The 57,671-nt window shown below is 41.4% G+C and carries 57 protein-coding genes, 1 tRNA gene and 1 pseudogene (1 of these 59 running past the window's edge); 24 read left to right on the forward strand and 35 right to left on the reverse strand.

The annotated features are described in order from the left end of the window. Window positions 1–72: 72 nt before the first annotated feature. Entirely contained in the window at window positions 73–231 is a 159-nt protein-coding gene (locus EHS15_RS19100; RefSeq protein WP_167884196.1) for a hypothetical protein, read from the reverse strand. Between the two features lie 347 nt (window positions 232–578). Next, window positions 579–1,439, reverse strand: a complete 861-nt coding sequence (locus tag EHS15_RS09275; RefSeq protein ID WP_135760289.1) for a flagellar hook-basal body protein — start codon at window positions 1,437–1,439, stop codon at window positions 579–581. Window positions 1,440–1,601: 162 nt separating this feature from the next. On the opposite strand from EHS15_RS09275, the gene EHS15_RS09280 reads away from it, so the two are divergent. The 6 genes and pseudogenes from EHS15_RS09280 to EHS15_RS09305 all read left to right on the forward strand — a co-directional run bounded on the left by EHS15_RS09280 (window position 1,602) and on the right by EHS15_RS09305 (window position 7,438). Continuing rightward, entirely contained in the window at window positions 1,602–1,877 is a 276-nt protein-coding gene (locus EHS15_RS09280) for a hypothetical protein (RefSeq protein WP_135760290.1), read from the forward strand. A 131-nt stretch (window positions 1,878–2,008) separates the two neighbouring features. After that, complete coding sequence (locus tag EHS15_RS09285) at window positions 2,009–2,377, forward strand: RNA recognition motif domain-containing protein (protein WP_135760291.1); 369 nt, start codon at window positions 2,009–2,011, stop codon at window positions 2,375–2,377. 3 nt (window positions 2,378–2,380) lie between these two features. Then, on the forward strand, window positions 2,381–3,583 hold the full coding sequence (locus EHS15_RS09290) for an ATP-grasp domain-containing protein (RefSeq protein ID WP_135760292.1): 1,203 nt from the start codon (window positions 2,381–2,383) through the stop codon (window positions 3,581–3,583). After that, window positions 3,580–4,194: a class I SAM-dependent methyltransferase gene (locus tag EHS15_RS09295; RefSeq protein WP_135760293.1), complete on the forward strand. Its 615-nt coding sequence runs from the start codon at window positions 3,580–3,582 to the stop codon at window positions 4,192–4,194. The genes EHS15_RS09290 and EHS15_RS09295 overlap by 4 nt, the downstream gene beginning before the upstream one ends. A gap of 7 nt (window positions 4,195–4,201) precedes the next feature. Continuing rightward, a pseudogene (locus EHS15_RS09300) lies at window positions 4,202–5,080 on the forward strand (class I SAM-dependent methyltransferase); the annotation flags it as partial. Between the two features lie 6 nt (window positions 5,081–5,086). Further along, window positions 5,087–7,438: a YhjD/YihY/BrkB family envelope integrity protein gene (locus EHS15_RS09305; RefSeq protein WP_135760295.1), complete on the forward strand. Its 2,352-nt coding sequence runs from the start codon at window positions 5,087–5,089 to the stop codon at window positions 7,436–7,438. Between the two features lie 4 nt (window positions 7,439–7,442). Here the strand turns inward: EHS15_RS09305 and EHS15_RS09310 are convergent, their stop codons facing one another. The 10 genes from EHS15_RS09310 to EHS15_RS09355 form a co-directional block, all read right to left on the reverse strand. Beyond that, entirely contained in the window at window positions 7,443–7,928 is a 486-nt protein-coding gene (locus EHS15_RS09310) for a rod-binding protein (protein ID WP_135760296.1), read from the reverse strand. A gap of 6 nt (window positions 7,929–7,934) precedes the next feature. Further along, entirely contained in the window at window positions 7,935–9,044 is a 1,110-nt protein-coding gene (locus tag EHS15_RS09315; protein WP_135760297.1) for a flagellar basal body P-ring protein FlgI, read from the reverse strand. After that, on the reverse strand, window positions 9,041–9,778 hold the full coding sequence (locus EHS15_RS09320; protein ID WP_135760298.1) for a flagellar basal body L-ring protein FlgH: 738 nt from the start codon (window positions 9,776–9,778) through the stop codon (window positions 9,041–9,043). The genes EHS15_RS09315 and EHS15_RS09320 overlap by 4 nt, the downstream gene beginning before the upstream one ends. Next, window positions 9,775–10,728, reverse strand: coding sequence for a flagellar basal body P-ring formation chaperone FlgA (gene flgA / locus EHS15_RS09325; RefSeq protein ID WP_167884197.1), 954 nt, complete (start codon window positions 10,726–10,728; stop codon window positions 9,775–9,777). The genes EHS15_RS09320 and flgA overlap by 4 nt, the downstream gene beginning before the upstream one ends. A gap of 25 nt (window positions 10,729–10,753) precedes the next feature. Next, window positions 10,754–11,551: a flagellar basal-body rod protein FlgG gene (gene flgG / locus EHS15_RS09330; protein WP_135760300.1), complete on the reverse strand. Its 798-nt coding sequence runs from the start codon at window positions 11,549–11,551 to the stop codon at window positions 10,754–10,756. An 88-nt stretch (window positions 11,552–11,639) separates the two neighbouring features. After that, entirely contained in the window at window positions 11,640–12,074 is a 435-nt protein-coding gene (dut, locus tag EHS15_RS09335) for a dUTP diphosphatase (protein WP_135760352.1), read from the reverse strand. Next, window positions 12,074–13,354: a M16 family metallopeptidase gene (locus tag EHS15_RS09340; protein ID WP_135760301.1), complete on the reverse strand. Its 1,281-nt coding sequence runs from the start codon at window positions 13,352–13,354 to the stop codon at window positions 12,074–12,076. Before EHS15_RS09340 ends, dut begins: the two co-directional genes overlap by 1 nt. 37 nt (window positions 13,355–13,391) lie before the next feature. Further along, a complete protein-coding gene (gene pnp / locus EHS15_RS09345) occupies window positions 13,392–15,482 on the reverse strand; it encodes a polyribonucleotide nucleotidyltransferase (RefSeq protein ID WP_135760302.1) in 2,091 nt (696 codons plus the stop codon). A 5-nt stretch (window positions 15,483–15,487) separates the two neighbouring features. Continuing rightward, window positions 15,488–15,754, reverse strand: a complete 267-nt coding sequence (rpsO, locus tag EHS15_RS09350) for a 30S ribosomal protein S15 (protein WP_135760303.1) — start codon at window positions 15,752–15,754, stop codon at window positions 15,488–15,490. Between the two features lie 25 nt (window positions 15,755–15,779). Continuing rightward, window positions 15,780–16,715 carry a pseudouridine synthase family protein gene (locus tag EHS15_RS09355; protein ID WP_135760304.1) on the reverse strand — a complete coding sequence of 312 codons (936 nt, stop codon included), beginning with the start codon at window positions 16,713–16,715 and terminating at the stop codon, window positions 15,780–15,782. Between the two features lie 71 nt (window positions 16,716–16,786). Between EHS15_RS09355 and EHS15_RS09360 the strand changes: the two genes are divergently transcribed. Next, window positions 16,787–18,079 carry a hypothetical protein gene (locus EHS15_RS09360; RefSeq protein WP_135760305.1) on the forward strand — a complete coding sequence of 431 codons (1,293 nt, stop codon included), beginning with the start codon at window positions 16,787–16,789 and terminating at the stop codon, window positions 18,077–18,079. Between the two features lie 109 nt (window positions 18,080–18,188). Here the strand turns inward: EHS15_RS09360 and rbfA are convergent, their stop codons facing one another. The 4 genes from rbfA to rimP are packed head-to-tail and all read right to left on the reverse strand — an operon-like array spanning window position 18,189 to window position 23,100. Next, on the reverse strand, window positions 18,189–18,611 hold the full coding sequence (gene rbfA / locus EHS15_RS09365; protein ID WP_135760306.1) for a 30S ribosome-binding factor RbfA: 423 nt from the start codon (window positions 18,609–18,611) through the stop codon (window positions 18,189–18,191). A gap of 12 nt (window positions 18,612–18,623) precedes the next feature. Further along, window positions 18,624–21,203 carry a translation initiation factor IF-2 gene (gene infB, locus EHS15_RS09370; protein ID WP_135760307.1) on the reverse strand — a complete coding sequence of 860 codons (2,580 nt, stop codon included), beginning with the start codon at window positions 21,201–21,203 and terminating at the stop codon, window positions 18,624–18,626. Window positions 21,204–21,218: 15 nt separating this feature from the next. After that, the gene (gene nusA, locus EHS15_RS09375) at window positions 21,219–22,607 is read right to left on the reverse strand and encodes a transcription termination factor NusA (protein WP_135760308.1); all 1,389 of its coding nucleotides are present in this window, start codon (window positions 22,605–22,607) and stop codon (window positions 21,219–21,221) included. Between the two features lie 4 nt (window positions 22,608–22,611). Continuing rightward, window positions 22,612–23,100 (reverse strand): ribosome maturation factor RimP, encoded by a 489-nt coding sequence (gene rimP, locus EHS15_RS09380; protein WP_135760309.1) that lies wholly within the window; start codon window positions 23,098–23,100, stop codon window positions 22,612–22,614. Window positions 23,101–23,235: 135 nt separating this feature from the next. On the opposite strand from rimP, the gene EHS15_RS09385 reads away from it, so the two are divergent. Genes EHS15_RS09385 through EHS15_RS09395 form a run of 3 tightly spaced genes read left to right on the forward strand, consistent with a single transcriptional unit; the run spans window position 23,236 to window position 26,443 of the window. Beyond that, a complete protein-coding gene (locus EHS15_RS09385) occupies window positions 23,236–24,342 on the forward strand; it encodes an LIC_12708 family protein (protein WP_135760310.1) in 1,107 nt (368 codons plus the stop codon). After that, the gene (locus tag EHS15_RS09390) at window positions 24,333–25,823 is read left to right on the forward strand and encodes an NAD(P)H-hydrate epimerase (RefSeq protein WP_246052027.1); all 1,491 of its coding nucleotides are present in this window, start codon (window positions 24,333–24,335) and stop codon (window positions 25,821–25,823) included. The genes EHS15_RS09385 and EHS15_RS09390 overlap by 10 nt, the downstream gene beginning before the upstream one ends. Further along, a complete protein-coding gene (locus tag EHS15_RS09395; protein ID WP_135760312.1) occupies window positions 25,823–26,443 on the forward strand; it encodes a hypothetical protein in 621 nt (206 codons plus the stop codon). The genes EHS15_RS09390 and EHS15_RS09395 overlap by 1 nt, the downstream gene beginning before the upstream one ends. Window positions 26,444–26,449: 6 nt before the next feature. On the opposite strand, the gene EHS15_RS09400 is transcribed toward EHS15_RS09395, so the two are convergent. The 5 genes from EHS15_RS09400 to EHS15_RS09420 form a co-directional block, all read right to left on the reverse strand. After that, window positions 26,450–27,208: a polyphosphate kinase 2 family protein gene (locus EHS15_RS09400; protein WP_135760313.1), complete on the reverse strand. Its 759-nt coding sequence runs from the start codon at window positions 27,206–27,208 to the stop codon at window positions 26,450–26,452. After that, window positions 27,205–27,957 (reverse strand): polyphosphate kinase, encoded by a 753-nt coding sequence (locus tag EHS15_RS09405; protein ID WP_135760314.1) that lies wholly within the window; start codon window positions 27,955–27,957, stop codon window positions 27,205–27,207. Before EHS15_RS09405 ends, EHS15_RS09400 begins: the two co-directional genes overlap by 4 nt. A 42-nt stretch (window positions 27,958–27,999) precedes the next feature. Beyond that, window positions 28,000–28,350 (reverse strand): HIT family protein, encoded by a 351-nt coding sequence (locus EHS15_RS09410; RefSeq protein WP_246052028.1) that lies wholly within the window; start codon window positions 28,348–28,350, stop codon window positions 28,000–28,002. 212 nt (window positions 28,351–28,562) lie between these two features. Continuing rightward, window positions 28,563–28,634, reverse strand: a tRNA-Arg gene (locus tag EHS15_RS09415). 221 nt (window positions 28,635–28,855) lie between these two features. Further along, window positions 28,856–30,121, reverse strand: coding sequence for an SH3 domain-containing protein (locus EHS15_RS09420; protein ID WP_135760316.1), 1,266 nt, complete (start codon window positions 30,119–30,121; stop codon window positions 28,856–28,858). A 283-nt stretch (window positions 30,122–30,404) separates the two neighbouring features. Here EHS15_RS09420 and EHS15_RS09425 point away from each other — a divergent pair, with 283 nt between their 5' ends. Then, window positions 30,405–31,889, forward strand: coding sequence for a sensor histidine kinase (locus EHS15_RS09425; RefSeq protein ID WP_135760317.1), 1,485 nt, complete (start codon window positions 30,405–30,407; stop codon window positions 31,887–31,889). Between the two features lie 18 nt (window positions 31,890–31,907). Here EHS15_RS09425 and EHS15_RS09430 read toward each other — a convergent pair whose 3' ends face one another. From EHS15_RS09430 to EHS15_RS09440, 4 genes are all read right to left on the reverse strand, one after another. Next, a complete protein-coding gene (locus tag EHS15_RS09430) occupies window positions 31,908–32,687 on the reverse strand; it encodes an SH3 domain-containing protein (RefSeq protein ID WP_135760318.1) in 780 nt (259 codons plus the stop codon). Between the two features lie 89 nt (window positions 32,688–32,776). Further along, entirely contained in the window at window positions 32,777–32,938 is a 162-nt protein-coding gene (locus EHS15_RS19105) for a hypothetical protein (protein WP_167884198.1), read from the reverse strand. Between the two features lie 358 nt (window positions 32,939–33,296). Then, window positions 33,297–34,190 (reverse strand): patatin-like phospholipase family protein, encoded by an 894-nt coding sequence (locus tag EHS15_RS09435; protein ID WP_135760319.1) that lies wholly within the window; start codon window positions 34,188–34,190, stop codon window positions 33,297–33,299. Beyond that, window positions 34,191–35,456 carry a C40 family peptidase gene (locus EHS15_RS09440; protein WP_135760320.1) on the reverse strand — a complete coding sequence of 422 codons (1,266 nt, stop codon included), beginning with the start codon at window positions 35,454–35,456 and terminating at the stop codon, window positions 34,191–34,193. A gap of 178 nt (window positions 35,457–35,634) precedes the next feature. On the opposite strand from EHS15_RS09440, the gene EHS15_RS09445 reads away from it, so the two are divergent. The 6 genes from EHS15_RS09445 to EHS15_RS09470 all read left to right on the forward strand — a co-directional run bounded on the left by EHS15_RS09445 (window position 35,635) and on the right by EHS15_RS09470 (window position 41,082). Then, window positions 35,635–36,984, forward strand: coding sequence for a DEAD/DEAH box helicase (locus EHS15_RS09445; RefSeq protein WP_135760321.1), 1,350 nt, complete (start codon window positions 35,635–35,637; stop codon window positions 36,982–36,984). A 99-nt stretch (window positions 36,985–37,083) separates the two neighbouring features. Next, window positions 37,084–37,530 carry a MarR family winged helix-turn-helix transcriptional regulator gene (locus EHS15_RS09450; RefSeq protein ID WP_135760322.1) on the forward strand — a complete coding sequence of 149 codons (447 nt, stop codon included), beginning with the start codon at window positions 37,084–37,086 and terminating at the stop codon, window positions 37,528–37,530. Window positions 37,531–37,641: 111 nt separating this feature from the next. After that, a complete protein-coding gene (locus tag EHS15_RS09455; RefSeq protein ID WP_135760323.1) occupies window positions 37,642–38,814 on the forward strand; it encodes an acetyl-CoA C-acetyltransferase in 1,173 nt (390 codons plus the stop codon). Window positions 38,815–38,886: 72 nt separating this feature from the next. After that, complete coding sequence (locus EHS15_RS09460) at window positions 38,887–39,747, forward strand: MBL fold metallo-hydrolase (RefSeq protein ID WP_135760324.1); 861 nt, start codon at window positions 38,887–38,889, stop codon at window positions 39,745–39,747. 110 nt (window positions 39,748–39,857) lie between these two features. Beyond that, window positions 39,858–40,163: a hypothetical protein gene (locus tag EHS15_RS09465; RefSeq protein WP_246052030.1), complete on the forward strand. Its 306-nt coding sequence runs from the start codon at window positions 39,858–39,860 to the stop codon at window positions 40,161–40,163. 142 nt (window positions 40,164–40,305) lie between these two features. Then, window positions 40,306–41,082: a Dph6-related ATP pyrophosphatase gene (locus EHS15_RS09470; RefSeq protein WP_210416330.1), complete on the forward strand. Its 777-nt coding sequence runs from the start codon at window positions 40,306–40,308 to the stop codon at window positions 41,080–41,082. Here the strand turns inward: EHS15_RS09470 and creD are convergent. The 6 genes from creD to EHS15_RS09500 all read right to left on the reverse strand — a co-directional run bounded on the left by creD (window position 41,068) and on the right by EHS15_RS09500 (window position 48,905). Beyond that, entirely contained in the window at window positions 41,068–42,411 is a 1,344-nt protein-coding gene (gene creD, locus EHS15_RS09475) for a cell envelope integrity protein CreD (protein WP_135760325.1), read from the reverse strand. The genes EHS15_RS09470 and creD overlap by 15 nt on opposite strands. 90 nt (window positions 42,412–42,501) lie before the next feature. Further along, on the reverse strand, window positions 42,502–43,776 hold the full coding sequence (locus EHS15_RS09480) for a PP2C family protein-serine/threonine phosphatase (protein WP_135760326.1): 1,275 nt from the start codon (window positions 43,774–43,776) through the stop codon (window positions 42,502–42,504). A 66-nt stretch (window positions 43,777–43,842) separates the two neighbouring features. Further along, complete coding sequence (creC, locus tag EHS15_RS09485) at window positions 43,843–45,288, reverse strand: two-component system sensor histidine kinase CreC (RefSeq protein ID WP_135760327.1); 1,446 nt, start codon at window positions 45,286–45,288, stop codon at window positions 43,843–43,845. Between the two features lie 4 nt (window positions 45,289–45,292). Beyond that, window positions 45,293–45,970 carry a response regulator gene (locus EHS15_RS09490; protein WP_135760328.1) on the reverse strand — a complete coding sequence of 226 codons (678 nt, stop codon included), beginning with the start codon at window positions 45,968–45,970 and terminating at the stop codon, window positions 45,293–45,295. A gap of 79 nt (window positions 45,971–46,049) precedes the next feature. Further along, window positions 46,050–46,808, reverse strand: coding sequence for an EAL domain-containing protein (locus EHS15_RS09495; protein ID WP_135760329.1), 759 nt, complete (start codon window positions 46,806–46,808; stop codon window positions 46,050–46,052). Between the two features lie 72 nt (window positions 46,809–46,880). Then, on the reverse strand, window positions 46,881–48,905 hold the full coding sequence (locus EHS15_RS09500) for a PP2C family protein-serine/threonine phosphatase (RefSeq protein ID WP_167884199.1): 2,025 nt from the start codon (window positions 48,903–48,905) through the stop codon (window positions 46,881–46,883). Window positions 48,906–49,137: 232 nt separating this feature from the next. Between EHS15_RS09500 and EHS15_RS09505 the strand changes: the two genes are divergently transcribed. After that, the gene (locus tag EHS15_RS09505; RefSeq protein ID WP_167884200.1) at window positions 49,138–49,974 is read left to right on the forward strand and encodes a DUF2225 domain-containing protein; all 837 of its coding nucleotides are present in this window, start codon (window positions 49,138–49,140) and stop codon (window positions 49,972–49,974) included. Between the two features lie 52 nt (window positions 49,975–50,026). After that, window positions 50,027–50,620, forward strand: coding sequence for a Holliday junction branch migration protein RuvA (gene ruvA, locus EHS15_RS09510; RefSeq protein WP_135760332.1), 594 nt, complete (start codon window positions 50,027–50,029; stop codon window positions 50,618–50,620). Between the two features lie 14 nt (window positions 50,621–50,634). Here ruvA and EHS15_RS09515 read toward each other — a convergent pair whose 3' ends face one another. From EHS15_RS09515 to EHS15_RS09530, 4 genes are read right to left on the reverse strand one after another with little or no spacing between them, the layout of a single operon-like run. After that, window positions 50,635–51,615 carry an MBL fold metallo-hydrolase gene (locus EHS15_RS09515; RefSeq protein ID WP_167884201.1) on the reverse strand — a complete coding sequence of 327 codons (981 nt, stop codon included), beginning with the start codon at window positions 51,613–51,615 and terminating at the stop codon, window positions 50,635–50,637. A 50-nt stretch (window positions 51,616–51,665) separates the two neighbouring features. After that, entirely contained in the window at window positions 51,666–52,121 is a 456-nt protein-coding gene (locus EHS15_RS09520) for a GNAT family N-acetyltransferase (protein ID WP_135760334.1), read from the reverse strand. Window positions 52,122–52,126: 5 nt separating this feature from the next. After that, complete coding sequence (locus EHS15_RS09525) at window positions 52,127–52,711, reverse strand: hypothetical protein (RefSeq protein ID WP_135760335.1); 585 nt, start codon at window positions 52,709–52,711, stop codon at window positions 52,127–52,129. Beyond that, entirely contained in the window at window positions 52,711–54,255 is a 1,545-nt protein-coding gene (locus EHS15_RS09530; RefSeq protein WP_135760336.1) for a tetratricopeptide repeat protein, read from the reverse strand. The genes EHS15_RS09525 and EHS15_RS09530 overlap by 1 nt, the downstream gene beginning before the upstream one ends. A 110-nt stretch (window positions 54,256–54,365) precedes the next feature. Between EHS15_RS09530 and EHS15_RS09535 the strand changes: the two genes are divergently transcribed. The 5 genes in view from EHS15_RS09535 to EHS15_RS09555 are tightly spaced (at most 15 nt apart) and all read left to right on the forward strand, a layout consistent with a single transcriptional unit that may run on beyond the window. Continuing rightward, a complete protein-coding gene (locus EHS15_RS09535) occupies window positions 54,366–54,854 on the forward strand; it encodes an ABC transporter permease (protein ID WP_246052032.1) in 489 nt (162 codons plus the stop codon). Beyond that, the gene (locus EHS15_RS09540) at window positions 54,854–55,525 is read left to right on the forward strand and encodes an ABC transporter ATP-binding protein (protein WP_135760338.1); all 672 of its coding nucleotides are present in this window, start codon (window positions 54,854–54,856) and stop codon (window positions 55,523–55,525) included. Before EHS15_RS09535 ends, EHS15_RS09540 begins: the two co-directional genes overlap by 1 nt. Further along, entirely contained in the window at window positions 55,522–56,436 is a 915-nt protein-coding gene (locus EHS15_RS09545) for an ROK family protein (RefSeq protein ID WP_246052034.1), read from the forward strand. Before EHS15_RS09540 ends, EHS15_RS09545 begins: the two co-directional genes overlap by 4 nt. Next, the gene (locus tag EHS15_RS09550; protein ID WP_135760339.1) at window positions 56,433–56,783 is read left to right on the forward strand and encodes a histidine triad nucleotide-binding protein; all 351 of its coding nucleotides are present in this window, start codon (window positions 56,433–56,435) and stop codon (window positions 56,781–56,783) included. The genes EHS15_RS09545 and EHS15_RS09550 overlap by 4 nt, the downstream gene beginning before the upstream one ends. A 15-nt stretch (window positions 56,784–56,798) precedes the next feature. After that, window positions 56,799–57,671 carry the 5' portion of a lysylphosphatidylglycerol synthase transmembrane domain-containing protein gene (locus tag EHS15_RS09555; RefSeq protein ID WP_135760340.1) on the forward strand. It continues 126 nt past the right edge of the window, so only the first 873 of its 999 coding nucleotides appear in the window; it begins with the start codon at window positions 56,799–56,801; its stop codon lies off the right edge, out of view.

Here is a 57,671-nt window from a genome sequence, read left to right on the forward strand (position 1 = left end):
CGAAATATACTTCACGCTCTCGGTCGCGAAACTTCCTGTTTCGACTCCCGAACTCCGGCATCCCTGCCTTCGTCAGGATTCCATTTGCGTCGAAAAATCTGCTGCATAAGAATCCGAGAAAAACAAAGGAAGCAGAAAGAGCGTACTTACATCTTGGAATTTACCTATGATGATCTTTCTAATCTTATGATTGGCAGGAATCATCGAACCGGCAATAAACGCTCCGAACAAAGAATGAATCTCCATTATTTAGCGATGAAGGTTATCCTTGGCTTTGGGGAATTTATAAAAAACATAGAACTGTAAATCATCAGGCTCATAGTAAAGATAAAAGGTACAAGTTCTCTAAAAATCGTTGGAGTAAATTTTCTATTCACAATCAAGTTGCTGAAGGTAATCAGAGAATACTCAAATCTGCTTTTAGTGCTTATTGTTATATAAAGCCTAAGTTCTCACAACTCTACCTGAATGAGCTATCATTCATCAAATCCATTCAGGCCGTTGGGATGGAGAAACTGGTTCATTCAAGTAAATTTACAGGTGAACCAGTTGTGCGGTTTGGTGCTAGGGAATGCCAACTAACGAATGACTTCGAACAACCTTCCTAAAAGGGAATCTTGAGTCTGCATCGTTTTCGAATTGGCTTCGTAGGCGCGATTGACTTCGATCATATCCACCATCTCGGTCACCACAGAAACATTAGATGCTTCTAAGAATCCTTGTAAAATTTGAGGAGAAAGTCTTTCGGGAAAAGGAGTCGGCTCCCCCGATTCGGGAGTATCCGCATAAAAAGAATCCCCTTCCTTATCTAAATGTCTGGGGTTCTCTACAGTTCTAATCTTTAACCGGTCAATGAGTACTGGTTGGTCGTATCTGTTTTCGGAAACATTCGTTCCGTCTTTGGGATCGGTTCCGATCCTGCCGTTCACATAAACCTCTCCGTTTTCTTTCACAAGAAAATTTCCTTGGTTCACTCGGATCGGCCCTTTCTCTCCTAACAAAGGAAATCCTTGGGGAGTCACCACATAACCGTTCTTATCGAGAACAAAACTTCCGCTTCTGGTCAGTCTTTCACCTCGGTTGGTTTGTACGGAAAAGAAAGCGGGGTTTTCACTTCCCGGCTGATCCTGCAGCATCAAGTCAAAATGATTGTCGGTTTTTTTTACGGCGCCTTGCTCAAAGCGGGTATACACCTCGTTCACTTCCGCACCAAATCCAAGTTTACCGATTACAGGTGCCGTATCGAAAGAACCCATTGGGGTTTTGCCGATTCCGTCTTCCGAAAATCGGTGCAACAACATCTCAGGAAAGGTTTTAAAAACAGTAGTATCCCTTTTGAATGCGGTTTTATCCACATTGGCAAGATTGTTTGCAATTACATCCATCCTCACCTGTTGCGAGATCATTCCGTTTGCGCCTGTATAGAGTCCTCGAATCATACTTTCCCTCTTCCGATACTATCCCTTCGGCCGTTTCCGAAATCTCCTAAAGAGAAAATGGGACATAGTTAAAAAAGAATGGAAGATTACAAAAAAAATGAGATTGACTTTGTCAATTTTTTGCAAAAAAATCCCTGTTTCATACAGAAAAGAGGTAAAAATATGCGTAGATTTCTTTTAAGTTTATTCCTTCTCTCCTTAATCTCTTCCATTTCCCCGCTTTTGGCAGAATGCGAACCGGATGATTTTGCCTGCCAAATAGAAAGCAAGGTGGAATCCGGCGAGGGAACTCCCGCCCTAAATCCCGATAAAGTCGATGAAAAAACCCACAAACAATGCCAGAAGATCAAAGAAAGCACGAAATGTGAAAAAAAAGAAGGATGCTACTGGGATTCGACCGTCAAGGGAGGAAAATGCAAAGGCAACGGTTACAACTAAACCATTTCGTTAGGTGAAAGGAGGGAACGTCCCTCCTTTGTTAGAACGCAAAAGTAATCTTCCCTGAAATGGGACATAGTCAAAAAAGACTTGAAATTTTTTATATTCCTTATTATTCATAAGTATCCTTTATGAAGTTATCGATTGGCAACCTTCCCCAAAGTCTTTCCGAAGACCAGCTCAAAGCCCTACTGGTAGCGCATGGTTCTGTCACCAGTGTCACAATCAAAAGAGATAAAATCACCAAGGTTTCTTTAGGTTTCGGTTCCGCAGAGATGGACGAAGCCTCCGCAGAAAAAGCGATCCAAGCTTTGAACGGAAAGGAAATCGAAGGCAAAAAGATCGTGGTTGTAAAACAGGAAGATCTAGCGGCGCAAAACGCATCGACTGATAAACAAAAGAACCTCTCCACCGGCCAAAAAAATATCTTTGGGAAACAAGCCCAAGGAGGCGGGGGAAATACGGGAGTACAACGCCGAGGCGGAAGCCGTGGTTCCTAGAGGATGAAACCTCTCGAAGGTAGCTTTATTTCTATCGGAGCGGGAAAAAACCAAATCCCTCTCATTCGTGCCGCAAAAGAACGTGACCTTCATATCATCGGGGTAGATAAAAATTCCACTGCCCCCGGGTTCGAAGACTGCGACATTCGTATCTTGGAATCCACAAGCGAATACCGCAAAATCCTCCTTTCCATGGGAAAGGTTCCTCTCACCAACAAACTCTTAGGTGTAGGTACTCGTTCTTTCGGTTCCGCATCCTTTTCTGCATCCTATCTTTCCGAAAAGCTGAAGCTGCCAGGTAACTCCAGTTTGGCGGTTTCTCTTTTTTCCAATAAAAAGAAAATGAAAGTTCTGATGGAAAAACAAGGAATCCTAGTTCCTAAATCCCAAGCACTCCCGGACAAAAAAAAATCCGAAAAAAAGAAAACAGATCTTTCCTTTCCTTTGATCGCCAAACCTTCTTCAGGTTTTGGCAAAAAAGGAATTCAAATTTTGGAAGGGGAAAAAGACTGGTCCGAGTTTTCAAAATCAGCCAAAACGGATCAATGGATTTTAGAATCCAAAATCGACGGAGACGAAGTCACTGTTCTTGGTTTCGTAATTTCTAAAAAATTTCATATTCTATCTTTAACGGATAAAATTACCACAGGTGAACCCCCTTTTCTGGAAATCGCCCACATTGCCCCTTCTCGTCGGATCGATATGACGGGAGAGATCAAAATGATCTGTCAGTCCATCGTAAATGCAACCGGACTACAAAACGGCCCTTTCGTTGCAGAATTTAAAATCAACGAAAACGGAGAATGTTATTTGATGGAATCCGCTCCTGAAGTGGGAGGGGAATTTATCGCAGAACATCTATTAAAAGAACATTACGGATATTCTTATTTCAAAGACTTAATCTCTCTCTACGTGGGAGAAAAACCGAAAACAAAGTTTCTGATCAAATCCCCACATAAGACCAAAACCTCAGTCATTCTATTCAGAATTCCTTCCAAAAAACAGAAATTAGTTGCGGAAGAACCGGAATTTCCCTTGGAAGAAGGAGAAACCATTTTTTTCAAAGACGAACTTCTCAAACCGGGGACTTCTTTGGAAAAATTAGAAGGAAATGCGAAAAGAGCCTATGTTTACGGAATCTCTACGACAAAAAAAGTTTCCTCTTCCGAATGGGTTTCCCATCTGCAAGACCGCTTGAACGCATGAAAAATGTCTGGGATCATCATTATCAGAAAGATAAGTCCAAACTCAGTTATCCGGACGAAAATTTAGTACGGCTTCTTTCCAAAGTATCCCATACAAATAAACAAGCGCTTGATTTTGGAACCGGTTCGGGAAGACATATTTATCTTCTTTTGGACAAAGGTTACACAGTGTCCGCTTCCGATTCCTCTTCCGAATCCATCGCACAAATCAAAAATCAAAATCTTCCCGTCCAACTTTACCATACGGAGTCCCTTCCCTATCCTTTTTCCGAAAATCAATTCGGACTCATCGTTTCTTGGGGAGTCTTTCATTACAACCAAAGAGAGACCGCCAAATCGATGCTAAAAGAACTTCATTCTTCTTTAGACAAAGGCGGATATTTGTTAGGTTCCATTCGTGCGAATACGGACACGCATCTTAAAATCGATTCGGGAGAAATGAATCTTCAGGATCTAAAGGGAGGTTATGCGGAAACATACGAACTGGAAGATCTGAAACTTTTTTTATCCGGCTTTACGAACGTGGAAATCGGATACAGCGAAAGAACTCCTTTGGGTAAATTGGAAGAACGCATTTGCCACTGGTTTTTTTTAGCGCAGAAAAAGGGTTAATCCCACGGATTTCTCCTCTCTTAGACAAGAATGCCCTACTTCAGGAAACTGTGATTGGCAGTTTTTATACAAAACTACAGGGCAGCACAAAGATTTATCCATTGTTAAATGCAATACTTGCGGACTTCAATCCTTATACCCCCGCCCGGAACAGACAACCCTTTATACAGAAGAATATTATTCAGGAAAGGCGGAATATTCCTACGTAGATGAAAGAAATACGGAAAAGTTCCACTCTTATGTTTGGGATGCCCGAATTAAGAATATCCGAAAATTCATACCCCAAGGAAGGTTTCTGGATGTAGGTTCCTCTTTCGGAGGATTTCTCAAAAGAGCTTCCCTCTTCGGATTCGAAGTGCAGGGAGTGGAGATATCTTCGTTTGCCTCCTCTCATGCGAACGCAAACGGAATCCCAACATTTAACGGATCTTTGCTGGAAGCAAAATTTCCTGACTCACATTTTGATGTGATCAGTTTGGTGGAAGTCATAGAACATTTGGAACAACCTCAACTGGTCTTTAGTGAACTTTCCCGCATTTTAAAACCGGGAGGTCTTCTTCTCCTGCAAACCGCTAATTTCGAAGCATGGCAGGCAAAAGATGCTGGTTCCGCCTATCACTACTATATGCCTGGCCACGTATTTTATTATTCGGATGCTCTTCTTAAAAAGATATTGACTGAGAAGGGATTTGACCGCTTTATTTCATACTTTGGAGTGGACTTTCCCCTTTCCGCTAAACTTTTAAAGTCGAGAGGGAATTTCAGAAAATTATCCGACTATCTGCAATGGTTTCGAATCGGTTATTACCATTTCCGTTCCAAGTGGAAAAAAGAAGGTTTTCCTATGACCTCCAGTCACGTCCTTTACTCATTTCGTTCCAGGTAGGTTTACATGAATCACTCTCCGGCTCAGTCCCTCTTAATTAAACTAACAGCTGTTCCAGAAAAAAACGGAATTAGAAGAAAGCTAGTCCTGGGGATCAGACTGATCTTGGTTTCCATCCACAGGTTCATCGCAGACGACTGTTTAACGATGGCTTCAGGACTAGCCTACACAGCAATAGTGACTTTGGTTCCTACCTTAACCGTGGCATTCGCGCTTCTCACTGTTGCATCGGGAATTCAAACCAGACAGGATCAAATCTTTCAGGACGTAAACGGATTTCTCATCAAAAACAACATCCAGGTGGATATTACTCCCTACTGGGAAACTCTAAGCGACATCATCAACACTGCTTCACAAATCGGTGCCGTCGGTTTCATCGTATTCATCTTCTCTGCAACGGCTGTTTTGCGATCTTTGGAAAAAGCGTTCCATAGCATTTGGAAAATCGATCTTCATAGAAGTTTTATCAGTAAATTCGTATTGTATTTTTTCCTAATCTCTTTCGGCCCTCTTCTGTTCGTAGTGGGAAAAGGGATTTCGGACAAACTGACCGATACGGTAAGAGCGCCCCATTTAAAATCCATTGTTTATACCAAGAGCGGGCAACTTTGGGTGGCTGGAGAAAAAGGATACATAGGAGTAGTCTCCGATTTGAAGGAAAAAATCTCCTTCATTCCCAATGATTCCATCGATTATGAAAATATGTTATGCGTCGATTTCGAAGAGATAGAAACGGGAACATGCAAAAAGCCGAATATAGGCAAAGAGAACTTTTTCCGAATTCGTTCCCAAGGCCCTTACTTATATACAATTTCAGAAGAAGGAACCTTATTATTCAGTTTCGACGAAGGAAAAAAATGGCATGTACATTCTTTAAAAAATCTTTCCGTCAGAGACTTCGGAGTCGTGGACGACGATACTATTTTTATCCTTACGGAAGATACAAGAACCCTGCGATACGACGTCGGTAAAAAAATCCAGGAAGTGAAACGTTTTACGGACAGATCCATAACACCTGTTCGCGTTCGCTTCTTTACGGACAAAGACGGATTCATTCTGGACCGCGAAGGACGTCTATGGAGAACTCAAGACGGTGGAAATAATTTTAATCCTCAGGTCATCGCTAAAAAAACCCTAAACGATATATCCTTCGCGAACAGGGACGTAGGGTTCGTCGTGGGAGACAACGGCGCCATCTTCCGAACCAGAGACGGTGGAAACAGTTGGGAAGATCTAAACCACAAAAGATATTCCTACGAAAGAGTTTGGGTATTCAGCTCTTCCCAAAAAAGAGATTTCGATATCTTCGTCTTGAACAGCCTAGGAGACATTCTCATCTCGGAAGACGGAGGAGAATCCTGGTATGTGGCTTACAAATCGAAAGGTGGAAACATATTAGATCTCATCCTTCTCTCCGAAAAACAATCCCTAGACGCAATCGATTCTTCCGTGCAAATGACAGGTGAAGAATCCGTCGAAACAGAGATCAAGGAACCAGAAGAGACAAAACTCAACGAATCTATGCTCGGAATCATCGGTGTGGGAGAGTACAATAAAATCATCCGAGTAGAGAACGATGTGAACGGTATGACTGTTTGGAAACGATACCAAGGTGGTTCTAAGTTTTTTTCCTTATATTCGATCCTGCAAATTCTGCTGCCTTTGATTTCTCTTTGGTTGTTTTTCGTTCTGCTTTATACGATCATCCCCAATACCAAGGTTCCCGTCAAAGCATCGTTTATCGGCTCTGCCATAACGGGAATCATTCTAATCATCTTCTTCTGGGGTTTCATCAATATCTACATCACTTCCTTTACGGAAAAAACCATGTTGATTTACAAAGCTTTGGCCGCCATCCCCATCTTTTTACTTACCATCTACAGTATAGGGATGATCGTTCTTTTCGGTGCGGAAGTGACTGCCACGATTCAATTCCCGGACAGATACATTTTGCCAAGACATCCTTTTGAAAACGTAGATACGTTCGTAAAACACGAGTTTTATCATACTGTAAGGTTTTTGGTTCATGTTTATCAATATCAGGAAAAAACGGGAAATCTAATCGATCAAAATACGATCAGAAAAGAACTGACTATTCCCGAAAAAGATCTAAAACTCATTTTGAGTTCTTTGGAAACTGCAGGTTTTATCGTTCAAACCGACAAAGGAAAGTTATCTCCTGTAAAATTAAAAGAACAGGTTGATCTTCAGGAACTCTATGATCAAACCATCTCAATGAGTTTGGGAGCGCCTAAGGAAGTGGATAAGTCTATGGTGAAACTGGGAGCGGAATTAAAATCGATCGAGACAAAGCTGAAAACCCAGCTTCAGTCGATTGAATTCAAAAACATAATTTAACTATCTATTTGTAAGAATTATTTTTGGCCGGAGGGAGCATAGCAGACATTTGTTTGTAAATTTGCTCCGCAAGGCCGAGAGACTCGTTTTTGGAAATTTCTTTCGAATATTCGTCGTAAAGCATATCTTCGAAAATCTCTTCCGCATACCCCCCGTCGATGAGTTTCTCTTTCTGCACTGAATTCTTCATTTCCTTCAGCATCATCTTCACGAAAACGGATTCGAATTCGACGGAAGCATCGTACAACTTTTTTCTGTAAGGATCGTTCGAGATCTCTTCTCTGATATTTTGAGTAACAGTCAATTGGGAACTGCTGAAACGACCGGGAAGGTCATTTCTATTTTCCAGAAGTTTTTGGAACTCGGACTTATTTTCGGAAGAAACGGATTGGTTTGCTTTGGAATTCAATGAATTCATTCTTCCGATGATGTTCTCATCACGAGAACGACTCATACGACCCGAATAATCTTGTACAGAAAATATATCCATGTTTCCCTACTGAATGATGAGTTCCGCTCTCAAGGCACCTTGCTTTTTCAAAGCTTCCAAAATGGAAATGATGTCCTTCGTGCTCGCTCCTACCTTATTTAAAGCATCGACAATATCTGAAACTTGTGTAGCTTCTTTTAGAACAAAAACGGATTCTCCCTTAGATTCTTCCTGAATCGGGAAAAAATAACGCATCTTTTGGTTGTTTGCGACCTGAATGGTGAGTCCTTGCTGCGAAATCGCCACTTCATCGATAGCGATATTTGCTCCCATTACGATGGTTCCCGTTCTTTCGTTGATCACCACCCTAGCAGGATTATCCGGAGTGATCGTTAGATTCTCCAATTTGGATAAAAAACCCAAATCGATCTTAGGCGCAATGTTTTCCCCGCCTTGCGTTCCCGCAGGCTCGCTAGGAAGAGGAACTAAAATTTCCGTTGCAGACACTACTTCCGGTTTGACGTTCAGATTGGAAGTGATGGCTTCCACAATGCTGTTCATTGTGGAATAATCTTTATCCATAAGAGTGACTTTGATCGATTTTACTACCGGCTGGTTGGGAACAGATTTTTCCAGAATGGCGCCTTGGGGTATCATCCCAGTGTTGCTTCCGCCTTTTTTCTCTGCAAGTCCTCTGGTCTTTTTTTCCTTACCACCGAACACTAACACACCGGATGCGACAGCGATAATGTCTCCGTTTCCCGCTTTCAAAGGAGACTGTAAAAGCACTCCTCCTTCCAAAGAACGGGCATCTCCTACGGAAGATACTGTGATATCGATTCTATCCCCTTCTTTCAAATGAACAGGAATATTCGCTGTGATCAAAACACTTGCGGTATTTCTAGCTTCTCTCAGTGATTTTTTAGTATTCACTCCCAGTTGAGCCAGATAGTTTTGAAGAGCTTCTTCCGTGAGAGGGTTTTTAGTGTCTCCCGTTCCGTTTAAACCCACTACAAGTCCGAAACCAGTGACTTGGTTTTCCCGAATGGCATTGATTTTGGCAACATCTTTCAGTCTTGTTTCCACACCGAACAAAGAGAAGGAAACGAATGACAGAACGAATGCAGTTAGAACACGTATAAACTTTCGGTAAGACTGATGGTTTAGAAACTTCATTCCGTGCTTTCCCCTAACACTCTTTTAATGGTTTTCAAAAGAATTTCTTGTTTTTCCCTTTCGGAAAGTTCGGCTCTCTCTGAAACAGTTCCGTCCGGATTCGTAATTCGTTTCATCTGTATATTAGGGGAATTCAACTCCTTAGGATTCAATGTCCCTTGGAACTCCACTCTCAAATTAGCAACTTGTTCGCTGGATATATTCCTATATTTATCCAGATCTTCCGGAGATATAGTGCCGGAGAGACGAAGGTTGATTCTTTCTTCTCCGTAATTGAAAGTTTTGGAACCTTCCAATTCCAAATTTCCGGATCCGGGATCCACTCCAGTTACCAGAACGGCCATGATGCCTAAAATTTTACCGTTGGTTCTGGACTTGCCCACTTTCGAGCGCATATACGTATTATTCGTGTTATAGGAAGGGAGATCTGAAATTAATTTTTTATCGGGCACGGTTTTGATGTCGTTGTCGAAAGTGGCCTTGTATTCGGAATCATATTCCACTTTCAAACCTGATTTTAAAACCACTTTTACCACAGTACCCGGAGACACCGCTTTCGGATAAGAATACGGATCTTTATCCTTCCATAGGGATTCCGCGGATAAGGAGAATTCTCCTGAAGAAACATTCTGTTCTCTGAATGATTGAAAAAAATCCGGAAAAAAGAAACAAAGGCAAAGCAGTGCCACAAAATGAAAAACCAGCTTTACAGAATGTTTAAAAACCTTTTTCATCTTCCCTCTTCCAACAAACAAATACCAGGCGACTGAATTTTTCCTTTCAATATTTTATTCGAAGTTACATTCATTAAACTGATTTCATCACCTTCATTTCCCGATTCCAAGGCTCTGGTTTTGGCTTTGATCATGATATTACCGACTGTGTAAACCAATTGCACTTCTCCTCCCCTCTCTACGGTGTGAAGAAGTCGAAGCTGCTTTTTTTCTATGGGAGTCGATTCCAAAATGGCATTGAGAGCCGTTTTCCCTACAGGGGAATTTAAATCGTAATCCTTAGTGTTGTCAGATGTGAAAAAAGATCTTTTTTCCACATCTTCCGAAGTAATGATGTGTTTGGATTCGATATGATGTTTGGTGAACCAAGCTTCTTTTTTTTCATCGATCACAAAGCCGAGAGAAACGGAATGAATCAATTTTCCGTTATGGAATAGATCCAAAGGAAACAATCGTTTCCCTCCATGAAGGTTTTTTCCAACCTTTCTCCATTGAAGTTCCACCCCTGTTACAGGAAGGGAAAGACTTTCTCCCTGGTATTGAAAGCGGAATCTGCTTCGATCCAGATCCGCCTCTTTTTCCAAATAAGAAACAAGATACGATTCTATTTCCTTTCCGTCCCATTCTTCCGTCAAAGGAATGATCGTAGAAGAAGTTCCTCTAACATCCCAATCTGTTTGGGATTGGTTTTCCTTTTTGGCAAGCTCGGAAAGTTTTGCGGACACTTCGTCCGGTTCCACAATCAAAGGAGATTTTAGATTGGAGTATAAAACGGGATTCCATGCGGATTTCCAGTTCAAAATCTCCGAAGCTCTCACTTCCGTTTTGGAAGTGACCAGTTTCGGTTTCAAATAAACTCTTCCGGCTCCTTGGTTTGTGTCTGCACCAAGCCCGAAAGAAAGGGAAAGACAGACATATAGAAAAAAAGGAATCGTGAATCCGCGAAACATATTCATCGTTTACTTAGAGATACGGTTATCTCTTCAAACCTATTGCCGTAGAAAGCATGTTATCCGAAGTTTGGATGGTTTTGGAATTGGATTCGTAAGCTCTTTGAGCCACGATCATGTTCACCATCTCTTCCACGATTTTAACGTTACTCATTTCCAAAAATCCCTGAAGAACACTTCCGTACCCTTCTTGGCTAGGCATACCTGGAATTTCAGGGCCGGAAGCCACAGTTTCTCTAAATAAGTTTTTTCCGACTGCTTGCAAACCTGCCGGGTTCACGAAGCGATAGAGTTCAATCTGTCCGATTGTAGTAGGACGAATGTCGTTTCCTATCTTTACGGTCACTTCCCCCTCTTCTCCGATCATCAAAGTGTTTAAAATGGCGTTTTCAGGAAGAATGATGGGAGGCTCCAACAAATATCCATTAGATGTGACTACTTGTTGGTTCGAGTCGATTTTAAAAGATCCGTCTCTGGAATAGGAGAATGTTCCATCCGGCATTTGGATTTTGAAAAATGCCATCTCACCTGTAAGTGCGATGTCCAATTTATTTCCCGTTGCTTGAAAGGAACCTATTTCGAATAATTTCTGTGTGGCGGCAACTTTCACACCGTGCCCCACATTCACTCCCGTAGGAATTTCGGAAACAGAGGTTGCGGGAGTCCCTGCCAGAACCTGGTGTTGGTAAACCAAATCCTCGAAGTCGACTCGATTTTTCTTAAAACCGGTCGTATTTACGTTTGCAAGGTTATTGGCAACAGTATCGATATGAAACTGTTGTGCAATCATTCCGGTAGCGCCGGTCCAAAGTGACCTCATCATATAATAGCACCTCTTTCGAGATCTATCGGCTGATTTGCAAAAAAGGGTAAGTGCCTTTTTTTGAATTTATGTCTTATTTATTTTCAGTTTATTTTCCGGTGCTTCCGAATCCACCGGTTCCCCTTTGGGTTTCCTCCAGGGTAGATACCACAGTAAATTCGGCTGCCTCATACCGTTTTACCAGGATTTGGGCGATTCTAGTTCCATGTTCCAGAACGAAGTCGGCTTTTCCCAAATTCAATAGAGGAACAAAGATCTCTCCTCTATAGTCGGAATCGATGGTTCCTGGGGAATTGGGCATTAAAATTCTATTTTTAGTGGAGAAGCCGGATCTAGGACGAACCTGCCCCTCGAACCCGTCCGGAATGGCAAATGCAAGTCCCGTAGGAACCAAAACGACCTCACCGACCGGTAAAATCAGATCGGATTCCAAACAAGCGGACAGATCGTATCCTGCCGCGCCATTCGATTTTCTATCGGGCAAAACCGCTCCAGGTTTTAAGATTTGAACGGGAACTTGGATCATAAAGTATTCGGGATTTTTTGGAATTCGGAGTCTTTCATATCCCCAACACAAGAAAGATGAAAGCTGGGAAGGGTAAAAGTATAACGCATTCTTTCGTTCAATTCGTCCAGATCGACTGATTTGAGGGCGGCCATTCTTTCTTTTAGGGAATAGTATTTTCCGAAATAAATTTCCTGAAGACCTATATTGTTCATTCTGTTCTCAGGAAGTTCGTAGCCGATCGCCATTCCACCTAACTGATTGCTTTTGGCATCTTCCAATTCTCTTTTGGAAAAACCTTCCTTCAGAAGGATGTCTATTTCTTTCAAAATCAAACTGACGCATTTATTCGCCTTTTCTTTGGAGGTGGCGCAAGAAATGGAGAATAAACCTGTTGTTCTGTAAAAAGAAGGAAAGGAATAAATCGAATAACAAAGCCCTTCTTTCTCTCTTATATTTTGAAAGAGACGGGAAGCCATTCCTCCGCCCAAAATGGTGGACATCAACTGAGTGACAGTTACATCCTTAAAACTTCTAGGAACACCTCTGGCGCCCAACATAATATTGAACTGCTCGATTTTGCGTCTTTCTAAATGTTTCGTATACTGTTTTTTAGGCGATGCTATGGATACGGGAGCGCTTACCTTTCCTTTAGGATTTTCGAAAGGAAAATATTTTTTAGCAAGTCGAAGCACTTCTTCCCATTTGAAATTTCCGGAAACGGAAAGAACCATATTCGCAGGAAAATAATGTTTTTTATAAAACTTACCCAAAGAACTGCGTGTTACGCCTGTTACGGATTCTTTAGTTCCTATGATGTCTCTCCCGTAAGGAGATGTATTGAATATATTTCTGAAATAGTAATCGTAAACGAAGTCATCGGGAGCGTCTTCATAAGAACGCATCTCTTCGATCACTACCCCTTTTTCCGTTTTGATGTCGTCTTCTTTCAAAAGAGGACGGTAGATCATATCGGATAAGATATCGAAAGCAAGTTCCGCCTTGTCTTTGATGGCGATCACATAGTATTGAGTGTATTCCCTGCTTGTGGATCCGTTGAGGATACCGCCTACTCTTTCGACTTCCGCAGCGATTTGTTTGGAAGTGCGGCTTTCGGAATCCTTAAAGAGCATGTGCTCTAAAAAATGAAAGTAACCTAACTCTGATTTTGTTTCTGCAAGGGAGCCTTCTTTTACGAAGAGACCCACACCCATGGAAGCGGCATGCTTCATGGGCTGGAAGAGAATGGTGAGTCCGTTCGGCAAAACCGCACGTTTGAATTCGTCAGAAGTAGCCAAATTTGAGCCTCTCCCTTCTATTCAGAAGGGATTTGTCTTAATTGTCCAAAAGCACGTCTTTACGAGAAAGGTCGATCTTTCCTGTTTTATCCACAGAGATCACCTTAACTTGGATTTTTTGACCTTCCGATACGATGTCTCGTACGGATTGTACTCGTTTCACATCTAACTTGGAAATGTGGCAAAGGCCTTCTTTTCCAGGAAGAATTTCCACGAAAGCGCCGAAATCGGCGATTCTTTTGATGACACCTTCGTAGATTTTACCTACTTCGATTTCTTCAAAGATTCCGTCGATCATGGCGATCGCTTTTTCCTTAGCTGTTTCGCTAGGAGAAGCGATGGTCACCTTACCGCTGTCATCTACGGAGATTTCGGAACCGGATTGTTCGATGATGGCACGAATCATTTTTCCGCCAGGACCGATGAGTTCTCCGATTCTATCTTTAGGAATTTGTTTCAAAGTGATACGAGGAGCGTTGGAAGAAAGATTTCCCTTCACGGAAGAAATCGCTTTGTTCATTTCTCCCAAGATATGATCTCTACCGACTTGCGCTTGTTCGATTGCTTTTTGAAGAACTTCCAAACCGAGACCGTTTACTTTTAGGTCCATTTGGAAAGCAGTAATCCCTTTTTTGGTTCCCGCTAGTTTAAAGTCCATATCTCCGAAGTGGTCTTCGATTCCAGCGATGTCGGAAAGAACCGCAAAACGACCTTTTTCATCACTGAAAAGTCCCATAGCGATTCCGGAAACAGGTGCGGAGATAGGAACTCCTCCTGCCATAAGTGCCAGAGTGCCGGAACAAACGGAAGCCATAGAGGAAGATCCGTTGGATTCCAAAATTTCGGAAACAACTCGAATCACATAAGGAAAATCAGCTTGGCTAGGAAGGACTTTTTTCAAAGCTCTCTCCGCTAAATTTCCATGACCGATTTCTCTTCTACCAGGACCGGAGTTTCTTCTCACTTCTCCTACGGAGAACGCAGGGAAGTTATAATGAAGCATAAAATTCTTCTCTTTCGGGCCTTCCAATGTTTCATAACGTTGGTTATCCGAAGTTGTTCCCAAAGTCATAACGCCTAAACTTTGCGTTTGTCCTCTGGTAAACACTGCCGAACCGTGAGGTCCGGGAAGAACATCTATTTCACAGGAGATTTGGCGAATTTCATCCGTTTTTCTTCCGTCAAAACGAATCCCTTCGTTTAACACAAGTTCACGGACCACTTCGTATTCCAATTCATGAAGGAAATGTTTGATTTCTTTGGAATGATCTTCCGGAGCTAAAATTTCTTTGAAATGAGCAACTGTTTCATCATTGATTTTTTTGATGTCTTCGTTGCGTTTTGCCTTCTCTGCATTTTTATTAGCAGCAGCTAATTTAGCAAATGCGAAGTCTCTAATTTTGGCATGAAGTTCTTTATCGGGAACTTTCAAAACTACTTCTTTTTTCTTAGTTCCGTGTTTAACCGCCAATTGCTCTTGAAAAGAAACAGCAACTTTCAACTGTTCTTGTGCGAAACGAAGAGCGTTCATCATATCTTCTTTGGAGATTTCTTGCGCTTCTCCTTCGATCATGACGATGGCATCTTTTGTTCCTGCTACGACTAAATCCAAATCGGACTTAGTGATTTCTTCGTTGGTAGGATTAAGAATGAATTCTCCGTTGATTCTACCGATACGAGCGCCTGCAATCGGGCCTGCAAAAGGGATAGGAGATACGGAAAGAGCTGCGGAAGCAGCGTTGATGGCGTGACCTGCAACAGACACTTGTTTGTCGGCAGATAAAACCTGAACTAATAATTGAACTTCTGAAAAATAACCTTCCGGGAACATAGGCCGAATAGGTCTGTCGAGGATACGGGAAAGAAGGACTTCATGTTCCGCGGGTTTTGCTTCTCTTTTGAAGTAACCACCGGGGAAACGTCCTACAGAATACATTTTTTCCGTATATTCGCAAGTAAGTGGGAAAAAGTCTTGGCCTTCTTTAGGCTCATCCGCCGCACAAACTGTGGCGAGAAGAACTAAGTTTCCAGTTTTGTACACAACTGAGCCGTGGGCTTGTTTTGCCCACTTGCCAGTTTCGATGGTGATAGAATCTCTACCCCAAGAACCAGTGAACTCTGTCGCCATAGGAATTACTTCCTAATGCCGAGTTTTTCAATAAGCTTTCTATAGCTATCGATATTGGATCTTTTAAGGTATTCCAACAAGCTCTTTCTTTGGTTCACAAGTGCAAGGAGACCACGACGAGAGTGGAAATCTTTTTTATTTGTTTTAAAATGTTCTGTCAGATCCTTGATGCGAGAATCAAGAAGGGCAATTTGTACTTCTGCAGATCCAGTATCATTAGGTTTGCTTCCGTAGGTAGCAATGATCTGCTGTTTTTGTTCTTTGGTGATCATATTTCCTCCAAAATCTAAAAACCCTTCATTTAGAAAACATAATTTTTTGGGTAGGATCAAAAAATACTTTTCCATATCGATAGGGCAAATGACTCGGCTTTCCTTGGTAAAGACACCATGCGAGTATGGATTCGGTTCCCTCTTCCAGCAGATAGAATCCATCTTCTCCTGCTTTGGGAAGTTTATCCCAGATATATCCTCCGTGGATGACTGCTTTTTTCTCTCTTTCGTCCGTCATTCTAGCGGGAAGAGGAAGCACCTTTTGCCAAGGAAGGGCTTGGGATTCTTCAATGATTTCATAGTCCGTGGCCAAATCCAAACCCCAAGGGCCGATCGTTTCTCTGACCAATCGTTCCAATTGCAGTGGTACCTCCCACTTTTCCGAAAGATCGAGTATGATTTTGCGAATGTAAGTGCCGGAACTCACATGAATTCGGAAAGAGAACCCTTTTTCCGTTTGGCGGATGTCCCAAACCCTTTCAATACGAATGGGTCTTTCTTTTTCCACTACCTTTCTGCCGGTTCTCACCAAGTCGGATTGGCGGCTTCCCCCCACTTTGAGAGCGGAAATTTTAGGTGCTTTTTGAGTCGTCCAGGAAGTCAGGTTAGAAAGTTCTTTCTCTAAAAATGATTCTCCCCAAACTCCTTTCTCTATAAAGGATTTGATCTTTGATTCTTCCCACTCTTCTTCCACGATCCCATCCGGGTCTCCGGAATCCGTTTTTTTTCCCAATAGAACTTCCGCATAATACGACTTATCTTGTCCTAAAAACAATTGAGAGAAGGTGGTGTAATCTCCGAAGGGGATGATGAGAAGGCCTTCCGCAAATCGATCCAGAGTTCCCGTATGTCCGATCGAATCCAGATGGAGTCTTTTTTTCAAACGAATGACTACATCGGAAGAAGTAAGTCCCGGCGATTTACGCACAAATAAATAACCTGATCTTTCTTGGTGAGGCATATAAACTATAAATATTTCAAGATTCTTGAAATATGAAATGAGAAAAAGAGTCCATTTTCCATCTTGGGAATATGAGTCGAAAGTCAATCTTAACCTTCTTTCTTTGGCTTTGTTTTTCTCCTATTTTTGCCACTACTATAGTTACAAAATCAGGAAGATCTTTTGAAAAAGTAACCATAGACAAGGTTACGGAACAGGAGATTGAATTTGTAGACACTTCGGGAATCATCACACGGATCAGAAAAGATAAAATTCAAAAGATCACTGCGGATGCGAACGAAACCATACCGGAGTTGCTAACGGATGAAAGTCTTCCTACTGGTGCTTTGGAAAAAAAGAAAGATCCGAACGAACTTCCCGAATTTAGTTTTTTACTTTCTCAATCCCTTTCCAACGACGGAGCCTTCCAAGGCTCGGATCTTTTCGGAGAAAGACAAGCAAGAAGGAACAAAACGGAATATAAAGACTTTTACGAAGCATACTTTCTTACTTCCAGTGTGGAAGTATTGGGACTACCGAAACAGTTTAAGTTCGGTTTGACGATCATGAATCCTCTAGTAGACAGAACCAATACGGATGCGGATTTAAGATTACAATCCGCTCCCGGAGGACAGGACCAAAGCAATTTGATAAACGCTTCCTTAAGAAACAATACTCTTCTTTATGATCCTAACCAAGTAAAAACCAGAAAAGAAAAAAACGGGCTGCCGGACTATCTTTTCACAAGAGCCATGTATGAACATGAAACCAAGTTAGGAACTTTCTCCGCAGGGTTCTTATTTATCAATGCGAACGATCCCATCTACGTAATGAGAGGATATTGGATCATAGGATGGAAGCCCAATTTTTTACCTTGGCTCAATCCTCAATTTTCCATGAACAACAAGATGTTAAACGATTACGGAGGAATTTTCCAGGGAACTCATAATTACAGACTTTCTTTCGCACATGAGTTTTTCAAAGGAGAAGAGTTTCGAATCACTCCTAGTCTCGTTATAGGTTATGCGGATGTAAACGACAATGTGGATCGCAAAAAAGGGATCAGTGACATCAGTCCCAAACTTCAATTCGACTATTTAAAATACTTTTTCTCGGTGAATATGATGTACAGAGCCACTCCGTCTCTTGTGGATAATGCAAGTTATACTCCTAGTGAAGGGGTTTATGCGGATACGAATTCCAATGACGGCAAAGTGACGGATCCTTCCAAAATTTACGGGTATCAAAACCAGATCATTGTGGATGCAATTTCACAGTATAGTCCCAATGATTTAGTGAAAAGGGAACTCATCAGTCACCACCAGCAACAGCACATCATCCACAATATCTTCTTTTATAGTTTAGGATATACGATCAAAATTTGAATCGGTATCTTATCCTTTTCTGCTCTGATTTGTTCTCTGCATTCATTCGAACAAGGGAAAGGCGGATTTTCCATTACGGACATCACTTCCAGTTCTATGAATAAATCGATCAATCTTCTTCGGAGGTCGTAGGATCTTCCTCCGATGTTTCCGAATCCTCTTCCGGATGAGTTTCCTCATATAGAGTTTTGGGTTTGGATTCGTCAATGAGTCGAATCACTTCCAATGATTTGATGTAGTTGTTGTCCCAAGCGAATGTGAATCGAGGATTGGTGTGCAAATGAAGTTGTTTGCCCACAAGAGAAGTTAAAAAACCCGCGGAAGAAGCAAGTCCTGCAGTGAGTTTTTTTCTTTCGTTATTATTACAAAGTGCAGTAAAATAGATGGTCGCCTTTTTCAAATCGTCCGTAAGTTCGATTCGATGAAAGGAAGGAAGAAAGACCCTGGGATCTTTCACCTTCCCTTCCAAAATGGCAGTGGCAAGAATGCGAAGAATCTCCGCTTCGAGTTTTTTCTTTCGAATCGGATTCATCTTCTTTGTTTCCTAAAGTTTTCTGGCAATCTCTCTGATCTCGTAAACTTCGATCTCGTCTCCTACTTGGAAGTCGTTGAAACCATCCAGTAAGATACCGCATTCAAAACCAGTGAGAACATCAGGAACATCGTCTTTCATACGTTTCAAGTTCTTGATCTTACCTTCCCAAGTGATTTCACCGGATTGGCTCGATACAACACGAACGCTTGCCGTTTTGGTCACCTTACCGGACTTAACCATACAACCAGCAATGTTACCGACTTTGGAAATTTTGAATACGTCTCGGATCTCTACTTTACCGATTACGTTTTCTACTTTTTCAGGCTCTAACATTCCTTCCATAGACGCTTTCACTTCGTTGACCACGTCGTAGATGATGCTGTAGTATTTGATTTCTACTTTTTCTTTCTCTGCAAGAGATACCGTTTTCGGATTTGCTCTTGTATGGAAACCGATCACAATCGCATTCGAAGCGGATGCCAGGATGATATCCGAATCTACGATCGCTCCCGTTCCCGCATGGATTACGTTCAATCGAACGTCCGCAGTAGAGAGTTTTTCCAAAGCTTCTTTCACCGCTTCCGTAGAACCTCTTACGTCCGCTTTGATGATGACTTTGAGTTCTTTCAAAGCGCCTTGTTTGATGATCTCGCTCATATTGTCCAAAGTGACTCTTGTGGAGTTTTTGGACTGACCCAATCTTTCGTAATCTTGACGGCTGTGAGAGATTCCTCTCGCTTCCTTATCATCGATCACCACATCGAAAGGAGCTCCTGCATCAGGCACTCCATCCAAACCGGTCACAAGTGCAGGAAAACTAGGACCTGCCTCTTTAATGAGGTGACCTAAGTCGTCATACATAGCACGGACACGACCAGCGTGTACACCTGCAACGAAGGCGTCTCCCACTCGCAACGTTCCGTTTTGAATGAGGACTGTTGCCACAGCGCCGCGGCCCGGATCCAATTTCGCTTCCACGATGGTTCCTTTGGCACGTCGTCTTGGGTTCGCTTTGTGATCCAAAAGCTCAGCTTGGATCAAAATCATTTCTAATAGTTTATCGATTCCGATATTGTTCTTTGCGGAAATTTCACAGAAGATTGTGGTTCCTCCCCACTCTTCCGGTTGGAGACCATAGTTGGACAATTCTTGTCTTACTTTCTCTGGGTTAGCAGTAGGAAGATCGATTTTGTTCACAGCTACGATGATAGGAACTTCTGCTTCTTTCGCATGGTTGATCGCTTCAATGGTTTGAGGCATCACACCGTCATCCGCAGCAACAACTAACACAACGATATCTGTTACGGAAGCTCCTCTGGCTCTCATGCTAGTGAAAGCTTCGTGACCAGGAGTATCCAAGAATGCGATTTTTCCTCGGGTCGTTTCCACTTGGTAAGCACCGATGTGCTGAGTGATTCCTCCGGATTCTCCTTCCGCCACTCTAGAGGAACGGATGGTATCGAGAAGTTTCGTTTTACCGTGGTCTACGTGACCCATAATCGTAACGACTGGAGGTCTGGTGATATAATCTTCCGGTGCGTCTTTTTCTTCTTCGATGACTGTTTCATCGTAAAGAGAAACGATCTTCACCTTACAACCGTAATCATCTGCAAGGATCGAAGCAGTTTCCGCATCGATCACATTATTGATAGTTACCATCATACCCATCTTCATGAGTTTGGAGATGATTTCACCCGGTTTGAGATTCAGCTTCTTAGCGATCTCACCCACTTGGATGTTTTCTAAAATAGAGATTTCTTTTGGAACAGCTGCCAATGCAGCTGCTTGCGCTTTTTGTTTGCGGAAACTTTGTTTGAAGAACTTTGTGTTCTCATCTTTTTCTTCTCTTCCGCCTTTGTCTTTATCGAAGACAGCCTTTTTCTTGTTAACTCCGCTGGCACCGCCGCCTGCAGGAGCACCTCCGGAAAAGGAAGGATCCCCGATCGGTTTCGCACCACCGGCTCCACCTTGAATCGGGCGAGCGCCTCTGTTGCCACCTTGGTATCCACCGCCGCCTTGGCCTGGTCCTCTTTGGCCGCCACCTTGGTAACCGCCTCCGCCCTGACCACCGCTGTCATTTCTTTGCGGGCGAGTTGTCGGTCTGGAAACGATAGGATTTCTATCTTCTTTTCTAAAAAAACCTTGTTGGTTTCCTCCACCTTTGCGTTCGTCAGAACGGTAGTTAGGTGAGGATGTATCCCCCGAAAGGATCGATTCCGGTTTTCGATCCAAGGATCTGGATGGGGAAGATGTGTCTGGCAATTCTTCCTTTCTTCGATCCGGGCGGGAAACAATCGGAGAATTTTGAGAAGGAGCTTGCGGGCCGGAACCGGAATTTTGGCTTTGGCCGGAAGCCTGACCGGAAGAACTAGTGAGTCCTCCTTGTCTTTTTGCTTCTTCACGAATCAATTCATTGAGATCTTTTTTCTTTTCTGGTGCAGAAGAACTAGATTTCGCCTCAACTGGGGGAGCGCTTGTTTTAGGTTCAACGGAGCCTGGCTTTTTTTTGATGACAAGTTTCTTTTTAGACTTATCGCCACCAGATGCCCCTTGTTGAAGGGTTTCTTTGATCGACTTTTGTTCTTCCATATAATATTGCTAGAATTAGCCCTCTTCCACCCATTCGATCGACTCACGTAACAGACGTAAGATTTGGTCTGCTGTTGTTCGGCCAATTCCAGAAATGGCTGATAATTCTTCCGGACTGAAATCCAGAAGAGCTTCCACGTTTTTCACACCGCCTGCTTCCAAAAGTCCAATGATTCTAGGAGTAAGGCCTGGAATTTCAGAAAGAGGAGTTAAATCGTCATCCTCTTCTTCACCGGAGAAAGATTCATCTTCCGCCTCTTCCATCGCTTCTTGCTGTGCATTGAATAGGCGATCTAATTTTTCACGAGCTTCCGGAGAAGCAAGTTCTTGGTTGTATTGAGATACAGTTTTGATATCGATTTTGTATCCGGAAAGTTGTGATACCAATTTCACATTGGAACCGTTGATTCCGATGGCAAGAGACAGAGATTCATCCGGCACGATGACTAGAGCATCTCCTCTTTTGCGATCCACATGCACTTCCACCGGTTTGGCGGGAGAAATAGCATTGGCAATAAACACACTCGGTTCTTCCGAATGAAGCACGATATCGATTCTTTCGTTTCCTAGTTCTCTTACGATGGCTTGGATACGAACCCCTTTCATTCCCACACAAGCACCAACAGGGTCTACGTCGGACTTACTTGTATAAACAACTACTTTAGTTCGGAAAGAAGGAATACGAGCTACATCTCTGATTTCCACGATCCCGTCGTAAACTTCTGGGATCTCCATCTCAAATAATTTTTTTACGAAATCACCTGAGGCACGGGAAAGAGTGATCACCGGCATCGGTTCTCTCGGACGGATTTCTACTTTTGATATAATTGCTTTGAGACGATCGCCTTGGCGGTATTTTTCACCAGGGTTTTGGTCTTTCTTGAGCATGATGCCTTCGACCTTTCCTAGATCGATGCTCATTGCGTCTTTTTTCCATCTTTGGAAATACCCGTGAGTGAGTTCCCCTTCTTTGGATTTGTATTCTTGGTAAAGAAGATCTTTTTCCATATCGCGCAAGCGTTGGAACACCATTTGTTTCGCTTGGCTGGAAAGAACTCTGGAAAGGTCTTGCGGTTTTTCGTAAATGCGGATTTGAGAACCGACTGCTGCAGAAGGCTCTATTTTGGTGGCTTCTGCCAAAGAAATCTCAAGAGGAGAAGCAACTTCACCTTCTACGATATCTTTCAAAACGGAAACTACGATTTCGTTTTTGTTGTCTCCGCCAAAATCGACTTGGCAACGTTCTTCCGTATCCACTTCCAAACCGAGTTTTTTTCGATACGCGGTGAGAAGGGAATCACGAATCACTCCCAATACGAGTTCTCGGTCTAAGGACTTGTCTTGGCAGAATTGCTGGATGGCTTCGAATAGCCCAATTTCTTTCGTTGCTTGTTTTGTCGCCATAGTCTTATAATTCTAAAAATAAATTTCCTTTTCGAATCTCTGCAAGAGGCATTTGAATGGGAGGGATGATTTTGTGCTTAGAAACCTTTCTATCGAAAGGTATCAGCTCAATAGTTTCCCCGTCCCTTTTGCCTAAACGAAAGACCCGTTTGTCCCAGTTTCCATTTTCCAAACGAACTTCTAGTTTTGCAAGAAGCCCTTGGAAACGATCCAAATCCTCAGGCAAGCGCAAAGCACGCTCAGCCCCTCCTGAGGACACCTGAAGAGTGAAGTCAAACTCCTCTCCCCATAGATCCAGCTCCTCCTTGAGTCTCTTCGATACTTCCTCACAGTCTGTCAAACTGACAGAGCCAGTTTTATGAGTGAGGTGATCGAGCGTTATCTCAATGAGGGCGTGGTTTTTCCGATTCTGTACTTGGAGCGAAAAAAGCGCTAGAGGCGGTTCGAGAATTTTATCTAAAAGTTCTCTGATGTTTTCCTCGGTATATACCAAACCATATCCAAAAGAAATCCCTAAAAGGATTCTTAGTAAGAGACCCAATTCATGTTAAAAATTAACACGACACTTGTCAAGCTAGGAAAACCGAGTTGTGCTGTAAATAAAAAAATAGGGAATGGAAGCTGGCTTATGCGTTATCTATCCCTTTCTCTCGTAATCTTCCTTTCCATTTCCTGTCTCCGCTTCCGAGTAGACAATCTAAAAGATGAAATTTTATTCCGAATCCCCTTAGGGCAAACCTCGGATACCTGGGAAGGAGTGGTTGTGAACCAAGTTTTGACCAATGTCCCGATCACTGTCCCTGTCGCCTCCAATGTGGTGGCTCTGGCGGACGCAAAACAATCCATCATCAAACTTTTCGACAGAAACGGACGATTGGAAGCCACAATCGGCAATCCAGACTTCAAATCCATTCCAGGCATCCCCCACTACCCTTTCCGATTCGGAAGCATTGGGATCGTAGCCATCACGGAAGACGGAGATTTGGTGGTTCAAAATAGAATCTCCTCCAAAGGGATCGAAGTCCCCGTCGGGCAAGAAAATGTGTACAAATCGCACAGCGGGGTGTTCTCCACATCCGGAACGACCGTTCTGCCCTCCTTTTTGGTTCAAATCTCTCAAAAAGGAGTCGTTAAGTTTATGCTAGGCGCTTCCGGAGAGAATTCGGAACCGTTCCGCTATATGGAAGCGTTGATCCCTGGAGAAGGAGAAAAACTGTTCGTCTACCATCGTATAGCGGAGGAAATGCGACTTTCCTATTTCGAAGACGGACAACTGAAAGGAAACATCAAAGAAGCCTCTCTTTCCGTTTTCAAAAGCCCCGAAGCGAAAGAATACGATATCACTCTAGATAAAATCCTTCCTCACCCGGAAGGAGAATACGTACTCGCTTCTTTCAGTTATTTTTCCAAAAAAGACAAACGTTTCAAATTCAGAAGAATCTACAGATATTCTTTCACGAACAACGAAGGAGTGTTTATGAAAGAGATCCAAGACCCTTCCGAGATTTTATTTTCCATCCGATCCAATAACGAATTTTATATTTGGGAAACGGAAGACCAAGGCAACTCGATCCGTTTGCAGGTTCATAACAGCGAAGGAAATCACGTAAATAACAAACGTTTGCCGTTCTCCCCACCCAGAGGACAATGGAGAGAAACTTATACCGATTCGGACGACAATATTTATTCCGTTCGCATTCGCGCAGGTGCGCTGGAAGTATATCGTTGGATCTAAACGACTGGAAAGCACATCCTCTTTTTACAAAGGAGGAATCCGCAAGGATCGACGAATTTTGCCATACTGAATTGGGTTATCCCGAAACTACTTTGATGGGGATGGCTGCCTTGTCCGTTTATCATGCCAACGAAGATCTTTGGGCCACTGCGGAAGAAATTTGGATCGTAGCGGGAACGGGAGGAAACGGAGGAGACGGTTACGCTCTAGCGAATATTCTTTTTCAAGAAGGACATTCCGTTTCCTTATTTTCGTTAGGTGATTCAAAAAGAGAAGATTCTTTATTTTATAAGTCTCTCTGCGAACGATCCGAAATTCCAATCTATTCCGCAAACGATCTGCCGATTCAGGAAGAAGAAGCGGAAGAAGGTTCTGTCCTTTTGGTGGATGCTATTCTGGGAACCGGTTTTAAGGCTCCTGTTTCCGAACCGATCGCAAACCTAATCCGATGGATCAATTCTTCCCCCGCTTTCTTTTACAAACTATCCTTGGATACTGCCAGCGGGTTTTCTCCCAATACGGAAACCTCCGTTCATATCGAAGCGGATTCCATTGAAGAACTAGGAACTAGGAAATGGGAAAACATAGGATTTCTTTCCGAAGGCAAAATGGTGCCTCGTTATTACGAAAGCATCGGTTTTCCCACAAGAACCTTAAAGGGAGAAGGTTTTTTCTCTAATCGATATTATCTGGAAAAACTGGATTGGGAAGATTTTTCAGGACTGCTCAAAAGAAAAACGGATTCTCATAAATACACAGCGGGATCTGCGATTTTTTTCGGAGGCGACGAAGGAATGGAAGGAGCAGTTTTACTTTCCAGTTCCGCCTTTCAAAGTCTAGGCGGAGGTATTTCGAAAATATTCACTCCTTCCCTGACGACCAAAGAAATCATACTGCATACGGATCCTTCCAAAATGGTTTCCGTAAGCAAAGGAAAAGAAATTTCAGAAGATCCCTTCTTTCCAAAGACAAAAACGATCGTAGTCGGTCCAGGAACGAAAGAATATCCCGAATTTCTAAAAACATTCGTTTTGGAAGAACACCAAACATTGATTTTAGATGCAGGATCCATCCCTCGATTAGGAGAACCTCTCCCTCGTTCGGGAAAAATCCTTCTAACTCCTCATGCAGGAGAATTCGAACGGCTCACTGGGAAACGTTGCACAACAGTACAATCCGCCCATCCTGTTGCTTTGGATTTCTGCAAAACAAACAAGGTGCATTTGCTTTTTAAGTCCTATGTGAGTCTTTTCGTAACACCGGAAGGAAATTCTTTCGTATGGGAATCGCCTAATCCTAAATTAGCGACCATGGGTACGGGGGACTTACTTGTGGGAATCATCGCCCGCTTTTTGTCCTTGGGTTATTCCATAGAAACTTCGGTGTATTATGCCCTTTCCTTTTTGGAAGGAACAAGAGAAACAGAAGAACCTTTTCCCAGCGCTTTCGAAATCCTAAACTATCTTGTGAGAAAACTATAATGGGAAGCGGATATCATTCCAGATCGCCCGAAGAATTTCGGGAATATCTGAAGTCCATGCAGAAACAAGGAAAAAGAATCAAATGGAAGCAGGTGATCATCATTATAGATGTTCTTCTGCTTTTGTTTGTTTTTTATCTGGCATTTAGAGCGCTCAATCCAGGAAGTTTTCAAAGCCCCACTCAATCGGAAAAAAAGAAAATAGCAGGGAATGAAGCCTATCTAAGTCTTTCCAGAGAGAACGACGATCTATCCCAAGGATACTTTCTTTTTATAGAGAACAACACGAACGAAAATTTGATTTTGCCTAAAAAAGATTGGAAACTGGAATTTAGAATTCTAACGAGAGAAGGGGTTGTTTGTTATACGGAAGAAATGAATATCCCTGAAAAAAAAATTCCCACCTACTCCAAAGGTTTTTTATATCATTCCGTATCTTTGCTCAAATTAAGGGAACTGGAAGAACATTGCAGAACGGAAGTTTTCGACGAAACCTATTCCTTCTTTCGTTCTAAATTCAGATATATGGACTTAGCCTTCTTTTCGGAATGGATCCTCACCACTCAAGAAGAAAGAGTGGTGTATCGGATCAGACAAAAGCCCTATCGTTGGAACAAATAACATCTATCAGCTGAACTTTTTAGGAATCTTCAAAATGGTTTCCAATCTGGATGCTACCTCTTCCATCACTTTGATTCTGGCATAGTATTTATCATTTGCGGGAACCAGAATCCAGGGTGCGAAATGAAAATCGGTTTTTTCGAACATTTCGTCCGCTGCCTCTTCGTAAAGCGGCCACTTTTCCCGATTGCGCACATCCTCTTCCGTGAATTTCCATCTACGCAAAGGATCGTTTTTACGGTCTTCAAAACGTTTCCATTGTTCTTCCTGAGATATATGAAGCCAAAACTTGATGATGATGGCACCCGATTGATACAATTGTTTTTCGAAATCTACGATCTCTTCAAAAGACCTGGACCATTCTTCTTGCGTAGCAAAGCCTTCCACTCTTTCCACTAGGACTCTTCCATACCAAGAGCGATCGAAGATTCCGAAATGACCTTTGGGAGGAATCTTTCTCCAAAACCGCCAAAGATAATGCCTTTGTTTTTCTTCGGAGTCGGGAACGGCGATCCCGTTCACTTGGTACAGCCTAGGATCGATTTCTCCTGTTAGACGACGAATCGCCCCTCCTTTTCCTGCTGCATCCCATCCTTCAAAAACAAGAACGACTGGCCGTCCTACTTGATCCGCATAAAAACTAAAAAGACGGATCTTTTCTTTCCACTTTTTGATAGCAGCTTTGTATTCGGATTTATCCAAAGATTGATTCAAATTTACATCTTTGAGTTTAAGGATTCTATCTGCGAATAAATTGAATTTCATACCTTGCCTCCCAATAAAAGTTTTAGCTCTTCGGCTGAATTGATGTTTAAGATCTTTTCCAACCTTTCGACCAAAGTGGTCAAAAGCTGTGCCTTTGCTTTCTCCGAATCGTCCGCAGAGATAACGATCCAAGGACAAATGTCAGAATGGGAAGAATTCATCAGAGATTCGAAAGTTTTACGATACTTGGAATAATGTTTGGATTGGTCTTTGTCGTAAGAAGAAAGTTCCCAAGTTCGTTTGTTCTTTTTGGATTTGCCCAAACGTTTGGATTGTTCCTTTTCAGAGATGTGAAGGAAAAATTTATGAAAATAAAGTCGATCTTTGGAAAGCATTCTTTCCGTATTCAAGACGGAAAGAATCGTATCTTCGTAATCCTCTTTTTCAATTTTATCTTCGTTCTTAAGGAAGGCAAGCCTTCCCAGATAAGAATTCAGATAAAACAAGGATTCTCCGAAACGAGGTAGAACTTGCCAGAAACTTCGTAAAAAAGGAAAGTTTTTATCTTCCGACTGATGCACGAAAGGCGAATGTACTTTGAATTTTTTAGGATCTAACCTTTCCGTAAGAACCTGCAGTATCTCTCCTCTTCCACTGGAAGACCAGCCTTCTATCAGAAAGATATTTGCAATCTTGGCTTCGAACGCTTTGTTCTGTAAAATAAAAAGTCTTTCCTGAAGATTTTCCATATCCTTTTCGGATAATTCGGAAGTAACTTCATCAGGTTCGGTTTCTTTTAAACGAATCATGTTTGGATAAATAAAGAATCCGATCCGAAAAGAAAGAATTTTTTATAGAGGTTTGGAAAAACCGGGACCCAAAGCAACTTCCAAATGTTTGATCCCCTTTTCCTGGCCGGAATATCTAGGTACTAAATGCATATGAAGGTGGGGCACCTGCTCCGCAATGGCAGCAAAATAAATTTTTTCCGGGGAAGGAGAAAGCTGTAAGGATAGGGAAAGTGCCTTATGAAGTATGCGGCCGTAATCGGAACATTCTTCTTCGGAAAGCTGAGTCCAAGATTCCACATGTCTTTTGGATTCCAAATAAGAATACCCTTCCAATTCTTTGGTTGAAGGTGCTTTTCTTAAAATCCAATGGTTCGTTTCCCAAAGGATTTCCTTTTTTTCGGAGTGAGACATACAGATTGGGCAATGGGTCATAAAGATAGAATGTATGGAAAAGAAAGAAGATAGGAAACTATTTTTTAATTCCTAGGCGGGGTTTTGGTAGTCGCCTGCCATCCTCATAACAAAGGTTTCCGCATTTATGGCTGATTGCATTTTGCTGGCAAATCAGTCGGATTTCGACTTATTTTTGTTTGCTGGAGAATGGATTCGATTTTAGAAGATTTTGCCCTAGGAGGGAATCGAACCCCCACTGTCGGTTCCGAAGACCGATGTTCTATCCGTTGAACTACCAGGGCGGAATAGGTAAGGTCATGATGCGTGAGGCTGATCTTTGGGCAATTGATTTTTTCAGGCGAGAAAAGGAATCGCTAGGAAATCACCCTACTTCCCAAGTGGATCCTGATTCAAAACAAACCGAAGTTTGTTGGGGAAAGGGGAAAACTCTCCTTTCTGAATTCAGTCCTTGTTATCACAGCGAGAGACATTAGCCATCACTTAAAACAGAGAATGGCCTGAATCAATTTTCAAAAACGAATGTCTTTCCATCAAAGACAAATTTGTCATATGTCTTTATTCCTGCCGGCTTATCTCCTTCTGGAGGAGTAACTTCAAGAGTAGTAATTCGATATTTTCCATTGCTATTGGTAAAAGTAATGTCTTCTTCCGAAGCACTAGATCTGTGAAAAAGTAATTCACCATCCTCACTGAATACGTAGACCCATTTTGGTGAACTACAAAAGAAGCCGATACAAGAATCATATTTATTCATAAATTCAGTTGTGATTACATAAATTCTTTTTCCTGCATGAACAAAAGAATTAATTTGAGTTTTATCAATATCAAAATCTTCTCTGTTCTGACGATCCATCAATTCAATCATTTTTTTTGTTTGTGCATTAGAATTAGAAACAGAAGAGTATAACAATGCGTATCTGGACGAAGATTTTAAGTATTTTATTGGAATATAGTAGCTAAAAATTGTCTCAACTTCTGTATCCGCATACCAATCAGGCGTTTTTGCTTCCTCTTTAACTAGCCGCAAATAAATTTCACCATTCGATGCGAGAAATCGACTTTTAAATCGATAAAACTCACCTTCTTGAATTTCATCATTTCCTTGAGACTTTAGCTTACCATTTACTTTTTGATAAACGTGTTTAGGAGACTTATTTACATAAGCCCAGCCGGTTTCAGGAGATTCAAATTCACTTAAAGATAATAAGAATTCTTCACTGACTCCAGGGACAATATAAGGAGAAAATACAAAACCGATTAGATTGTTTTTCGTCTTAACTCTTAGCCAATAAGATAGTTTACCATCAACGAATACTTGACTTTTTCCTTCGTCCAAAATATTCACTATAGATTTTGTATTCAATTGCTCCAATACGGAAGATTTAGCATCCGGATACTGCCTAAGCATTAATTTTGAAGCGATCACTAAACCATAATTATCCTTTGTTACAGGCAAAAATATTTGAGTTTTGTTTGTAGAAACAGTCTGATCCTGATGAATATACCCGGACGAATTCGAGCCAGATCTTCTTACCTTATGCCACTTAAATGGGGTTTTAGAATTTTCTTCCACATCATATTGAATTATATCAAAATATTCGTTCTTATTTATTTCATAAATAACCTGGCCATTATGCAGTGGCTTTTCAAGAACATTTACTTGATTATGAGAAGAGTAGCCAAATCCGACTGAACTGGATTTACAGTTACACAAGGTGCTAAGAAATAAAAAACAACAGAGTATTACATTTTGGATTTTAGTAAGCATATTTTAATCCTTCAAATTACCGTCTAAATTACGAGCAAAGATTGGTAAGATAGAAAATTACCTACTAAAAGAAATTTTATTAGAAGATAAAACTTTCAATCCCTTCTCCATTCCACCAACCTCACTTCCGAAAGTGATCAAATCCCATCTTGCCAGACATAATCCCGTCAATACCCCATACTACCCTCCCCTGATTTGAAGATTTTTTCGCATAGGGGGATTCCAAAATTGACAACTAACGCCAATCAATGTATCCTTCCAGAGGAAGTTCTACCTAAAAAAAATGGAAGCTACAGAAGTCAAAAAAAGAGTCCTTTTGGTAGAAGACGAAGCCATCATCGCGATGGCCACTTCACTGGAATTAAACGATTCCTTTATAGTTTTGAGCGTAGGAAGCGGAGAAAGAGCGATCGAAATGATTCGTTCTCAACAGGAAGACATCGACTTAATCCTAATGGACATCGATTTAGGAAAGGGAATCGACGGGACGGAAGCCGCAAAAGAAATTTTACAAATTAGAAATATTCCCATCATATTCGTTTCTTCTCATTCGGAAAAAGATATCGTAAGAAAAACGGAATCGATCACTTCTTACGGTTATGTGATGAAATCTTCCGGCATTCATATCTTAGCTGCCTCCATTCGAATGGCATTCAGGCTCCATGAAGCTCATAACCGAATCCGGGAAAAAAATTCTGAACTACAAGTAGCTTATAACAAACTGGAATCTGCCAACTTACAATTGATTCAATCGGAAAAAGAACTATTGGATCGAGAGAACGAAATCAAAACCAGCGGGGAAAGATTCAGGAACACGCTCGATTCAATGATCGAAGGATGTCAAATCCTAGGTTACGACTGGCACTATCTTTATATCAACGAAAGCGGAGCAAACTACGGGAAGAAAAAAGTGGAGGAACTGATCGGCAGATCCATCTTCGAAGTATATCCGGGAATTGAAACGCAAGATCTCTTTTTCACCTTAGATGAAGCAATGAAGACCAGAACTCACTGCCAAAAGGAAATGGAATTTATCCATACGGATGGAACTAAAAGTTTTTTCGAATTCAGTATCCAACCGATCAAAGAAGGTCTGTTCATACTGACATATGAAATCACAGAAAGAAAGCTGGCTGAAAATAAATTACAAAACTTAATTCAATTGAAAGAAACCCTGATGAAAGAGTTACAACACAGGGTAAAAAACACTCTTGCGATCGTAAGCAGCCTGCTTTCTTTGGAAGCTTCCAAACTGGATGATGAAGCCGCTCAAAAAATATTTCAAAATGCACAAACAAGAATCATGACTATGGCGGGAATTTATGAAATGCTTTACAGCAAAGCGGAGAGCGAATTCCAGAACGTCGATTTGGACGGTTATATTCAAAATCTATGTAAAACTTTACTGGAAGTCTGCAATGTGGAGAATCGAATTCAAATCCATTGCGATCTAGACGCAACAAAAGCCGACTTAAAAAACACTGTTTTGATTTGTTTGATTTTAAACGAACTCATCACTAATTCCATTAAACACGCATATAACGAACAAGAAACAGGCAGTATCTATGTTTCTTTAAAAAAAGAAGGAACGAGCGCCATTCTTACCGTGCAAGATTCCGGAAAAAACCATCCTACCGGCAACCCTACTACTCAAAAAGGAATCGGACTTTCTTTAGTTAAGATTTTAGCGGAACAATTGGGAGGGAAATTAGAAAGAAGCGCTCCTCCTGAATTTACCATCTCCCTTCGATTCGCAGTGCTACCTTAAATTCATACATTCGGAACATCAATCGGATACAGGTTCAAGAATATTCGCCGGATCAGGAAAAATACATTTAATTCCTTTTGTATAATTCAACGGCAAAAGACTTTGTTTATCTTCACTTAAGAGCCACGATTTAATGATTTTAAATTTTTTGATCTCCAATTCATAGTGATTGCCGATCGTCTCTCCCGTAGTATCGATTTCTAAATAATAAATAGCAAAAATGATCTCTTGCTCATCAGGGGTAAAACATTGGTTTATGCTCTGAAGAAATTCTTCGTTCTTTCCTAAATCAAATTGAATCGAATGAAGTATTTTCTTTTCTACTGTCTGCTCATCTAATCTATTTTGTTCCTCTAAAAATCCATAAAAGTGATTTTTAGGACCGCTATAAATGCTGAAACGTATCTGCTCGGAAATGATATTGACCGAAACTGTTTTGAAGTTAGGAAGATCGTTTTTATATATTAATCCTGTATAAGCATCCGCATCCGGTTTGCGTTCTTCCAAAGGAATATGAGAAATATAAGCACCGAAAACCCAGCCGGTGTGGCCTGAATATTTAATTTTGTACCAATAATTTACTAATCCGTCAATTTCATCCAGACGTTCCTCTTTTTCAATTAGAACCGCTTTTTCTTTATATGGAAAAGTTGCTATTTTTTCAGAATTCAAATTAGGAAGAGTTCTGATGCGTAGACCTGAAACTGCATTTGAATAAATATAACCTTCCGTTTTAGAGCAGGATCCTACCCACATCGTAATGATTATATATAAAACAATAACTTGAATGAATTTCATGATAAACCTTTATTCTATTTTCAACAAATTAGCAAATAGTAATGATTCTTTTATATCAGAAATTTTTAGACAAATGGATTAAAATCGAATTAATGCATCAAACCGATCCCATAAACCCACATGATCCCCAAACAAAGAAGGATATTGAAAAAACCGATTCCTAAGTTAATCTTGATTTGTCTCGCATTGATCTCTTTTTTTATATCGCTGCTAAATCTACTTCTGGCAAAGAACCCTGGATGTTTTTCCAAAAACTCGGCTCCATTCTTAAAATATATCCATCTTACAGCAGAACACCAAAGGAAAATGAATGAAATATTAAACATTATTACGAATGGATTGAATGAGATCGGATTAAAATATTCAAAAAAACTTTCAGTGAAATGAGTCGCATTTCCTAGTCCGATGATGACCCATGGAATATTTCCACAGACAACCCAAAAAAAGAAAATTTGTTTATACCCTGCTTCTAATTCGGGGTTTGTTTTAATGTATTTTCGGGATCTTATTTTTCCAATACATCCATGCAGAAAAATTAGAATTACAAATAAAACCCAAACTTTGCCGAAGAAAAAATCAATTTGCATAAGAAACTACTATTTATGAATTTTATCTCTCAATTTTTAGGAAATATTCCTTAGCATCTTCATATCCTTGTTCGATGAGGACTTCTGCCTGTTCTCTGGTGAAATTTAAAAAACTTCCTAAACCCAAAAGTTCCTTGGGAGCGATCACATGTATTTTAGTGTCTCCTATCAGTCCTCGGAAATGAAGTAAAAAAGTTTCCACAGGAGACAGATGTTTCGACTTCTCTTTTTGGAATTCGATCCCCTGCTCTATATTTCGATAAGAGCCGAGTAAATACAATTCGTACAATCTTTCCAAAGCTTCATCCTTGTTTTTAGGAACCTTCATCTGTACGGAACCTCCCACAGGAGAAAGTAAAACAACGATTAATTCTTCAGCACCTCGAGTCACTGCAGGTAAAATGGGAGTGTTCGCCATCACACCTCCATCCCAATACGGTTCTCCTTCGATCATCTGCCAGGGAAAAAAAAGAGGGATCGCACTGGAAGCAAGTATATGTTCCACACGTATATCCGGATTTTCGAAGAACTTTAGTTCTGCGGTTAAAATATTTACGGCAGAAAGAACGACCTTTGTCTCAGAACGATTCAAAGCGTCCAGATTCAATTTTTCCAATATCAATTCTCTGAGAGGTGCAGTGCTTGCAAGAGGCGCGTATTTTTTACGAAATAACTCCTTAATTGCATTCTTCCAAGAATACAACATCACCTTTTCCCGATCCAAATCCAGCCAAAGTTCGGTAAGTTCCTTACCAGGAATTCCTGAACCTATGGCGGAAGCATTGATGGCTCCTACGGAAGTACCGCAGATGATATCCGGTTTCCAACCGATTTCCTCCAAATACCGCCAAACACCTGCTTGATAAGATCCCCTGGCTCCTCCGCCGGACAATACGAGTGCTTTCTTTCGAGACATTTACTTCACTTTCAAAAAAATTCTTCTGGATGTGGTGTATCTTTCTTTCCACCATTTTTCATCCAGACTCTGAACCACCACACCTCTTGTTGTAGAAGCATGTGCGAATTGATCCTTTCCCATGGAAATTCCCACATGAGTGATTTTTGTTTGATTCGGGGAAGCGGAAAAGAAGATTAAATCTCCTTCATAAAGGGAATTGCGAGGAATGAATGCTCCCATCTGTGCTTGGTCTCTAGCGGAACGAGGTATGATTTTCGCAGGTACCGCAACGGAGGCGTCCGTCAAAACCGATTTGGTAAAACCGGAACAATCCGTTCCCGATTTGCTGGAACCGCCGTACAGATATTTGGTTCCGATCCATCCTGCCACGACTTTCTTATAATTTTCGCGGGAAAGATAACGCCAATCTCCTGTTTGGTTTTCAACCGAATTCGGTTCCACAGGATTCGTGATTCCTAAGTCTTCGGGACTCAGCTGCAATTTCGGCCTTTCTCTTACTTCCAAAGCGCCTATCTCCGAAAGTTTAGAATCTATATTTCTGGAGGAAACTAACATTTGTTTGGTAATATTCTTCCCTTTAGATGCTCTCAATTCGAAAAAATCCTTCTGCAAAAGAACAAGATTTTTTTTGCCGGATTCGGATTTGAAATCGGATGTTAAGGAAGAGATTAAGGATTTTAATTTTGCATCTGACAGAGAACCGGTTTTAGGCGGTATCCCGGAAAGAAGAAGATTATTATAACTTTCACTTTCTATCTTTTCTCTTCTGGAAAGAATCAAAAGCCTTCCTCCTAGCAGAAGGCTGGCTCCTTCCCATTTTTTCTTTTGGCTGCCTGCAACAAGAGAATCTCTAAGTGCCACGGGAAGTTCCGCTTCTTCCGCCTCTTTGAAAAACTTGGAAGTGTACAAAAAGTCCGTTTCGTTTCCCACGAATTTAGGAGCTAAGGGAAGAAGGTCCTCCCCGCTTTCGAAAGGAATTCCAGCTTCTTCGTTGGCCACCATCCTCACTAAAGAATTCGTGAATTCTTCGGGACTTAATCCTTCCATCATTGCCCAAGGAAGCAGTTTTTTCGTGACTTCCCGAACCAAAGAAACATCGGACTTACTTCCCAATCTTTTTCGAACTTCATTTTGAATGAGTAGAGATTCCTGCTTCGAATAATCGTTGTTTAGTAGGTTTACCAAATCCTGAGACCAGAGAGGAGTCAGGGAGAATAATAGATAGAGAGCAATCGATTGTATTTTTGTTTTTTGTAAAATCATCCTTTCGCCTTAACCGTTTTCCATTTTACCATGTTCGCCGAAGGAATTCAAACCAAACTTCCGGTTAAATTTATTACTTCCAAGGTGAGTTCCATCGGAGGAAGTGGCAAATAGAGAACATTCCCCCGAACGATCCTGCAAAAAGTTTCGATACGGCTAAATTTTCACAGGAACTCCCTTGCAAAAAATAACAAATTTCCTCCAATTCGGTTTACATCCTCAAATTCAAAAAGCGATAGACGAGTCCGGATACACTTCCCCCACTCCCATTCAAACCCAAGCCATTCCCCTACTTTTACAAACAAGAGATTTGATCGGCTGTGCACAAACTGGTACAGGAAAAACCGCAGCATTCGCACTTCCCATCCTGCATCACTTAACAAATCACAGGCGGCAATTGGAGCAAAAAAAACCGAGAGCTTTGGTTTTAACTCCCACAAGAGAACTTGCCATCCAAGTTTCGGAAAATTTTCAAACCTATGGAAAATATCTAAACTTGAAACATTCTGTGATTTTCGGAGGAGTTGGACAATCGCCTCAGGTAAAATCTCTTTCTAGCGGAGTGGACATTTTGGTCGCTACTCCAGGAAGACTCATCGATCTCATCAATCAAAAATACCTAAAATTAGACAGTGTTGAAACCTTCGTTCTGGACGAAGCGGACAGAATGTTGGATATGGGTTTCATTCATGCCATCAAAAAAGTTTTAAATCTTCTTCCTTCCAAAAGGCACAATTTGTTTTTTTCCGCAACAATGCCTCCTGAAGTAGAAAAAATAGCTAAGTCAATGTTAGTTGACCCTGTCAGGATCGAAGTCACTCCTGAATCGACGACAGTGGAAAAAATCAATCAGTCCGTTTTATTTCTGGATAAGGAAAAGAAAAAAGAAGTTTTGGTTTCCTTATTCCAAAACAAGGACTTGAAAAAAGTAGTAGTCTTCACAAAAACCAAACATGGTGCCAATAAGGTGGCGGAGCTTTTGCAAAAGAGAGGAATCTCCGTGGGAATCATACATGGAAATAAATCCCAAACGGCAAGGCAAACCTCACTGGAAAATTTCAGGACAGGAAAAGCCAGAGCTTTGGTCGCTACGGACATCGCAGCAAGAGGGATCGATGTGGATGGAGTCACTCATGTCATCAATTATGAACTTCCGAACGTTCCTGAAAGTTATGTACATCGGATCGGCAGAACGGCAAGAGCGGGAGCGGAAGGAGTCGCTATTTCTTTCTGCGACAGAGAAGAGCGCCCTCTTTTAAAAGACATTGAGAAAAAAATAGGAAAACAGATCCCTGTGGATCAAAACTATTCTTTTCCTGCGGAACAAACGGCGGATAAAACTAAAAAATCACAGCCAAACCAAGGTCATACGAAACAAAACCATGTCCCTTCCGGAAAAAAAGAAAACAAACCCTTCGTAAAAAAGGAAGAAAAAGGCCAAAAGAGGGAAAACTTTCCTTCAGGGAAAAAGCCTTTTCGAAAAAAGGCAAGTTTTTCGAACAAAAGATTCCGCTCCGATTCAAAATAAGGCGGCCAGTGCGGGCGGACGAAATGGATTTGTCCGCCGCCATTTATTTCTTGACCCCATATAGTGCATATACACGATTGACGTATCGAGGTTACGATTTTGAAACTTTCCCAGGCACAACTCATAGAAATCGGCACAAGCTGCCTGAATTTTAATTTAAGAAAAACAAATCGTATCCTCACCACTTATTACGATCAGATTCTCAAACCGAGCGGAATCAGGATCACACAGTTCACCGTTTTAGCGAGCATCGCTTATGAGAAAGAACAAAGCATCACTGACCTTTCCAAAATCACTGACATAGACAGAACCACCTTACAAAGAAGTTTAGAAATTTTAAAAAGGGACTGTTTGGTTGAGATAGAAAAAAAAGACACAGGAAATATCCGCTCCGTTCGTCTTACCAAAGAAGGAGAATCCAAACTCAAAGAAACACTGGATCTATGGAAGAAAGCCCAAAAGAACCTTTCCGAAAACTTAGGTTCTAAAAAGTGGAAAGAAACCTTGTCGCTTCTCTCCGAGATCAGAAAGTTTGCGGAAGTTTAAGTTACTCAATCATCACAAAGCAGAAAAGAAAAAATTTCTCTAAATGAAAAAGGAAAAACGAAAACAAAAAGAAACGTTTAAATAGTGTATATACACCATAAGGAGAAAAATATGGTATTTATCGTAGAAGGAAAAAGAACCCCCTTCGGAAAATTCGGAGGAGCTCTCAAAGGTTTCAGCTCCACGGAACTAGGAGTGATTTCCGCTAAAGAAACCATTCTTAAATCGAACGTAAATCCGGAAGAAATAGAAGAAGCGATTTACGGAAATGTCATCCAAGACAGTGCGAACTCCGCTTATCTGGCAAGGCATATAGCCCTTCAGTCGGGAATGTCCCTCTCCTCCTCTGCCTTGAATGTAAACAGGCTTTGCGGTTCCGGATTGGAATCGATTGTATCGGGAGCTAGAAAGATCCTCTCTCATGAAAACAATTTGATCCTTACTGGAGGAACAGAATCGATGAGCGGCGCTCCCATGGTATTAAGGAATGCTAGGTGGGGATGGAAATATGGTAATAGTCCTGTAGAAGACAGTTTGGCTCAGAGTCTCACTGACAGTTTCATTGGTCTTCCTATGGGACAAACCGCAGAAAACATCGCTTCTTTGTACGGACTTTCCAGAGAAGAACAGGATGACTGGGCGGCAATCTCCCAATCCAGAGCGGAAGAAGCTACAAACAAAGGTTATTTGAGAGAAGAGATCGTTCCCGTTTCCATTCCCGGTAAAAAACCTTTTCTTTTGGATTCGGACGAACACATCAGAGGAAAAGCTTGTGTCGAACAACTTTCTCTTCTCCCTCCTGCCTTTACAAAGGACGGTTCCGTAACCGCAGGAAATGCTTCAGGAATCAATGACGGTGCTGCCTCGGTTCTTTTGGCTTCCGAACATTTCGTAAAAGAAAGAAACATCAAACCGATCGCAAAAATTTTAGGTTATGCGGCGGCTGGCTGCGATCCTTCCACTATGGGATTAGGTCCGGTATTTGCCATTCCCAAAGCCTTAAAAATGGCGGGGCTCGGTTTGCAAGATATTGATCTTTTCGAAATCAATGAAGCATACAGTGCGCAAGTACTGGGAGTGATGAAAGAACTTTCCTTGGATAAAAACAAAACCAACGTAAACGGAGGAGCGGTCGCCATCGGACATCCGCTAGGAGCCAGCGGAACCAGAGTCACACTCACTCTAGCTTACGAACTCAAAAGAAGAAACCTAAAAAGAGGAGTCGCTTCCCTTTGTATCGGAGGAGGACAAGGAATTGCGATCGTGATCGAAAATACGAATTAATCGGCTCCCGCCGGAACCGAATTCGATTTCGGCGGGTCTAAATTCTGATTTTTCAAAAGGTGACCCCATTACATGTTTCGAATTTTTCTTCTGGCCTTTCTTTGTTTCTTCCACTTACAATGTTTCGTCTTTCGTTCTTTGGACAAACCGACTCAAACGATCCGTTTGGAAGCGGTAGACCCTTCTCAAGTTCGATTCCATTGGATCGGGCATGCAACCCTTCTCATTCAAATTTACGATAAGTGGATTTTGACAGATCCCAATTTTTCAACAAATTTAGGTTTTGTGGTTAAACGTTATGTCGAACCGGCCATTTCCCCGGAAATGATTCCTCCTTTGGATGCTGTGGTGGTTTCACACAGCCATTTCGATCATCTGGACCAACCTTCCTTAAAATCCATTTCCATCCAAGGAAACCTTCTTGTTCCGAAAGGAGCGGGAACCTACGTCCCTTCGAAATGGGATGAAAATCTCAAGGAAATGAATCCTTGGGACTCTGTTGAAACCAGAGGAATTAAAATCACTGCCGTTCCCGCACGCCATTTCGGAGGAAGATGGCTAGTGGACAATTTCTGGGACGGTGATCCTTATACCGGTTATGTGATTGAATACAAGGATGTGACCATCTATTTTGCGGGAGACACTGGATATCAAAAAGAGGAATTTAAGGAAATCGGAAAAAGATTCAAAATCGATGTCGCCTTACTCCCCGTAGGTCCGAGCAAAGGGCCGAATAACGCAGTTCATATCAATCCGGAAGAAGCTGCCCGCAGTTATCTGGATCTGTATGCTAAAATAATGATTCCTATGCATTACGGCACTTTTTATAGATCCCTAGAATCGGAACTTCCCGAAATCAAAAGAGCCTTGGAACCTCTGGGAGACAAGGCAGTCCTTCTGGGAGTCGGAGAAACCTATACCTGGAAGAAGTGAATTTAGAACGATCCAAAATTTAAGGAATGGTATAAAATCATTTTTCACCCTCAAAAAAAAGAATGAATTCCTAGAAAGCGGGTTTCCACTGTGGGCAAAAGGAGATGCAAATGATGAAAAAGATTTTTTTGATTTGTTTGGTTTTGGCCGCAGCGGAAATGTCTGCGATTTCCGAATTGGAAAAGTTGTTCCTAAAGGAAGCGGTTACACCGGAGGCAAAAAAAACGACAAAAGAATACTTCGCAAAAAGGGCTCAGGATTACAAAGATCTTGCTGTAAAGTATGAAGGTTTATCAAAACAACCTCAAGGCGGAAAAGCTGCTTCCGCAGAAGGAACTCAGAAAAAATATAAAAAACTTTCCGAAGATTCCTTAAAAGAGGCGGAAAAATACCAAGCAGAAGCAGATAAACTTTAATCTTCTATCCCCGCGCAAGGGATAGGCAGGGCGAAGGTCTTCACCTTACATCGATAATATATAGGATTGTGAGGAGGAGGTGAAGACGGGAGCGAAGCGCACCCCGAACTAGCCCGACCCCTTTTCCGCAGGAAAAAAGGGGATGCGCCCAGATACCGTCCGCAAGATTCTTTCTTTTCAGAGAGATCAAATGGCTGAAAATGCGGTTTTTAATTGGAGCGGAGGAAAAGATTCCTCTTTAGCTCTCTATCACATTCAAAAAGACAATCGTTATAAAATTCATTCCCTACTTACATCCGTTAATTCTTCCGCGGATAGAATCAGTATGCACGGAGTCAGAAATTCCCTTTTGGAAAAACAAGCGGAAAGTCTGGGGATTCCTTTGGACAAGATTCTTCTGCCGGAACATCCGAATATGCAAACTTACGAATCTATTATGAAAGACAAGATGGATGAATTATCCGGGAAAGGAATCGATCATTCCGTTTTCGGGGATATCTTTCTGGAAGATTTGAAAAAATACAGAGAAGATCAACTTCATAAAATAGGCTGGAAGGCGGTGTTTCCTCTTTGGAAAAGAGATACGAAAGAACTTATTTCCGAATTTATTGATCTAGGATTTAAAGCGGTTTTAGTTTGTGTGAACGATCGTTATTTGGATGTTTCTTTTGCAGGAAGGGAAATCGACAGGGAGCTTTTGAAAGATCTTCCCGAAGGAGTGGATCCTTGCGGTGAAAACGGAGAGTATCATTCTTTCGTTTATGACGGCCCTATCTTTAAGAATCGGATTTTGTTCGAACAGGGAGAGACCGTTTATAAAACCTATCCGGCGCCTTCTTCTTCGAACGACGATTGTTTCCAACCTCCGTCCGAAGAAAAACAGCCGGGTTTTTATTTCAAAGACCTAGTTCTTCGTTGAATTTTCGTTCGGTTTTCCGAATGCATACCAGTCCACTTTTCTAGTGAAGTGCATTACGATTCCCAGAACGACGAACAATGCGACCGAGCCCAAAAGAAGTGCCTGGTCTTCCGAAGAAAGTATGACATAAAGGAAACCGTACAGACCCGAATAGTAGATTCCCGTTAAAATTCCTTTTTTCGAATTCTTTAATACGGAAGCGGAATAATACCCGATTAACAAAGATACGGCGATTGAAGCGGCGGTATATGCTCCCGTAAAACCGATATGTTCGGAAAAGGAAAGATTCAGTATATAAAACACCACCATTGCAGAACCTATCAGCAAGTATTGAATGGGGTGGAGGATCACCCCTCCGAACACTTCCATGAGAAAGAACAATGTGAAACTTGTGATTAGAATCAAAATTCCGTATTTCACTGATCTTTCCGTTTTTAGGTAATGGTCTGTCGGTGTGATGAGTTTGACTCCGTTTTTAGAAGAGTCGATGGATTCGGAAATACTTCCGTCCATATAGGTGATGACCTGAGGATAATTTCTTCCGAAGTAGGAGGAATCCCAAGTGGAATCAAATCCTTGTTCGGTGATATTTCTATCTCTAGGAAGCGAATTTCCGTCGAAAGAAGGATCTTTCCAATCGGCGGAAAGTTGAAAGCTACTGTTTTTTCCAGTGGGAACGAAATGAAAGGATTGAGATCCTTTTAGATCGAATCGGATCTGAAATTTTTTATTTACTTCCGAATCTTCCCAAGATACGGGAGTATGAAGTCCTGTGCCGAAGTACCCAGTAGAAGCTCCTCCCGGCAGAAATATTTTTTCCTTTCCTCCCCAATTCAATTTCACTTCACTTCCGATTCCTTTCACATCGGATACGGATAACACAAGTGCGGCGTCATCCCAATATACATAACTTGTATCTTTGGGAAAATCGGAAAGAGCGGGTGTTTTGAATTTGCCTTCCAAATTAAGATCGGATTTGTACAATACGGCTTCATAGATTCCCCTTTTTCTCAGTTCTGTCTGCAGATCCGCTTTCATTCTTACATCTTCCGGAAGAAAATATGCATAATGAGTCACATAGTCCCAGGATTGTTTTTTAGAGCTTTGGTCGGAAACAGGAATTTTTAGATTATAAGGAATCACCAAAAAAGGCCCTGCCACTACTTGGTTTCCTCCCCATTTCGAACTGATTTCCAAAGCTGCGTTTTCGGCTGTTAGTTTTCGATCATAAATCAGATTTTGGATCATCGAGAGAGGGATCAAAAAACAAAGGATCATCACTCCCAGGATCACCAAACGAAGATTTACGGATGATTGGATTTTAGTCATATTTTTCTCCTGTTAGAGAAAAGTATGCCTCAGGTTCGTGAGATAAAAATGTGCGGTTTGTGAGGATTGTGTGAGGAAAAGAAAAACCGTTTAAAATTGGATACAAAGAAGAGTCATATCGTCAGATTTGAAATGGTTCGAATGAAGCTTTACATTCTCAGTAAGTTGGGAAATCAGATTTTGGGTATTAAAATTATGCATAGTAAGAATCCATTCTTTAAGTCTGGCCCACCCCAACTGCTCCAGATCTCGGTTGAATATATCGAAGAAACCATCGGATACCAAAATTAGGCGATCTCCTTGTTCCAAAAAAAATTCCTTTTCTTCGCTGTTTACTGGCAGAGAAGTAAATAAAATATTCCCTTGCCCTCCTAATTCGATCAGTTCTGATTTTCTTAGTATTAAAATCGGATGATGACCGCCGAATGCATATCGAATGGTATTGCCTTTCAGAAAAATTCGAATATAACAGCAGGATAAAAAATATTCGATTTCACGGATTGTCTTCATTCTGGAATGAATCTCCTGCAAGGAGGAAAGCAGGTCTAGTTTCTTAGAAGCGACCGATTCAAAGACTTTGATGGACATGGCGGATATGAATGCTGCGGAAATTCCATGACCGGATACATCAGCAAAAAGAAAATCTAGATAATCGTCACCCTCATAAAACCCTATGGAATCTCCTCCTACTTCTTCGATAGGAAGATACTTCGTATGGATTTTGATTTTATTGAATTTCGGAAATTCCTTCGGTATCAGTGAATTTTGAATTTCCCTAGCGGTTTCCAGATCAGCAGAAATTCTTTTATGAAATTTTTGCAGATCGTGTTTCGCCTCGATCAGAAGTCGATTCTCTATCTCGTATTTTCTGTTTAATGCCCTTAACTCGATCTGAGTAACTACCTGTTTAGCAAGTACTCTTAACATTTCTTCTTTTTCAGGATCAATTGTTCTTGCCACACGATCGATAACACACAAAGTGCCAATCGCATTCCCCTGTTTGGTGACAAGAGGGGCACCCATATAAAATTTGATATTCGGTTCACCTGTAACAAGAGGATTATCGAAAAATCTTCGATCCAAAGAAGTATCTGGAACAGTAAGAAGGTGATCCGGTTCCAAAATAGCATGTGCGCAGAAAGCTAAATCTCTATGAGTTTCCTGTGTAGGAAGTCCTACCCTGGATTTAAACCATTGACGATCCTCATCGATAAGACTAATCAGGGCGATGGGGGTGCCCATGATATGAGAAGCAATTTGAGTGATGTCATCGAAGTCTTTTTCACTCACGGAATCCAATATATCTAAGGATTTAAGTTCCTTTAATCGAACTTTTTCATTTTCGGGCTTCTTTGCTGATTCCAAAATTCGGTTCTCTAGGGGAGTACCATGATTGGAATCATTTTAAATATTGCGAATCTTTTTCAATGATCACAATTTAAGTTGCCCAAGAAAGATAAAACGAGCGGACACTCCCTTCCCTGCTCTATTTTCCACGCGGATTTCCGCTCCATGCAAAACTGCCACTTGTTTCACAAAACTGAGACCCAACCCGGAACTTTTTTTTCCTGAATCGGGTCTTGGCAGAGAATAAAAACGATCAAAGATTTTAGAAAGAGCGTAGCCAGGAATTCCTTCCCCTTCGTCAAGAACGGTGCAAACGGGAACTCCTTCTTCCTCTTTCGTTTGGATTTGAACGGTAGAGCCGGAAGGAGAAAATTCGAGAGCATTCTGAATTAGATTTCGCAAAGCAAGTGTTAAAAAAAAACGATTCGCTTTCACGAACAAAGGTTCTCCTAGTATTTCCAGCCGGATGTTTTTTTTCTCCGATAGATCGGAAAAGGAAGATTTGATTTCATCAGCTAATGCAAACAAATTGATGTTTGCCTCCATTTCCAACTCCCAAGTTCCTTCCAAAGAGGAAAGATCCAGAAGTTTTTCGATGATGGACTGGATTCTTTTTCCTTCCGTTTGGATGTTTCCTATGAGTGTTTGTTTTCTTTCCGGATTGGATTCCAACAACTCCGCAGATGCTAGTATCGAAGACAAAGGACTTTTGATTTCATGCGTCAATGTTTGGATGTAGTTTTCTATGTATTCTTTTCCTTCCAACTCACGGATCAAACCGTCCATTTCCCTTCCCAACTCTCCTATTTCTTTGATTCCAATTTTGGGAAAAGAAGGTCTATTTCCGGAACGAAGCTCAGAGACATATCTGGAAAGCCTGCGGATAGGATGGAACACCAAATAGGCGAGAATCGTAAAGACTAGAGAAATCACCACAGCCACGAAAATACTGATCTGCCAAAACTTTTCCTTTGCCAATTCGATAAAAGGAAGAAGCGCAATCTTAGGCTTCACTACAGTGAGAACCGCTGAGATTTTTCCTTTATAAAACACCGGGGCTGCGACGAAGATAGCGCCTTCTTTTTCAGGATCCAAAAGTTTAGAAGACCTAGCTCCGTATTTCCCCTGTAAGGTGAGAAGAACGTCGTTGTATCTGGAATAATCCAGTCCCTTTCTGTATCCTTCGGAATCATAGATCACAATTCCTTTCGCATCCGTAACATAAATTTGAAGATCCACTCTCGTTTTGGTTTGGCTGTAAATTTTTGCCTGTAAGGAACGATCCTTCGTTTTCTCAAAAACGGGATTTAGGATTTGAAACACCTGCGTTTCCAAAAGATTAGGTTCGGAGATATTTCGTAGAGAGGAGATTTTATCTTCCACTAAGGAAGCGAAAAGATGAGCCGTATCGTTGACAGACTCTTCCACTGTCTCCATATAACGGGGGCGGATGGAGTCTTCCGTTCGATCGATTAAATAATAGAAACCGATTCCTAAGACAAAAAAAAACCGATGACAATTCGAATCCAAAGACTCATATTTTTTCCTTCAACCCGTAACCTTCTCCCCTTCTCGTTTCGATGGGATCAAAGTCCTTTTGAATTTCTTTGAAGCGGGAACGTATGTTTTTGATCACAGTGTCCACGGCGCGGTCGAAACTATCTTCAGGTTCCGTCCAAACATTGTCCATGATTTCTTCTCTGGAAAAAATTCTCCCGGGATATTTAAAAAACAAAGCCAAAGTTTTATATTCGTAAGGAGAAAGAGAAAGAGACTGCCCTGCAAAGAAGATCAATTTTTTAGAAACATCGATTCTAAGTAAAGATTCGTCCGATTTCTCTTTTTTATCGGTTCGTCTGAGAACCGCTTTGATGCGGGCGATCAGTTCCCTGGGACTGAAAGGTTTGACTACGTAATCATCCGCTCCTAACTCCAGTCCCAATACTTTATCGATTTCGGAAGATCTTGCGGTAAGTAAAATTACGGGAGTTTGGTGGTCTTTTCTGATTGATTTTAAGACCTCGAAACCGCTTTGGTCGGGAAGCCCTAAATCCAAAAGGATGAGATGGGGATTTTTCGAAAGAGAAAGTAAACCTGCTTCTCCCGTCATTGCGGAAAAAGAAAGATAACCCTCTTCTTCCAAAGCGATTTGAAGAGTGGAAAGAATTCCAGGTTCGTCTTCAATGATTAGAATGCGATCCTTCTCTTTCATTATTAGGAAGGATTCGAAACCCGTTTATTTTAAGCAAGCATTCCCGGCAACTTTCAGTGTCCGGAAAATCAAGTTTTGATCAAGCGACAGACTGCAGGATTCCGTATTTAAACAAAAACCCTTGGCCCAATGGGAATTTTAATCTTTCCGCAAGTTTGAGATCTTCTTGGGTTTCTATCCCTTCCAAAATACAATGAATGTTTTTCTTTTTGGCGAAAGTCAAAAAACCTTTAAGGATCTCTTCATAAGAAGAATCTTCTCTTAAAATCTTTAACCATTGACGGTCGAATTTAAGATAACTGGCGCCTTTGAGAAATTCGAAACAGAAAAGATTGTTTTTTCCTCCGATATCATCCAAGGCGAAAGGAACACCTAACTCAAGCAGATGGTCCATACAGAATTTGGAATCTTCTACGGAAGCATAATCCGTATTTTCAATGAGTTCGCATACGATCTTTTTTTCGTCCCGCAAAACATGGCTCCAGTGTTCCGCATGTATTTCTCGACTGAAAACATGTGCGTCGAAATTTAAAAATAAAAAATGAGAGTCTGGCCTGTTTCGGATTTGGAATGCTTTCAGTTCTTTCTCGAATTCGAAGAAAAAACCGGGATCATTATGAAGAAGGGTGAACGCTCTGTCCGGTTGGATGTTGCCGCCTTTCGTATAAAATCGAGCCAATGCCTCAAAGGCAACCGTCTCTTTATCGCGAATGGATACGATCGGCTGGTATTCGGAAGCGAACGCTTTGTCTCTGTAGATTCTCTCTAAGTGTTTGTAATCTTCCCAAAATTTAGGCAATTGGAAGACATCCAATTTCGGATCGGCAATCGTTTTCATAAAAACCCCTCCTCATTCCAAATTGTGAGAAGGGGGAAAAAGAGCAAGATAAATGATTTTGATTCTCAAAATCTAAAAATGGTTTTTCAGAAAATCTTCCACCTCAAACCCCAGGAAAGTGACGTCATCTTCGCTGGGGCGTCCAGAACGAAACTCTCCGATGCGGTAGAATAGATCTTCCAAAGTCTGTCCCAAGGAAAATTCCCTGTTCTGCAGCAAAAACTCTTCCAAACGACCCTGCCCAAAGGCTTCCCCATTGCCGTCGATTTCCTCGTACAGTCCGTCCGTAAAGATATAGATGCGATCTTTAGGATACAATTCCGAAGAAACGGAATGATAGTTCTCTTCGGAAAGCACTCCGATAGGTTTTCCTTTGGTTTTCAAAGGAACCAGTTCGCCTTCCCGAATCAAATACTGCGTAGGATGGCCTGCCGAGGAATAATGGATTTGGCCGTTTATAAAATCGAAATCCAAAATAAAGGAGGTAAAAAATAAATTGAGCTCTCCGTATTTTGACGTATAACGTTCGTTTATTTTTTGCAGGATCAAAGAAGGAGGTTCTTTCGAATTTAGAATCGTTTCCGATTCACTGATGATCATCATCGTGATGAAAGCCGCCCGAACACCATGTCCGGTTGCATCCGCAAGAAACACTCTCACATATCCAGGATGGATTTCTCTTACGTCGAATATATCCCCTCCTATCTCCGAATGAGGAACGGATCTTTCCACAAAATGAAGATAAGGATGTCGAAATTTTTTTCTTCTGAGGCTGGTCTCCTGAATGCTTTTCGCCATATTTAAGTCGGAACGAATCAAATCGAGAGCCTTATTTAAGTTGTCCGTTCTTTCTCTGACTTTCTGATCCAAACGAGTAGTGAGTTCTTCCGCAGTGGCCAAAGCGAAATTGAATTTTACGGAAAGGAAATTCGCCTGAGAAAAGATAAAAAATAAAAAGCCCAAATGACTGATATAGATGGAACGTATCAGATTTGCGTAGGACAAAAGATCGAAAACCACAGTGCCTAAAAAAACGATCCAGCCCAAAAGAAACACTTTGGCACCTACCCTGTTTTCCCGAACGCCCAGATACAAAACGTAACAAAGATAAATACCACAAAACAAAGCTAAGATGAGATAAATAACGAAGATGATTTCTATATTAGTGATCAAATACAAAGACGAAAGAAAAAAGCTGACTAGGATCACTGGATAAAGGATTTTACGATTGAAATCTTTTTGAAAAAAGGAAGAGAAAATCAAAGTTAAAAAAGGAGGAAGAACTAAAAAGGAAAGAACATCCAACTTCCATTCCAATGCGGAAGGAAAATCGGGATAAAAACGATGAAGATAATGTTCTTCCGTTACCAGAATGCGAAAGGACATGAGAAGGCAGAATATTCCGAACAACAAACTTCCCCTGTCCATTCTTCTTTGGAAAAAAAGACCTATATGATACAAACCCATAAACACAAGAATCCCGAAACTGATCGTGTCGGACATCTGCTGGTATTCTTGAACCGATCGTACGGAAGTTTCGCTTCCGAAAAGAAGAGGACGTCTTGGCCCGGGTTCTTCATCCTTTTCGTTCACTACTTCAAAAACGATTTCATTCATCTCTTTTTCACAAGGAAAAGCAAGATACGGACGGGTTAAGGATCTGGAACTTTGTTCGGGTGTCTCCGAATACTTTCCGTTTTCGTGAGCCAGTTTTCCGTTCAGATACAATCTGTAACTTCCGGGAAACTCATATACTTTTAACCCACAAACTCCCGTTATTTCTTTTGAAAAAATCCTCAGCCGATAGAGAGCTTTTCCTTTTTTAGGGAAGCGGTCTTCATCCGTCCAAGAGCCTGGAACGGAGATCCATTCCGGCGAAATTGTATCTTTTTTGGATAAATAACCGAAATAGGATTCGTTCCAATAGAACTCCCATTCTCCGTTCAAAGAAAATAATTTGTTTTCTTGGAAATCGATTTCGGAAAGGGAAACAATTCCTTTTTCCGCAATCAATTTGATCTGTCCCTCAGGATTGCATTGAAAGGAAAAAAATATGAAAAACAAAGGCAGGATTCGGCTGCGGAAATACTTTCCCATCTTCCTCACATCCGCCGAATTCATGAAAGCTAGTATAAATCTTTGAGTAAGAGAAGAAAGAAATAATTTTATGGAAAAATCCTAGTTCAAATCCTACCGAATTCGGCAGTTCCGTTTTGTTTAGGTAAGTTTCTTCTTCCTACCTACAGTGAATCTGAATTTAATTCTTGAATGTACGATTCCTTCGAAAGAATGGAGGAAGAGAGATTCCAAAATCAGAGAGAACCGACTCGTGACGGATGCCAATAAAGAAGAAAAAGTAATCAGTGCCATCATCTTGCAGGATGTGGAATGCCCCATCTGCAAATTCGCAGAAGTGAAGAACTATTCCCTCAAAGCGAAAACTCTTCCGATTCGACACAATGTATTTCAAGTCCCTATTTACGAAGAAAATCCCAAGTATTTTCACGTAGATTTCAACGAACTTCAATTCACAGTCTGCCCAGTTTGTTATTACGTAGGCGCCAACAAATCGGAGTTCAACTCTTTCAACTCACTTTCCGGAACGGAAAAACATACGGACACGGACAAAAGAATCATCAATTATTGGGAAGCGAACTCGAAACAAATCAAAGCGCAGTTCAGCCAAATCCAAGTGAACGAAGAATCGTTTTTGGATCCCAGACCTGCCGAAGCGGTATTGCTCAGCGTAAATCTAGCGATCTACAAAGCCACTGTGGAAATTCACGGAAAAGTTCCCTACAGTATGATCAAAAGAGCCCATCGTTATCTAAGACTTTATTCGTTGAAATTTAAATACAACAAAGTCATGGACGATTCTCTTTTGAAAAAAACGGTAGCAGACTTGGAAGAAGTGTTTCGCCTTTCCGATTTTCCGGAAAAGGCGTATGAGTTCGAGGTTTGTTATTTGATCGTTGCCTGCTCCATCAAATTGGGAGATGAAACGAAAGCGGGAGAATACATAAAAGTTCTGGATATCACCAAAGCAGAGTTAGCACAGGAAGCGAAGACAAATCCGAAAGTCCCTTTGCAGGAAGTTACTAAATGGTCCACAAAAGCGAAGGAACTTTGGCAAAACAGACAAGATCCTGAGATTTGGAATCTATAATTCCCATTTTGACTTGCTTCCTCTACTTGTTTTCCTAATCTGCAAGTAAACTATGATTGCCAGCTTACGAGGAACCCTCCTTCGACTTGATTTGGATTCCATACTCATCGAAGTTTCAGGAGTGGGTTATGAAGTTCTCATTCCCTTCCCCCTTCATCTCAGTTTGAGAGAATCCGTTGGAAAGGAAGTGTATCTGCATATCTTTCATTCCATTACGGACAGAGGCCAAAAACTATTCGGTTTCCCCAGCAATAAAGACAGGGAACTTTTTAAGCTCATCAAATCCCTCCATGGAATCGGAGAACTCACCGCTTTAAAAATTCTTTCTTTCTTCCAAGCGGACGAATTGTACCAAATCGCCCAGGCGGATGACCGTAAAACTTTGGAAAAAATTCCCAAAGTGAAAGGGAAAACTTCCGAGAAAATTTTATTCGAAATCAAACAAAATCTGAAAAAACTGGAATCGTTTCTACAAGAATCCACTAGGGAATCGGTTCCAGCCAATGTACAAGACGACTTAGCGATCCTTGCATTGATTCAATTGGGATACGATGAAAAAACCGCCAAAAGAGAGGTAGATGCGATTAGAAAAACATCTCCCGACCTGGAAGCGGGAGAGATTGTACGTAAAGTCATCACCCGCTAACTTGTTTTTTCCTTTTACAAAGAGTGAACGGAATACCTCTCCTGCAAAAAGAGAGGTATTTTCGATGATTTGCTTTTGCCCAACATAAATTCCATAGTCGCATCGAAATCATCAAAGAAAGGAGGAAGAGGTTTCAAAGTCTCTTCCAAAGGAAGAAAAAAATCGTCCCAATGAATGAGTACAATTTGTTCGGGTCTGGTAACTTCAACAACTTCTTTCCAATACTCTTCTCTGTAAGACTCGGGATTTTTTCCGAGTCCTCCTACTCCCAAGTACAAAAGATCCACATCATATTCTTTCAAAGCACCTGGAATAAAACCGGCACTTCCTTGCACTAATACGGATTTGCCTTCTCTTTCGATCAGAAGAGAAAAAGCTCCTCCTTCCTTATACTCTTCTATTTTTGCAGGAGTCGAAATAGGCGCCGTGACCTCACCTTCATATCTTGCATGAGGACTGTGCCTGGAAGGAAGAATGGTAATCTTGAATTTCCCGAATTGAAGCGTTTCCTTTGCATTCACACGACGGATGAATTTTTCCTCCAGACCGGAACCGAGTCCTATATAAGCGGTGGAATCGCTTCCTACAAGGAAAGCTCCTGTTTGTTTGGCGATGATCCCTGAATCCATCGCATGATCATAATGGGAATGTACAGTGAAAACAGCATCCAACTTCTTCACTTGTAGTTGGTCCAAAACGTTTTGAATGATCTCAGTATCTGGTTCAACAGTTTTTAAAATCGCTCGAAATTTGGAAGGTCTTGTAAAAAACCCATCCACTAACAAAGAAGTATCTTTGTCTTGAAACAAAAGACTGGATGTTCCTAAAAAAGTAATCTTGAGGTCGGAGGTATTCTTTTCCGTGGGGGGAATGTAGAGTTCGGAATACCTGGAGACATCCGTATGAAATGTAAGTAAAAAACCAATGCAAAGCACTGCGAAAAAAATAAGAGAAGGGATCAAAATGGCAGAGAGAAACAAAATTCGTTTTTTCATACTCATCGATTTTGAAGGGATTTTCCTTCCCTTTGCAAGAACAAATGGAACTATTTCGGGCTGATGCTATAATGAAAAAACTCTGTGTCTTTTTCCCAACCTAGTTTTTCATAAAGTTTTTGGGCTTTGAGGTTATCGGGAGCGGTTTCCAAACTGAGGTAGGCCACTCCTCTTTCCTTTCCGAACTGCACAGCGGTTTGAACCAACAACTCTCCCGCTCCTTGTTTTCTGAAATTCTCTCTGACAAAAAGATCGTTTAACACCAAGGCAGGCAACATGGAAAGGGAAGAAAATCCGTAGTATAACTGCATAAAGCCGGCAACTTGGTTTCCTTGCATGAGTAAAAATATTTTACTGTCTCCATTCTCCAAACGGTTGCGTAAAAATCCTTCTGCGGATTTCAAATCGCTCGTCTTTTTATAGAACTGCCTGTATTCATCGAAGATAAGTGCTGTTTCAGAAAGGCGGGAAAGATCGGGAGAAAGGATGGTAAAATTTTCGGACATAGATGTTAAAACATCCGAAGGAGCATCCATTTACCATCTATTTTTTGGAATATAGGATTGATCAAGTAACGAGCATTTTTCGGATTTTCCAAAAATCGGAATTGAACTTCCGATTCAAGGGAGGAATCGAAAAAATAATCCACATAAATCAATTTTGCGGATTGAAACGCTTTTTGGATGGTAAGATTTCCAGTGGTCTTTTTTTTCTCGTCTAACAAATCGCCTCTCCAAAAATTGGTGGCAAAATACCCTTTGGGATCCGCGAGATCTTTCAGAACTTCATCTTTTGTCCAATGACCTTTCGCATCCACAAAAAGTCCCGTTTCAGGATGTACCCATTCGGGAAGATGATTTAAGTTCCCAGCACATATATCGGAAAGAAGGATTTCAATCAGAGATAAGATGAGTTTTGCATCTTCCGGTTTTCCTTGTTTGCCGTAGATCGTACCTATCTCGACAGAAAAAGGACAGACAAGAGGGGCTGCTAATATAGGATCCATTTCCCTGGTTCCTGCCTTTGCCTCGAAAGAGTTACATCGAACCAAAAAACAAACCAGAAATACGAAAGATACAAAATGTTTAATATACATTACATTGTCCTTTCCAAAAGATCTTCGAATTTATCTCCGTTGATGATCTCCAAAGAGTTAGCGCTGGATGCGATGATCTTTTTACCGCCCTCAGTCACTTCGAAGTTCCCGATCACATAACCTTTGCTTGCACCTAACTCCTGCATTTGCCCCACCATCTCTCTGAGGAATACGTCGGATACTTTCGCATCTTTCCATTTTCTTACACGAAACAAAGCTCTCTGGTCCACATTCTCTTTGGAAGAGCCCAAAAGGTTCACGCCTTCTCCGTCCGTATTTCCCAGTTCTTTCGTGACTCTGTATCCCATTGCCAAAATGATTCTAGTGGCTTGGTTTTTGAATTGAGTGCCTGTCATTGCGATGAACTTTTCGAATTTATCCAGGCCGACCATATCTAATTTGCCTGCGATTTTTTTCCCGTTGTCGTCCACCAAACCTTTGATATTGAACGGTTTGGATGATCTCATTCCACTGAGTTCAAAATAACGTGAGTTAGGAAAAAGAGTTACGGATAAAAGATTCAGCTCTCTGGTCAAATCGTATTCATGAGAAAGACTGTCCAGATTTCCCAGCTCCCTTTCCAATTTGTATTTTAAATTCGCAAGTGCGACCACTTCCGGATCATCCAATCTTTCGCTTTCAGCTTCGATCAGATATTCGGAAGCGTCTTCGTATCTTCCCATATACACACATACCATTGCGAAATGGATATTACTTTCTATGGACTCACTCGTCCAACCGCCTAACTTTGCCATTTCCATACAAAGCCTGGAGTATTTAAGAGCGTCGGGAAAGTTTTGCTGCAGGATGGCTTCTGTCATCAAAAACTGAAAGATCGTATAACGAACGTATTCGTCTTCCACTTGATCGGAGATAGTGGATGCGATTTTCACTGCTTCCTTATGTTTGTTTTCGCGGGAAAGTGAAATCGCATATAAAAACCCTGACACTGCTGATTTTTCCAATTGATATGCTTTTTCGAAATATTCCCTTTCTTTTCCCGCTCCAGTCACTCCTGAGATCACTCCTCTGGCAATGAAGTAGAGGGAAGAATTCATTTTTTCTTCAGGGAGTCTTGCGAAAAAATGATCCGCTATTTTGAATTCTTTCTGTCCGAGTGCCATAAAACCCAATCTCATACATGCGGTAGGATTGGATCTGTCCGTTTGCAAAGTGTCCAGGTAGTGAAAGAAAGATTCTTCGAAATAATCCTTATTATAATAAATATCAGCGACTCTGTTGGAGACTGTAACAAGATCGATTTCTTTCGTATAACGGTTATTTTTCTTTATGATTTCCAAATGTTTGGCTTCATTCAACGGATCGTTCTCCATCGAATAGATTTTTGCCATCACATAATGTCCGTAAGGATTTTGATGATCTTCTTCCAGTTTTTCGCGGACGATGGCTCTAGCGTCCAGATAATTCCCCAAAGCAGCCAAACTGAGTGCTTTGCTGTAACCATCTCTTTTTTGAGTTATGATGAATGTGAGCAAAAAACCGAGTAATATCAGCCCGATTCCCACAAAGATAAAAAATGCCAATTTCGCTTACTTCCTAGAATCCTATTTTAGTTGGTAAAAATCAGAACCAGGTTAAACCTGTCCTTACAGTGACACCACTTTCCTATTTTTCGTTTGCATGGAGGATTCTTTTGCGAGATCGCCTCTACTCTCTGGCCTATGGTCTGACCGCCAGCCTGCTCTTTTTTGTATTTTATCTCTCTGTACGAATTCATTTGTCTTTATTCGGTGGTATCTCTTTATCTAGTATCGTTTCCTTTGACAAAACTCCCCAAATTCTTTTTTATTCAAGCCTACTCTCCCTCACTAGCCTTTTCTTTTTTCATTCCTTGCACCGTTTAGGTGATATCGGGGTGATGATGGCGGTCGGAGGGAACCGTTTAGGCTGTATTTGGCTGCACACTTTGGTCTTATTTCTATTATTTTCTCCCAGTTCTCTGGTAGGATTCTTTTTAGGGAAACTCATTTCCCCTCCTGGAGACTGGACCCTGGGTTTGGAATTCATGAGTTGGGGAACAGGAACCGCTTTTTTCATACTTTTAGGTTTTGTAGTCTCTTTTCCCACAATCGGACTCAGTAGTTTTGTAGATCCTTACCGCTCCATACGGAGACAAAAATAATGTTGCTCCGGGTCCACAATCTCACCAAAACCTACGGGAAAGAATTCGCAGTTCGTTCCATCTCCTTCGACATCAACCAAGGGGACTACGTTGCCATCATCGGACCCTCCGGGTCAGGAAAAACAACTCTTCTTTCTCTTCTGACGGGGATGTTGTCTCCTACGGAAGGGGACATTTTGTTCGATAACAAAAGACTTGGGCAATTGTCCAAAAAGGAACTTGCGGAAATGAGAGCCTCCGAACTGGGATTGGTATTCCAATTTTCAGAGTTAGTCGGTAACCTGAACGTAAGAGAAAACATTCTTCTCCCTGCCCTTTTCACAAGAAAGTTTTCCAATGCGGAATACCAAAGAAAATGCACCTACTTAATAGAACATTTGAAATTGGAAAATATCCAAAACAAACTTCCCAGAGAACTTTCCGGAGGACAGATCCAAAAAACGGCAATCGCTCGTTCTCTGATCAATGATCCTTCCATTTTATTTGCGGACGAACCGTCCGGGGATCTTGACCCTGAAAACAGTTATCTCGTACAACTATTGTTAAACGAATTTAACAAAAAAAATCTGTCCATCATCTTAGTCACTCACGATATGAAATTGGCATACGACGCCCAGACGATCTACGAAATGAAAGCGGGTCAATTCGACCAAGTGATCAAAGGGAAATGATGAGCGAACTAGCCATCGGAGTCGATATAGGAGGAGGATCCGTCAAAGCGGGTCTGTTCGACAAAGAAGGAAAAGAAAAAAAAGAATCCAAACAGCCGATTCCTTCTCCCCTAAACGAAGATAGTTTTATCGACACGGTCAAAGCAGCCATCCTTCCTTTATTAGGAGATCCGAATATCAAAGGGATCGGAATCGGTTCCCCGGGGCCAATCGATGCAGACAAAGGAATTTTGATCTCCAGTGCGAACATGCCAAGTTTAAAAAACATTCCTTTAAAAGAGAAAATAGAATCTTTCTCTTCCTTACCGGTTTATTATAATAACGATGCCAACTGTGCCGCATTAGGCGAATCTATCTTCGGTTCCCAATCCCACACCGATTCCCAACTGATCCTCACCTTAGGAACAGGGATCGGAGGCGGTTTTGTGGAACGAAAAAAACTTTTTTCAGGATTCCAAGGAAACGGAGTCGAAATCGGACACACTACCGTTGTGATCGACGGAGCCGTCTGCGGATGCGGAGGAAGAGGATGTGTGGAAAGTTATTTTTCCACAAGAGGGTTTTTAGGAAGATATTCGGAAAAAACGGGAGTCTCCCTGAAAAATGCGGAAGAGTTTTTTCAAAAAGTTTCCTCTAACGATGCAAATGCGAAAGAGATTCTAGACTTCGGAATTATCTGTCTATCGGAAGCAGTCAGAGGAGCGATCCACATACTCAACCCGGAATCGATCGTATTTGTGGGAGGGATCACCGCCTCATGGAACTTATACGGAGAACGACTCTCGAAAGAAATCAGAAAGAGGATTTTTCCCGTTCTAAACGAACGATTGAAAATCGAAGTCGGTAAAAATTTTGCGGGAAGCCTAGGGGCGGCTTGCTTGGTATTTTCAAACTTAGGAGGTCAGAAATGACGAACGAAAATTGTATCTTTTGCAAAATCGCAAAAGGGGAAATTCCCGCAAAAATAGAATATCAGGACGAGGATATCATCGCTTTTCACGACATCACTCCTCAAGCACCTCTCCATCTATTGGTGATTCCCAAAACTCATATAGCAAGCGCCAACGAAATCAATTCGGAAAACTCCCGTTTTCTTTCCAAAATTTTCGAAACCATTCCTAAACTCACGAAATCCTTCGGAGTGAATGAAAAAGGATACAGAGTCGTAAACAATTGCGGAGACCACGGCGGACAAACAGTACATCATATCCACTTTCATGTATTAGGCGGAAGACATCTAGCTTGGCCGCCGGGTTGATCAGGTAAAAATCGAATGAAAAAATGGATTTTAGGCATAGGCATCTCAGGAATTGCGGTATATTTTTTATTTAAAAATTTCGATATCAACGAATTCGCAAGATTGGAAGGGAAAATCCGTTGGGAGATTCTACCCCTTCTTTTTCTTTCCAATCTTTGGGCTTTCCTTCCTTTCGCACTGAGATGGCAATATCTTTTGGAAAAGAAAATCGGCTTCTGGAGTTCACTCTCTTCCGCAGTCATAGGAGTCGGTTTGAATATGCTCCTTCCTGCTAGAGGAGGAGATGTTGTTCGACTGATGATCAATAAAAGAGAAACAAACCTTCCTTTAACGAACCTTGTGTCCAAAATCTTTTTGGAAAAGGTGATGGATCTGGGATCTGTCGTTTTAGTGGGAGCAACCGTTTTGTTTTTACTAGGTTTAGGGCAAAGTAAAAATTTAAGCCTACTCTTTTTATCCACTCTGGTCATTACAGGAATGATCTTGGGTTTATTGGCAATTCGTTATTTTTTAGAACCGATCCGCAGTTTATTCCGCAAACTATTTTCCATCATCGGCAAACAAGAGCTTTATGATACCAGATTCGACCATCAAGTAGTTGAATTCAGTGAATTCCTAAGAGGAGATAAGCTCGCCAAACCTCTACTGATTTCCCTGCCGACTTGGGTGTGCGGGTATGCCATTTCTTATTGGTTGGCAGGTCAACTGATAGGAATGGAAATCAGCTTTTTGGAAGCGCTTCTGTTTATGTTCCTAGGAGGAATGGGAGTGGCGATCCCTTCCGCACCATCCGGAATCGGAGTGTTTCATGCGGCGCTGATTTCAGGCTTTTTGATTTTAGGAAGAGATTCGGGCGAAGGATTCGTTTATGCGACTGTAGTCCATTTG

The sequence above is a fragment of the Leptospira idonii genome (genome assembly GCF_004770995.1).
Taxonomy (GTDB): Bacteria; Spirochaetota; Leptospiria; order Leptospirales; family Leptospiraceae; genus Leptospira_A; species Leptospira_A idonii.

Coding starts and splice junctions, on each gene's coding strand:
- flgG (WP_135760300.1), bottom strand. CDS start 11,551: ATGATGAGGTCACTTTGGACCGGCGCTACCGGAATGATTGCACAACAG.
- EHS15_RS09470 (WP_210416330.1), top strand. CDS start 40,306: ATGCGCCCAGATACCGTCCGCAAGATTCTTTCTTTTCAGAGAGATCAA.
- EHS15_RS09320 (WP_135760298.1), bottom strand. CDS start 9,778: ATGAAAAAGGTTTTTAAACATTCTGTAAAGCTGGTTTTTCATTTTGTG.
- ruvA (WP_135760332.1), top strand. CDS start 50,027: ATGATTGCCAGCTTACGAGGAACCCTCCTTCGACTTGATTTGGATTCC.
- EHS15_RS09410 (WP_246052028.1), bottom strand. CDS start 28,350: ATGTCTCACTCCGAAAAAAAGGAAATCCTTTGGGAAACGAACCATTGG.
- creD (WP_135760325.1), bottom strand. CDS start 42,411: ATGACTAAAATCCAATCATCCGTAAATCTTCGTTTGGTGATCCTGGGA.
- EHS15_RS09490 (WP_135760328.1), bottom strand. CDS start 45,970: ATGAAAGAGAAGGATCGCATTCTAATCATTGAAGACGAACCTGGAATT.
- EHS15_RS09430 (WP_135760318.1), bottom strand. CDS start 32,687: ATGAAATTCATTCAAGTTATTGTTTTATATATAATCATTACGATGTGG.
- EHS15_RS09460 (WP_135760324.1), top strand. CDS start 38,887: ATGTTTCGAATTTTTCTTCTGGCCTTTCTTTGTTTCTTCCACTTACAA.
- flgA (WP_167884197.1), bottom strand. CDS start 10,728: ATGTTTCGCGGATTCACGATTCCTTTTTTTCTATATGTCTGTCTTTCC.
- EHS15_RS09355 (WP_135760304.1), bottom strand. CDS start 16,715: ATGCCTCACCAAGAAAGATCAGGTTATTTATTTGTGCGTAAATCGCCG.
- EHS15_RS09310 (WP_135760296.1), bottom strand. CDS start 7,928: ATGGATATATTTTCTGTACAAGATTATTCGGGTCGTATGAGTCGTTCT.
- pnp (WP_135760302.1), bottom strand. CDS start 15,482: ATGGCGACAGAGTTCACTGGTTCTTGGGGTAGAGATTCTATCACCATC.
- EHS15_RS09280 (WP_135760290.1), top strand. CDS start 1,602: ATGCGTAGATTTCTTTTAAGTTTATTCCTTCTCTCCTTAATCTCTTCC.
- rpsO (WP_135760303.1), bottom strand. CDS start 15,754: ATGATCACCAAAGAACAAAAACAGCAGATCATTGCTACCTACGGAAGC.
- EHS15_RS09520 (WP_135760334.1), bottom strand. CDS start 52,121: ATGTCCGAAAATTTTACCATCCTTTCTCCCGATCTTTCCCGCCTTTCT.
- EHS15_RS09540 (WP_135760338.1), top strand. CDS start 54,854: ATGTTGCTCCGGGTCCACAATCTCACCAAAACCTACGGGAAAGAATTC.
- EHS15_RS09395 (WP_135760312.1), top strand. CDS start 25,823: ATGGGAAGCGGATATCATTCCAGATCGCCCGAAGAATTTCGGGAATAT.
- EHS15_RS09275 (WP_135760289.1), bottom strand. CDS start 1,439: ATGATTCGAGGACTCTATACAGGCGCAAACGGAATGATCTCGCAACAG.
- EHS15_RS09405 (WP_135760314.1), bottom strand. CDS start 27,957: ATGATTCGTTTAAAAGAAACCGAACCTGATGAAGTTACTTCCGAATTA.
- EHS15_RS09435 (WP_135760319.1), bottom strand. CDS start 34,190: ATGTCTCGAAAGAAAGCACTCGTATTGTCCGGCGGAGGAGCCAGGGGA.
- infB (WP_135760307.1), bottom strand. CDS start 21,203: ATGGAAGAACAAAAGTCGATCAAAGAAACCCTTCAACAAGGGGCATCT.
- EHS15_RS09440 (WP_135760320.1), bottom strand. CDS start 35,456: ATGATTTTACAAAAAACAAAAATACAATCGATTGCTCTCTATCTATTA.
- EHS15_RS09495 (WP_135760329.1), bottom strand. CDS start 46,808: ATGAAAACGATTGCCGATCCGAAATTGGATGTCTTCCAATTGCCTAAA.
- rbfA (WP_135760306.1), bottom strand. CDS start 18,611: ATGAATCCGATTCGAAAGAAAAAACTCGAAGCGGAGATTCTTCGCATT.
- EHS15_RS09500 (WP_167884199.1), bottom strand. CDS start 48,905: ATGGGAAAGTATTTCCGCAGCCGAATCCTGCCTTTGTTTTTCATATTT.
- EHS15_RS09420 (WP_135760316.1), bottom strand. CDS start 30,121: ATGCTTACTAAAATCCAAAATGTAATACTCTGTTGTTTTTTATTTCTT.
- EHS15_RS09515 (WP_167884201.1), bottom strand. CDS start 51,615: ATGAAAAAACGAATTTTGTTTCTCTCTGCCATTTTGATCCCTTCTCTT.
- EHS15_RS09525 (WP_135760335.1), bottom strand. CDS start 52,711: ATGTATATTAAACATTTTGTATCTTTCGTATTTCTGGTTTGTTTTTTG.
- EHS15_RS09465 (WP_246052030.1), top strand. CDS start 39,858: ATGATGAAAAAGATTTTTTTGATTTGTTTGGTTTTGGCCGCAGCGGAA.
- EHS15_RS09545 (WP_246052034.1), top strand. CDS start 55,522: ATGATGAGCGAACTAGCCATCGGAGTCGATATAGGAGGAGGATCCGTC.
- EHS15_RS09385 (WP_135760310.1), top strand. CDS start 23,236: ATGCGTTATCTATCCCTTTCTCTCGTAATCTTCCTTTCCATTTCCTGT.
- nusA (WP_135760308.1), bottom strand. CDS start 22,607: ATGGCGACAAAACAAGCAACGAAAGAAATTGGGCTATTCGAAGCCATC.
- EHS15_RS09425 (WP_135760317.1), top strand. CDS start 30,405: ATGGAAGCTACAGAAGTCAAAAAAAGAGTCCTTTTGGTAGAAGACGAA.
- EHS15_RS09285 (WP_135760291.1), top strand. CDS start 2,009: ATGAAGTTATCGATTGGCAACCTTCCCCAAAGTCTTTCCGAAGACCAG.
- EHS15_RS09315 (WP_135760297.1), bottom strand. CDS start 9,044: ATGAAGTTTCTAAACCATCAGTCTTACCGAAAGTTTATACGTGTTCTA.
- EHS15_RS09455 (WP_135760323.1), top strand. CDS start 37,642: ATGGTATTTATCGTAGAAGGAAAAAGAACCCCCTTCGGAAAATTCGGA.
- EHS15_RS09360 (WP_135760305.1), top strand. CDS start 16,787: ATGAGTCGAAAGTCAATCTTAACCTTCTTTCTTTGGCTTTGTTTTTCT.
- EHS15_RS09290 (WP_135760292.1), top strand. CDS start 2,381: ATGAAACCTCTCGAAGGTAGCTTTATTTCTATCGGAGCGGGAAAAAAC.
- EHS15_RS09295 (WP_135760293.1), top strand. CDS start 3,580: ATGAAAAATGTCTGGGATCATCATTATCAGAAAGATAAGTCCAAACTC.
- EHS15_RS09400 (WP_135760313.1), bottom strand. CDS start 27,208: ATGAAATTCAATTTATTCGCAGATAGAATCCTTAAACTCAAAGATGTA.
- EHS15_RS09305 (WP_135760295.1), top strand. CDS start 5,087: ATGAATCACTCTCCGGCTCAGTCCCTCTTAATTAAACTAACAGCTGTT.
- EHS15_RS09550 (WP_135760339.1), top strand. CDS start 56,433: ATGACGAACGAAAATTGTATCTTTTGCAAAATCGCAAAAGGGGAAATT.